General features: G+C 70.3%; 41 protein-coding genes, 1 tRNA gene and 1 pseudogene (1 of these 43 running past the window's edge). 26 read left to right on the top strand and 17 right to left on the bottom strand.

Features of this window, described 5'->3' with window-relative positions; all coding sequences use genetic code 11:
• Positions 1 to 1,124, bottom strand: partial view of a PAS domain S-box protein gene (locus ASC98_RS16480; RefSeq protein ID WP_056808191.1) — the 5' portion only. Its footprint begins 775 nt before the window's first position; the window shows 1,124 of its 1,899 coding nt (coding positions 1-1,124); its start codon is at positions 1,122 to 1,124; its stop codon lies off the left edge, out of view.
• A gap of 250 nt (positions 1,125 to 1,374) precedes the next feature.
• Positions 1,375 to 2,850 (bottom strand): RNA polymerase factor sigma-54, encoded by a 1,476-nt coding sequence (rpoN, locus tag ASC98_RS16475; protein WP_056808192.1) that lies wholly within the window; start codon positions 2,848 to 2,850, stop codon positions 1,375 to 1,377.
• Positions 2,851 to 3,064: 214 nt separating this feature from the next.
• On the opposite strand from rpoN, the gene ASC98_RS16470 reads away from it, so the two are divergent.
• The 8 genes from ASC98_RS16470 to ASC98_RS16435 all read left to right on the top strand — a co-directional run bounded on the left by ASC98_RS16470 (position 3,065) and on the right by ASC98_RS16435 (position 16,197).
• Entirely contained in the window at positions 3,065 to 3,526 is a 462-nt protein-coding gene (locus tag ASC98_RS16470) for a PA2169 family four-helix-bundle protein (RefSeq protein WP_056808194.1), read from the top strand.
• 85 nt (positions 3,527 to 3,611) lie between these two features.
• Entirely contained in the window at positions 3,612 to 4,649 is a 1,038-nt protein-coding gene (locus ASC98_RS16465) for a DNA topoisomerase IB (RefSeq protein ID WP_235581294.1), read from the top strand.
• Positions 4,650 to 4,742: 93 nt separating this feature from the next.
• Entirely contained in the window at positions 4,743 to 8,495 is a 3,753-nt protein-coding gene (locus tag ASC98_RS16460; protein ID WP_056820238.1) for a DUF2339 domain-containing protein, read from the top strand.
• Entirely contained in the window at positions 8,492 to 9,913 is a 1,422-nt protein-coding gene (locus ASC98_RS16455) for a DUF3999 family protein (RefSeq protein WP_056808197.1), read from the top strand. Before ASC98_RS16460 ends, ASC98_RS16455 begins: the two co-directional genes overlap by 4 nt.
• A gap of 88 nt (positions 9,914 to 10,001) precedes the next feature.
• Positions 10,002 to 13,010 (top strand): hypothetical protein, encoded by a 3,009-nt coding sequence (locus ASC98_RS16450; protein ID WP_056808199.1) that lies wholly within the window; start codon positions 10,002 to 10,004, stop codon positions 13,008 to 13,010.
• A gap of 146 nt (positions 13,011 to 13,156) precedes the next feature.
• Positions 13,157 to 13,861, top strand: coding sequence for a hypothetical protein (locus ASC98_RS16445; protein ID WP_056808201.1), 705 nt, complete (start codon positions 13,157 to 13,159; stop codon positions 13,859 to 13,861).
• Positions 13,862 to 13,957: 96 nt separating this feature from the next.
• Complete coding sequence (locus ASC98_RS16440) at positions 13,958 to 15,010, top strand: SDR family oxidoreductase (RefSeq protein WP_056808203.1); 1,053 nt, start codon at positions 13,958 to 13,960, stop codon at positions 15,008 to 15,010.
• A 98-nt stretch (positions 15,011 to 15,108) separates the two neighbouring features.
• Positions 15,109 to 16,197, top strand: coding sequence for a PA0069 family radical SAM protein (locus ASC98_RS16435; RefSeq protein ID WP_056808273.1), 1,089 nt, complete (start codon positions 15,109 to 15,111; stop codon positions 16,195 to 16,197).
• A 6-nt stretch (positions 16,198 to 16,203) separates the two neighbouring features.
• Here the strand turns inward: ASC98_RS16435 and ASC98_RS16430 are convergent, their stop codons facing one another.
• On the bottom strand, positions 16,204 to 17,112 hold the full coding sequence (locus tag ASC98_RS16430; protein ID WP_056808204.1) for a cation diffusion facilitator family transporter: 909 nt from the start codon (positions 17,110 to 17,112) through the stop codon (positions 16,204 to 16,206).
• A 224-nt stretch (positions 17,113 to 17,336) separates the two neighbouring features.
• Here ASC98_RS16430 and ASC98_RS16425 point away from each other — a divergent pair, with 224 nt between their 5' ends.
• Positions 17,337 to 19,379, top strand: a complete 2,043-nt coding sequence (locus ASC98_RS16425) for a CHAT domain-containing protein (protein ID WP_056808206.1) — start codon at positions 17,337 to 17,339, stop codon at positions 19,377 to 19,379.
• On the top strand, positions 19,376 to 23,947 hold the full coding sequence (locus ASC98_RS16420; RefSeq protein ID WP_056808208.1) for a WD40 repeat domain-containing protein: 4,572 nt from the start codon (positions 19,376 to 19,378) through the stop codon (positions 23,945 to 23,947). The genes ASC98_RS16425 and ASC98_RS16420 overlap by 4 nt, the downstream gene beginning before the upstream one ends.
• Here the strand turns inward: ASC98_RS16420 and ASC98_RS16415 are convergent.
• The 3 genes from ASC98_RS16415 to ASC98_RS31110 all read right to left on the bottom strand — a co-directional run bounded on the left by ASC98_RS16415 (position 23,913) and on the right by ASC98_RS31110 (position 26,592).
• Positions 23,913 to 24,260 carry a CU044_2847 family protein gene (locus ASC98_RS16415; protein WP_056808210.1) on the bottom strand — a complete coding sequence of 116 codons (348 nt, stop codon included), beginning with the start codon at positions 24,258 to 24,260 and terminating at the stop codon, positions 23,913 to 23,915. The two genes, ASC98_RS16420 and ASC98_RS16415, sit on opposite strands and share 35 nt — an antisense overlap.
• A gap of 106 nt (positions 24,261 to 24,366) precedes the next feature.
• Complete coding sequence (locus ASC98_RS16410; RefSeq protein ID WP_369820450.1) at positions 24,367 to 25,365, bottom strand: S1C family serine protease; 999 nt, start codon at positions 25,363 to 25,365, stop codon at positions 24,367 to 24,369.
• 57 nt (positions 25,366 to 25,422) lie between these two features.
• A complete protein-coding gene (locus tag ASC98_RS31110; RefSeq protein ID WP_056808213.1) occupies positions 25,423 to 26,592 on the bottom strand; it encodes a sensor domain-containing diguanylate cyclase in 1,170 nt (389 codons plus the stop codon).
• 204 nt (positions 26,593 to 26,796) lie between these two features.
• Between ASC98_RS31110 and ASC98_RS31105 the strand changes: the two genes are divergently transcribed.
• Positions 26,797 to 28,797 carry a bifunctional diguanylate cyclase/phosphodiesterase gene (locus ASC98_RS31105; protein WP_082541927.1) on the top strand — a complete coding sequence of 667 codons (2,001 nt, stop codon included), beginning with the start codon at positions 26,797 to 26,799 and terminating at the stop codon, positions 28,795 to 28,797.
• A 35-nt stretch (positions 28,798 to 28,832) separates the two neighbouring features.
• Positions 28,833 to 29,471 (top strand): LysE/ArgO family amino acid transporter, encoded by a 639-nt coding sequence (locus tag ASC98_RS16395; protein WP_056808216.1) that lies wholly within the window; start codon positions 28,833 to 28,835, stop codon positions 29,469 to 29,471.
• Here ASC98_RS16395 and ASC98_RS16390 read toward each other — a convergent pair.
• Positions 29,392 to 30,669 (bottom strand): HAF repeat-containing protein, encoded by a 1,278-nt coding sequence (locus tag ASC98_RS16390; RefSeq protein WP_056808218.1) that lies wholly within the window; start codon positions 30,667 to 30,669, stop codon positions 29,392 to 29,394. The two genes, ASC98_RS16395 and ASC98_RS16390, sit on opposite strands and share 80 nt — an antisense overlap.
• On the bottom strand, positions 30,666 to 31,850 hold the full coding sequence (locus ASC98_RS16385; RefSeq protein WP_056808219.1) for a hypothetical protein: 1,185 nt from the start codon (positions 31,848 to 31,850) through the stop codon (positions 30,666 to 30,668). The genes ASC98_RS16390 and ASC98_RS16385 overlap by 4 nt, the downstream gene beginning before the upstream one ends.
• A 186-nt stretch (positions 31,851 to 32,036) precedes the next feature.
• Here ASC98_RS16385 and ASC98_RS16380 point away from each other — a divergent pair, with 186 nt between their 5' ends.
• Entirely contained in the window at positions 32,037 to 32,513 is a 477-nt protein-coding gene (locus ASC98_RS16380) for an MgtC/SapB family protein (RefSeq protein ID WP_056808221.1), read from the top strand.
• 2 nt (positions 32,514 to 32,515) lie between these two features.
• Positions 32,516 to 33,115, top strand: a complete 600-nt coding sequence (locus ASC98_RS16375; protein WP_056808223.1) for a M15 family metallopeptidase — start codon at positions 32,516 to 32,518, stop codon at positions 33,113 to 33,115.
• A 12-nt stretch (positions 33,116 to 33,127) separates the two neighbouring features.
• Here ASC98_RS16375 and ASC98_RS16370 read toward each other — a convergent pair whose 3' ends face one another.
• The 3 genes from ASC98_RS16370 to ASC98_RS16360 form a co-directional block, all read right to left on the bottom strand.
• Positions 33,128 to 35,734, bottom strand: coding sequence for a serine/threonine-protein kinase (locus ASC98_RS16370; protein ID WP_082541928.1), 2,607 nt, complete (start codon positions 35,732 to 35,734; stop codon positions 33,128 to 33,130).
• An 85-nt stretch (positions 35,735 to 35,819) separates the two neighbouring features.
• A complete protein-coding gene (locus ASC98_RS16365) occupies positions 35,820 to 37,349 on the bottom strand; it encodes a methyl-accepting chemotaxis protein (RefSeq protein WP_082541929.1) in 1,530 nt (509 codons plus the stop codon).
• Positions 37,350 to 37,412: 63 nt separating this feature from the next.
• Complete coding sequence (locus ASC98_RS16360) at positions 37,413 to 39,026, bottom strand: peptidase inhibitor family I36 protein (RefSeq protein WP_162249275.1); 1,614 nt, start codon at positions 39,024 to 39,026, stop codon at positions 37,413 to 37,415.
• A 320-nt stretch (positions 39,027 to 39,346) separates the two neighbouring features.
• On the opposite strand from ASC98_RS16360, the gene ASC98_RS16355 reads away from it, so the two are divergent.
• Positions 39,347 to 39,652 carry a hypothetical protein gene (locus ASC98_RS16355; RefSeq protein WP_056808234.1) on the top strand — a complete coding sequence of 102 codons (306 nt, stop codon included), beginning with the start codon at positions 39,347 to 39,349 and terminating at the stop codon, positions 39,650 to 39,652.
• Between the two features lie 38 nt (positions 39,653 to 39,690).
• Here ASC98_RS16355 and ASC98_RS16350 read toward each other — a convergent pair whose 3' ends face one another.
• On the bottom strand, positions 39,691 to 40,482 hold the full coding sequence (locus ASC98_RS16350; protein WP_162249276.1) for a MipA/OmpV family protein: 792 nt from the start codon (positions 40,480 to 40,482) through the stop codon (positions 39,691 to 39,693).
• 253 nt (positions 40,483 to 40,735) lie between these two features.
• Here ASC98_RS16350 and ASC98_RS16345 point away from each other — a divergent pair, with 253 nt between their 5' ends.
• From ASC98_RS16345 to ASC98_RS16325, 5 genes are all read left to right on the top strand, one after another.
• The gene (locus ASC98_RS16345) at positions 40,736 to 41,416 is read left to right on the top strand and encodes a response regulator transcription factor (protein WP_056808274.1); all 681 of its coding nucleotides are present in this window, start codon (positions 40,736 to 40,738) and stop codon (positions 41,414 to 41,416) included.
• Positions 41,413 to 42,804: an ATP-binding protein gene (locus ASC98_RS16340; protein WP_056808243.1), complete on the top strand. Its 1,392-nt coding sequence runs from the start codon at positions 41,413 to 41,415 to the stop codon at positions 42,802 to 42,804. Before ASC98_RS16345 ends, ASC98_RS16340 begins: the two co-directional genes overlap by 4 nt.
• 214 nt (positions 42,805 to 43,018) lie before the next feature.
• On the top strand, positions 43,019 to 43,357 hold the full coding sequence (locus ASC98_RS30520; protein WP_157597938.1) for a hypothetical protein: 339 nt from the start codon (positions 43,019 to 43,021) through the stop codon (positions 43,355 to 43,357).
• Positions 43,358 to 43,367: 10 nt separating this feature from the next.
• The gene (locus ASC98_RS30515) at positions 43,368 to 43,631 is read left to right on the top strand and encodes a hypothetical protein (RefSeq protein ID WP_157604824.1); all 264 of its coding nucleotides are present in this window, start codon (positions 43,368 to 43,370) and stop codon (positions 43,629 to 43,631) included.
• A gap of 922 nt (positions 43,632 to 44,553) precedes the next feature.
• Positions 44,554 to 44,991, top strand: a complete 438-nt coding sequence (locus ASC98_RS16325; protein ID WP_157597939.1) for a hypothetical protein — start codon at positions 44,554 to 44,556, stop codon at positions 44,989 to 44,991.
• 911 nt (positions 44,992 to 45,902) lie between these two features.
• Here the strand turns inward: ASC98_RS16325 and ASC98_RS16320 are convergent.
• From ASC98_RS16320 to ASC98_RS16310, 3 genes are all read right to left on the bottom strand, one after another.
• Positions 45,903 to 45,993, bottom strand: a tRNA-Ser gene (locus ASC98_RS16320).
• A gap of 61 nt (positions 45,994 to 46,054) precedes the next feature.
• Entirely contained in the window at positions 46,055 to 46,972 is a 918-nt protein-coding gene (locus tag ASC98_RS16315; protein ID WP_056808250.1) for an SPFH domain-containing protein, read from the bottom strand.
• A gap of 37 nt (positions 46,973 to 47,009) precedes the next feature.
• Positions 47,010 to 47,450 (bottom strand): NfeD family protein, encoded by a 441-nt coding sequence (locus tag ASC98_RS16310; RefSeq protein WP_369820451.1) that lies wholly within the window; start codon positions 47,448 to 47,450, stop codon positions 47,010 to 47,012.
• Positions 47,451 to 47,592: 142 nt separating this feature from the next.
• Between ASC98_RS16310 and ASC98_RS16305 the strand changes: the two genes are divergently transcribed.
• Positions 47,593 to 49,854 (top strand): arginine/lysine/ornithine decarboxylase, encoded by a 2,262-nt coding sequence (locus ASC98_RS16305; protein WP_056808253.1) that lies wholly within the window; start codon positions 47,593 to 47,595, stop codon positions 49,852 to 49,854.
• A complete protein-coding gene (locus ASC98_RS16300) occupies positions 49,854 to 50,651 on the top strand; it encodes a hypothetical protein (protein ID WP_157597940.1) in 798 nt (265 codons plus the stop codon). Before ASC98_RS16305 ends, ASC98_RS16300 begins: the two co-directional genes overlap by 1 nt.
• Positions 50,652 to 50,660: 9 nt before the next feature.
• Here the strand turns inward: ASC98_RS16300 and ASC98_RS16295 are convergent, their stop codons facing one another.
• Positions 50,661 to 51,614 carry an ABC transporter substrate-binding protein gene (locus ASC98_RS16295; protein ID WP_056808259.1) on the bottom strand — a complete coding sequence of 318 codons (954 nt, stop codon included), beginning with the start codon at positions 51,612 to 51,614 and terminating at the stop codon, positions 50,661 to 50,663.
• Positions 51,615 to 51,624: 10 nt separating this feature from the next.
• Positions 51,625 to 52,716: an LLM class flavin-dependent oxidoreductase gene (locus ASC98_RS16290; RefSeq protein ID WP_056808262.1), complete on the bottom strand. Its 1,092-nt coding sequence runs from the start codon at positions 52,714 to 52,716 to the stop codon at positions 51,625 to 51,627.
• Positions 52,717 to 52,892: 176 nt separating this feature from the next.
• Here ASC98_RS16290 and ASC98_RS16285 point away from each other — a divergent pair, with 176 nt between their 5' ends.
• The 4 genes and pseudogenes from ASC98_RS16285 to ASC98_RS32365 form a co-directional block, all read left to right on the top strand.
• On the top strand, positions 52,893 to 53,459 hold the full coding sequence (locus ASC98_RS16285; RefSeq protein ID WP_056808264.1) for a cysteine dioxygenase: 567 nt from the start codon (positions 52,893 to 52,895) through the stop codon (positions 53,457 to 53,459).
• A 15-nt stretch (positions 53,460 to 53,474) separates the two neighbouring features.
• Entirely contained in the window at positions 53,475 to 55,106 is a 1,632-nt protein-coding gene (locus ASC98_RS16280) for a rhodanese-related sulfurtransferase (protein ID WP_056808265.1), read from the top strand.
• A 205-nt stretch (positions 55,107 to 55,311) separates the two neighbouring features.
• The gene (locus ASC98_RS16275; protein ID WP_162252898.1) at positions 55,312 to 57,531 is read left to right on the top strand and encodes an RHS repeat protein; all 2,220 of its coding nucleotides are present in this window, start codon (positions 55,312 to 55,314) and stop codon (positions 57,529 to 57,531) included.
• Positions 57,446 to 57,671, top strand: a pseudogene (locus ASC98_RS32365) (RHS repeat protein); the annotation flags it as partial. The gene ASC98_RS16275 and the pseudogene ASC98_RS32365, both read left to right, overlap by 86 nt.

The following is a 57,671-nucleotide window of genomic DNA, read 5'->3' as shown; positions in this document are numbered from 1 at the left end:
AGCGCATCGCCGTCGACCCAGGCCGGCTCCTTCGGGAACTCGGTCTTCAGCGTGTGGCCGGCGGCACTGAGCTTGGTGCGCAGCCCGTCGAGCGCGCCGCGCACCACCGTGTCGATCGCCACCGGCTCCTTGATCAGCGTGATCTGGCCCTGTGCGACGCGCGTCACGTCGACCAGGTCGTCGATCAGCCGGCGCAGCCGCGTCACCTGCCGTTCGACGATCTCGCGCAGGCGCCCGATGGTCGGGTTCTCGGCCTCCATCGTGCGCAGCACGCTGGCCGCGTTGGCGATCGGCGCGAGCGGGTTGCGCAGCTCGTGCGACAGCAGCGCGAGGAACTCGCCCTGGCGCCGGTCGGACAGCCGCATCGCCTGCGTGCGCTCGGCCAGGCGCTCTTCGAGTTCCTTGCGCTCGTGGATGTCGACGCAGCTGCCGACGTAGCCGAGGAAGCGGCCGTCGCCGCTGGTGTGCGGCACGCCGTTGTCGAGCACCCAGCGGTAGATGCCGTCGTGGCGGCGCAGCCGGTAGTCCATCACGAAGGGCTGGCGCGCGTGGAAGCTGGTCGAGTAGATGCCCATGCAGCGCTCCAGGTCCTCCGGGTGCACCACCTGGGTCCAGCCGTTGCCGCGTTCTTCGTCCAGCGTCGTGCCGGTGAACTGCAGCCACGGCTTGTTGACCCATTCGCACCAGCGGTCCGGGCCGGCCAGCCAGATCATCACCGGCGCGGCATCGGCCATGCTGCGGAAATCGCGCTCGCCGTCGCGCCCGCGCACCGGCGACGGCTGCAGCAGGCAGATGAAGCGGGCGCCGTCGGCACCCTGCGAATCTTGCGGCGGAACTTGCACGCCGAGCTGCAACAGCTGCGCGTCGAACGGCCGCACGCCGTCGCCGGAGCCGACTTGCACTTCACCTGACCACTCCTCGCCGGCACCCAGCGCGCGCCCCATCGCGAGCGACGGCACGAAGCGCAGCAGGTCCGACGGCAGGTCGCCACCGCGCGCCAGGGACTGGGCCGCGCGGTTGGCGGCCAGCACATGGCCCTGGGCGTCGACGAGCAGGGCCGCTTGCGGCAGGCGTTCGAACAGCGTGGGGCCGAGGGCGTTGAGCGTTTGGGCGCAGTCCTGCATGAAAGGCTTTCGGGGGCCCGAGCGGGTGCGCGGACCGGGGTCTGTCGGACGGGGCCGACACCGGATGTCGGCTGGCCGCTTGACTTCTACTGGCAAGTGTCGTGCCCGCGCAGTTTGTGACTTTTTGTGCAGTCTGTCGGGTCGGTTGTGGATGGCGAAACGTTCAACGACGCGGGGGCCGAGCGCCGGGCCGCCCCAAGCCGACCCGCATCCCCCCGGGGGATCGGTCGGTATTCCGACCGAGGGGTCGTCATGCTGCTCGCCGGCGCCGTTCGACGGGTTCCACCTTCAGCAGCTGGCGGTACTTGGTGACCGTGCGGCGCGCCACCGTCAGGCCCTGGCGCAGCAGCAACCGGGCGATCTGGGCGTCCGACAGCGGCTTCTTCGGGTCTTCCGATTCGATGATCCCCTGGATCACGCCGCGCACGGCGGTCGGCGACGTGCTGCCGCCGCTCGCGGTGTGCATGCCGCGCGAGAAGAAGTACTTCAGCTCGAACACGCCGACCGGCGTCGCCATGTACTTGTTGTTGGTGACCCGGCACACGGTCGATTCGTGGATGCCGACCTCGTCGGCGATCTCGCGCAGCCCGAGCGGCTTCATCGCGAGCGGGCCGACGTCGAGGAAGCGGTGCTGCCGCTTCAGGATCGCCTGCGCCACCGACAGGATGGTCGAGAAGCGCTGCTGCACGTTGCGCACCGTCCAGCGCGCGTCCTGCAGGTGGGCCGCCAGCTCGCCGTGGCCGCCGCCGCGGTGCTGCTGGAACAGGCTGGCGTACATCTGGTTCAGCTTCACGCGCGGGATCACCGCATGGTTCAGCGCGGCGGCCCAGGTGCCGCGCACCTTCTTGACGATCACGTCGGGCGTCACGTAGTTCAGGTTCTCGGCGCCGTAGCGCCAGCCCGGGCGTGGGTCGAAGTGGCGGATGCGCTCGCAGGCGGCGCCCACCCGCGCGGCGGGCTCGCCCAGCGCCTTCGCGATGCCGGCGATGTCGCGCTGCGCGAGCTGCGCCAGGTGCTGAGCGACGATGCGCTCGGCCAGCGCGCGTTCGTCGGCGTCCTCGATCTGCGGCACCTGCAGCAGCAGGCATTCGGCGACGCTGCGCGCGGCCACGCCGGCCGGTTCGAGCGACTGCACCAGCTTCAGCGCGGTGCTCATCTCGCAGTCCTCGACCGCGGGCGACAGCGCGGCCAGCGCCGCCAGTTCGTCGAGGCCGGTGCGCAGGTAGCCGTCGTCGTCGAGCGACTCGATGATGGTGCAGGCCAGCACGTGGTCGCGCGCGACCAGCGGCAGCATGTTGATCTGCGAGCGCAGGTGCTGGCGCAGGTCGACGTCGGCCGCGACCAGCTCCATCGCGCTGATGTCGCTGTCGCCCGAGCCGCCGCTGCCGACGCTGCCCGGCCCGGCCTGCCAGCTGTCGCGCTCGAAGGCCATGTCGGCCTCGACCTCGGCCGACGGCAGCGTGTCCATCGTCGCGTCGTTCGCCGGCGTCAGCGCCGTCAGGTCGGCGATCGGCAGCGGCTCGGCGAGCACCGGGTCGTGCAGCACCGGCGGCGTGGCCTCGGGGCCGGGCTCCTCGAGCTCGAGGAAGGGGTTGGTCACCATGCTGTCGCGGATCTCCTGGACGAAGTCCTGCGACGACAGCTGCAGCAGGCGCACGGCGCGCTGCAGGCGCGGCGTCAGTCCCTGGACCTGGCGCGCGTCGGTTCGAAGGATCGGTGCATTCATGTACGCGGTCTCCTGGCTGCTCGTTGTGCTGTGTTCCCTGCTCCCGATCGGAAGGGCGCCGTAGGACGATGCCCCGCACGGGAGGATGTGCAGTCATCACTCTGCAACACATATGCCACCACCCCTTCAACGAGAGGACGGCGCACCCCGTCGGGCACGCCAACTGCCGAAGAAAGGCACGGGCCTCGCGGCCTCCCACTGAAAGGAACTGACCATGAGCCACGAAGACATCGTCGACACCCTGAACGACCTGATCGAGACCTCGAAGGACGGCGAATTCGGCTTCCTCGCCTGCGCGAAGCACGTGCAGTCGGAAGAGCTGCGCACGCTGTTCACGCAACGCGCCAACGAATGCCGCCGCGCTGCCGAAGAGCTGGCGCCGCTGGTCGCGCAATACGGCGGCGAACCGGAAGACGACGGCACCACCGCCGGCTCGCTGCACCGCGGCTGGGTGGCGGTGCGCGGATCGCTGGTGGGGTACACCGACCAGGCGATGCTGGACGAATGCGAGCGCGGCGAAGACGCGGCGCTGGCCCGCTACCGCGCCGCGTTGCGGGACGACGACCTGCCGGAACCGGTGAAGTCGATCGTCGCGCGCATGCAGCTCGGCGTGCAGCGCAACCACGACCAGATCAAGATGCTGCGCGACCGCGAACGCGCGAAGAGTTCGTCGTAACAGATGGGCATCGGCGGCGCGTAAATGCTGCCGATGTTCTTACCGGCGTCAGAAAACTTCACCCGGTCGTTTTTGCACTGAAATCGTGCCCGCCACCGAACGCGCCGAGCGCCCCCCTCGTTTGCAGTACGTCAGCGACACGGTGCCCGGCATCCGCCGGGCGCGCCGCGGCAAGGGCTTCAGCTACATCGGACCGGACGGCCGGCCGCTGCGCGAGCGCAGCGAACTGGAGCGCATCCGACGCCTGGCGATCCCGCCTGCCTACACGCAGGTGTGGATCTGCCCGTCGGCGCAAGGCCATGTGCAGGCCACCGGGCGCGATGCGAAGGGACGCAAGCAGTACCGCTACCACGCCGAATGGCGGCGTGTGCGAGATGCGGACAAGTTCGACCGCATGCTGGAGTTCGGCGATGCGCTGCCGCGCATCCGCGCGCGCGTGCAGCGCGACCTGAAAGCCGCGACGCCGCGGCCGGGCCGCGAGACGGTGCTCGCGACGGTGGTGCGCCTGCTCGACACCACGCTGGTCCGCATCGGCAACGACGAATACGCCCGCAGCAACGGCTCGTACGGGCTGACGACGCTGCGCAACCGCCATGCGCAGGTGAACGGCTGCGAGATCACGCTGCAGTTCCGCGGCAAGAGCGGCGTGCTGCACCGCGTGGCGCTCGAGGACCCGCGCGTCGCGCGCGTGGTGCGGCGCTGCCAGGCGATGCCGGGCCAGGCGCTGTTCCAGTACGTCGGCGACGACGGCGAGCTGCACGGCATCGGCAGCGAGGACGTCAACGACTACCTGCGCGAGACCAGCGGTGCCGAGTTCACCGCCAAGAACTTCAGGACCTGGCACGCGAGCGTGCATGCGCTGGCACTGCTCGGCGAGCTGCCGGGCGAGCGCGTCGACGACGCCGGCTTCACGCGGCGCGAATTGAACGACGTGCTGGCCGATGTCGCGAAGCGCCTGGGCAACACCGTCGCGGTGTGCCGCAAGTCGTATGTGCACCCGGGCGTGCTGCAGGCCACGCCGCAGCTGCTGCGTGCCGCGGGCGAGCGCCTGGCCGCGTTGCGCGGCCGGCGCGGCTGGTCGGTCGCCGAGCGGCAGCTGGTCGCCTACCTCACCGCCGGCTGACCGGCCCCCCCTCGGAAGAGGGGCCGGCGAGCGGCCGGACGGGCCTGGACCGGTCGTCATAATCGCCGCCACAAGGACAGTGGTGGAGGGCCGATGAACTTCGTCTATGCGGTGCTGGGCGGCCTGGTGGGCCTGGCGCTCGGTGGGCCGGCCGGTGGGCTGGTGATGCTGATCGTGACGCCGATCGTGATCTGGCAGATCCGCAAATCGAAGCAGGCCGACGCCGCCGCGCCGGCCGCGGCGCCGTGGCCCGACATGCCGGACGAGGCCGCCGCCGCGACGCCACCCGTGCCGGAGGCTTCTGCGCCGAAGGCACCCGATCTCGCGCAGCGCGTGGCTGCGCTGGAGCACGAGGTCGGCGCGTTGCGGCTGCAGGTGCAGCGGCTGTCGGGTGGTGCCGTGGCGGAGGGGGCCGAAGCGGCTGCGCAGCCAGTCGCCGACCGCGTCCTCGAGATCGACCTGGAGCCGCTGCTCGACCCGCGAGCCGCGCAGATCGCCGGCCAGGCGAGCCGCTTCGCGACCGGGCCGGTGGTGGAGCCGCCGGCCGCACCGCCTGCCGTCGCGGCGTTCGAGCCCGTCGTCGAACCGGCCGCCGAGCCGGTGGCCGCGGCGGCTGCCGCGGAGCCGGCCGTGCCGCCGGGCTGGACCGAGCCTTCGCGCGCGAACCCGCCCGCACCGGTTGCACCGCCGCCGCCGGTGCCGCTGCGCGATCGCCTGCCGCCGTTCGTCGCGCGCTGGATCTTCGGCGGCAACACCATCGTCAAGGTGGGCGTGCTGATCCTGTTCCTCGGCCTCGCCTTCCTGCTGCGCTACGTGGCCGAGCGCGCGACCTTGCCGGTCGAGTTCCGCTATGCCGGCGTCGCGCTGGTCGGCGTCGTGATGCTGGTGATCGGCTGGCGCCTGCGCGAGCGGCGCGATGCCGCCGGCGGCACCGGCTACGGGCTGATCCTGCAGGGCGCGGGCATCGGCGTGTTCTACCTGACGGCGCTGGCCGCGCTGCGGCTCAACGCGTTGCTGCCGCCGACGGCCGCCTTCGTGGTGATGGCGGTCGTCGCGGTGCTCGGCGCGGCGCTCGCGGTGCTGCAGAACGCGCCGTGGCTCGCCTACGTGTCGGTGGCCGAAGGCTTCCTCGCGCCGGTGCTGGTGTCGACCGGCGGCGGCAACCACATCGCGCTGTTCAGCTACCTCGCGGTGCTCGACGTCGGCATCTTCCTGATGGCCTGGCACAAGGCCTGGCGGCCGCTGAACCTGATCGGCGCGGTCGGCACCTTCACGCTCGCCGGCGCGTGGGCGCAGGCGCACTACACCGATGCGCTGTATGCGTCGACGCAGGCCTTCCTGCTGCTGTTCTTCGTGCTGTTCACGGCGATCGGCGTGCTGTTCGCGCGGCGCGCGCTGGCGCTCGGCGACGACAGCGTCGCAAGCGATCCGCTGGCGCAGCGCGCGCGGCAGGCGCTGCAGCAGGTGGGTCGGGTCGACAGCGCGCTGGTGTTCGGCGTGCCGCTGGCCGCCTTCGGACTGCAGTACCTGATGGTCAAGCACACCGAGTTCGGCCCGGCCTGGGCGGCGCTCGGCTTCGCGTTCTTCTACCTGCTGATCGGCGGCGGCCTGCTGCGCAGTGCACGCAGCCGCTATGCGCTGCTCGGTGAGGCGCATGCCATCGTCGGCGTGATCTTCGCAACGCTCGCGATCCCGCTGGCGCTCGAAGGCTCGTGGACCGGCGCGACCTGGGCGGTCGAAGCGGCCGGCATGTTCTGGCTCGGCGTGCGCCAGCACCGGCTCTACACGCGGGCCTTCGCGCTTGCGGTGCTGGCCGGCGCGGCGGTCCGGCTGGCGAGTTCGCTGTCGCTCGACTTGCGGCCGGGCACGCCGCTGATCGACGGTTCGCTGATCGGCGTGCTGTTGCTGCTGGGCAGCGTGCTTGCGATGTGGCGCGTGCACCGGCGCCACCCGGTCGCGCAGCGCGCGACCTGGGAGCAGGGCAACGACATCGCGCTGCCGTGGCTCSCCGCCGCGGCGGCGGCACTGCCGGGCGGGATGCTGCTGGTACCGCTGTGGGCCTCGGTCGCGACGGCGCTGCTCGCGCTGGTGCTGGCCGCGCTGTCTCACCGCTTTGCGCTGCGCGTGCTGGCGGCGTGCGCGGGCGCCTTGCACCTGGTCGCGCTGGCCGGCCTGGCGGGTTCGTTGCACCTCGACCCCGGGAACGCGCCGCGCGACGGCTGGCCGGGGCTGGTCGCGGCCCTGCTGGTCGGCGGCAGCCTGCTGGCCACCGCGTGGCTGGAGCTGCGTGCGCAACTGCGAGCGCTGGACGAGCGCGACGGGTTGCCGCGCTGGTCGCTGGCGAGCGGCGCGGCCTTGCTGGCCGGGCTGGCGGTGGTGGCGCTCGGGCTGCTGTGCGTGTTGCCGGCAGAGCGTGCGGCGCTGGTGTGGCCGTGGCTGGGCGTTGGCGCGCTGTGGCTCGGCTTGCGCATCGCGCACCCGGCGCTGGCGCTCGGCTGGCTGCTGCTGCAGGTGGGCGCGGCCATCGCGACGCTGGCGTTCGGGCCCGACCTGCTCGCCGACGCGCCGTTCGGCGGCCTCGGCCTGGGGCTGCCGCTCGGCCTCGCGCTGACCGGGCTGCTGGCCGGCGATGCGTTGCAGCGTGCGGCACGGCCGGCTTCGAGCCCGGCGCTCGCATGGACGCGGCAGGCGGTCGTGCAATGGGGCATCGTCGGCTGGTCGCTCGCGTGGTGGAGCCTGATGCTGGTGCCGCAGGTGCTGCACCTGCTGCGACAGGCCCAGGCGCTGCACGGCTGGCCGGCCGCGATGGTCGGCTGCGTGGTCGCGAGTTCGCTGCTCGCGACGATGCTCGCGGCCTGGCGCGACTGGCGCGTGCTCGGGCAGGCCACCGCACTGACGTTGCCGGCCCTGGTGCTGGTCGCGCTCGGCATGGCGGCGCTCGAGCTCACGCCGTCGGCCCACCTCGGCTGGCTCGCGTGGCCGGTGGCCTTGCTGTGGCACGGGCTGTTGCTGCGCCGGCAGGCCGGCTGGTTCGGCGGCTGGCCGCTGCAGGCGCTGCATGTGCTCGGGCTGTGGCTGTTCGTCGGGCTGGCGTCGACCGAGCTGGCACAGCACCTGGCCGATGCCAGCGAGCCCGGCTCGGCCTGGCGCGTGCTCGGCTGGGTGCCGGTGATCGCCGCCGCGGTGTTCGCGCTGACGCGGCCGGCGGTGCTGCGCCGCTGGCCGGTCGCGGATTTCCGCGACGCCTACCTGGTGGCCGGCGCCGCGCCGCTCGCGCTCGTCCTGCTGCTGTGGGTGTGGGCGGCGAATGCGCATGACGGCACGGCCGCGCCGCTGCCGTACCTGCCGCTGCTCAATCCGCTGGAGATCGGCCTGTGCCTGGCGCTGCTGGTGCTCGCGCTGTGGGGGCGGGCGCTGCCGCAGGCGGTGCGCGACCAGGTGCCGCCGGCCGTGGTGCGTGGCGTGCTGGGCCTGAGTGCGTTCGCGGTCGGCACCGGCCTGGTGCTGCGGCTCGCCCACCATGCGGCCGGCGTGCCGTGGGACGAGGCCTCGCTGTTCGAATCGACGCTGACGCAGGCGATGCTGTCGGTCGCGTGGTCGCTGGTTGGCGTCGGGCTGATGCTGCTCGGCCACCGGCGCGCGATGCGCACCGTGTGGATCGTCGGCGCGGGCCTGCTGGGCGTGGTGGTGCTGAAGCTGTTCTTCGTCGAGCTGGCCGACCAGGGCGGGCTGTACCGCATCGTGTCCTTCATCGTGGTCGGCGTGCTGCTGCTGGTGGTCGGCTACTTTGCGCCGGTGCCACCGCGGCGCGCGGCGGCGGTGGCCGAAGGCGAGGTGGCCGCATGAAGACGAACCGGCTGGCGATGGCGGCGGTGTCGGCAGCCGCCGCGCTGACGGTGGCCGCGGTGGCCGCCGCGCCGTCGAGCGTGCTGCGGCTCGAAGGGGTCGGGCCGTACTACACGCTCGAACTGCCGCTCGCGTGGCAGGTGCAGGCCGGCACGACCGACCTGCGCGGGCTGCAACTGCGCAACGCGCTCGGCGAGCCGCTGCCGTACGCCTGGGCCGATGCCGCGCCGGCGCAGCAAAGCCTGGCCACCGGCAGCGTGCCGGTCTTCAAGCTGCCGGCACCGAAGCCCGCGAAGAAGGACGCGCCCGACGACACGCCGCGCGGCTGGGTGCTGGACCTGCGGGGCGCGAAGGGCGCCGTGATGGAGGTGGCGCTCGCGCTGCCCGACCGCGCGAACGGCGTCTATCCGGTGGCGGTGGAGGCGAGCGAGGACCTGACGCACTGGCGCACCGTGCGCAGCGAGGTGCAGCTGGTGGCGTTGCAGCACCAGGGGCAGCGGCTGGACAGCAGCGTGCTCGAACTGGGCGGCGTGCGTGCGACCTACCTCCGCTTGCGCAGCCTCGGCAGCGGCCCGGTGCCCGAGCTGACCGGTGCCGAGGTCACGACGGCCACCTTGCAGTGGCCGCAGCCCGCGCTGCAATGGAGCGAGCCGATCGCGCCGACCGGCTGCGATGCGCAGCATTGCGACTACGCGCTGCCGGCGGTGGCGCTGGAGGCGGTGGAGGTGTTGCCGCACGATGCGAACACGGTGGCGCAGGTCGGCTGGTTGGCGCGCGGCGAGGGGGCGCCGCTGCAGCAGTCGCACCGGCACGGGTTGCGCCGGCACCTGCACCACAGCCTGCACCACAACCTGCACGCGCTGCGCGACAAGCGCATTCCGCCGCTGCCGGCGCCCGAGCCGGGCTGGCAGCCGCTGGCCGAGGGCAGCGTCTGGTGGCTGCGCCTGCCGACCGGCGAATCGCGCTCGCCGGTGCAGCACCTGGATGGCGCGGTGCACCCGCAGCTGCGGCTGCAGGTGGCCGGCGGCGTCGCGCAGCTCGGCACGCAGCCGCCGCGGCTGCGCATCGGCGTGCGCCCGCGAACGCTGGTGATGCTGGCGCGTGGTGCGGCGCCGTACCGCACCGCGTGGGTCGAACCGGCGGCCGCCGCGCCGTCGATGACGCTGGCCGAACTGATGCCTGCACGCCGCAGCGGCGACTTGCTGCCGGCCGACCGGGCGGTGTTGCAGGCCGATGAGACGACGCCGCCATCACCGGTGGGAGCGGTGGTGAAGGCGGCGTCGGTGCCGATGCCCGCGGTGCAGCCGGACCTGTCGCGCGCGTGGTTGTGGGGCGCGCTGGTGGCGGGCGTCGCGCTGATGGCGGCGATGGCGTGGTCGCTGTTGAAGGGGCCAGGGCAGGAGAAGGGGACGGAGTGAGCCGCGTGGAGCGGTGATTCGCCATCCGATGGAACCATCGCAGCGATGCAGGCACTCATCGGCTTGTTGAACGCGCGAGGGGTGGCGGATGGAATCGACGCAGCAGGTGTTCGTCATCAGGAGGACCTCGAAGTCGACGCGGATACCGCGGAACACGCCGCCGAACACCCCGCCGAACACGCCGCGGGAGCCGGCTGAGAAGCATCGAGCCCAGTGCGACGGCAGCCGCCAGTTCCTGAAGCGTTTTCGCCTGACCCTGGCGCCGTCGCACGAGGGCGTTGATCCGACGGTGAGGAACACGCTGCCCGAGCGGGTCCATGGCAATGCCTTGCAGCCTGCGCAGGCCACCGAGCCTCGGCGGGCGCAGACGATGGAGTCGAACGCGGGCTCCACGCCGGGATGGTCGCTGCTCGCGTCGATGCTGAAAGGCAGCCCGACGACCGGCGGCCTGCAGAAGTCGATCTCGTCGGCGCTCGCTTGTGCAGGCGATGCCGCGCAGTTCATTGCCGAGGCCGACGACTGCCTGAAGCAGGCCCGCGAGCTTTCCGTGCGAGGTGCGCTCGATGTCGCGTCGCAGTGCCGATTGGGTGACCTGCTGCACCACTGCCGCGTGGTGCAAGAACTGCTCGTGCCGGAGAACCCCGACCCACTCACCGATCTGATCCACGGTTTGCTCGATGTCGCGGAATTCGATCCTCAGCAGCAGAACGCGGCAAAGCTCGCTGCCGCGCGGCAGATCCTCGGACAGCTCGAGCGCCGTGGTGGCGATGGCGGTGGCGGTGGAATTGGAATTGGCCTCGCCCGGACGAAGGTGGGCGAACTCGAGGCCAAGGTGAACGGCCGGAAGGCCCGGCAGGTGTCCGCGGCGTTGCAGCGCTGGGGCCTGACCCATTGGCAGATCGACGATTGCTTGCGCGACGAGGACGCGCTCGGGGCTTTCATCCGGGCGTCCGATGCGCTGGCCTTGCAACCGGAGTTCGAGCGCGGGTCCGACGGCAAGCCGCGTGTCGCCGGCTTCGCGCCGATCGTCGCGGTGTCTTCGGCCGATGTCGCCGAGATGGCGAGTGCCGTTGCCGCCCAGGACACGCACCCGCTGGCTGTCCAGTTGCTTGCTGCCCATGCGCTGAGCCGATCGCTGGTCGACGAGGACGATGGCGGCTTCGATCGTCTCTTGCGCCTGTGCGCCACGCTGTGGAGGCAGGCTGGCGCAGACGATGTGTCGAAACGGACCTTGTTGCGGATCGCCCGGCACCTGCGGCTGCTGATCGACTGCGGCCTGGTCTGCGGGGAAGGGCAAGCCAGGAACGCGACACGCCTGCTCGAAGAGATCTCGCTGCCATCCCTCGAGGGCAGGCCGATGCGCCTCGACGACCTGGCCAGCGTCGGCCATGTCTTGCAGGCGGCCGCGTCGAATGAGTGGTTCGCCTGCCGCCGGACGTCGATTCTCCGCGTCGCGGCCGACGTGGCATCGGATGGCGCCGGTTGGGGACGCGAAGCGATCGAGCAGGCGGTCCGATGCTGCGACAAGGCCGTCGCCGGCCGTTGGCATCCGGAGTTCCTGGCGACCCTGGCGGAACGACGCGACCAGGGTGCGATCAAGGCGGCTTGCAGCAGGTTGCTGGCGGCCGGCTTTCCGTTCACGATCGTTCGCACTTCCGGGTCGTCTGCTGTTTCCTGGGAAGCCGACCTGTCCCGGCGAGAACCCGGGTTCACCTGGGCACGGCACGGCGATGCGTTCATGGCCTTCGCGCATGCTCGGCTCGACCAGTCATCGGAGATGGACCCGGCGGAGATGCAGCAGTGGTTCGACATCGTGCGCGTGGACCGCCGGCTCCAGCATTCGAAGGACCGGGCGACCTTGCTCGCGTTGGCGGTGCGCGCGATCGGCCGGTCGAAGGAATTGCTCGACGGCATCGCGCTGCGGGAAGGGCTGGACAAGCTTGCGCTGGAGCCGCGCACCGTCCATGCAGCGATCGCCCGGTGCGGTGTCGACGCGTTGGAGTCGAGCGTCCAGTTGGCGGCGCACAAGCTGGTCAGGCCTGAATCGAACACGGTGCGCGTCTTGCTGAAGCACCTGATGGGGAGCGATATGTTCAACCGCGCAGCTGCTTCCGTGCCGGGTCGCCGGATGCTCGACGATCTGTTGGTCCGTGTGATGGCGGATCCCATGCTGCTGGAACGCCGACCGGTGCGCGACTTGCTCTACCGTCTGCTCGGCGCCGAGCGCGTTCATCCCGCCAGCCGCGCACTGCATCCGGTGCTGTTCGAGACCCTGGCCCGATCCGACAAGCAGGTCGGCCCGGCCGTGCTCGAGTGCCTGCTGTTGCTGCCACTGCACGAGCGGCAGCAGCGTGCGGAGACGATCGGATTCGAGCCGCCGCGGGACCTGTCCTTCCTGTTCGTCCCAGGCGGGCGGGTTGGCCAGGGAGGCATCGGCGAACTGCTCAGGCGCATGGGCGAGATCGAACCCGATCGGCGCCTGCGAATCGCGGCACTGGGTGCAGCGATGGCCGATTCCTTGGGCGCTTCGGAACGCGCGTCGTCGCGGAACCCGAACAACGCGCCGCTGGCCGATGGCCTGCTGCTTCTGCACGAAGCCTTGCCGGGCGCGGCATCGGCCGATGGCCGCGAGCAAGCGCAGCACCTGGTGGACATCGTTCGACTGACGTTGCGCCTGATTCGTGAAAGACCCGGGGAAGCATCGCGGGCCTTCTTCCGGCTCTTCCCACCCTTGAGCGACCCGGCAGAAGTCGAATCGGTCATCACATCGCAAGGCGGGCGGGCGATCAGTTCGGAAGGGCGCGCGATCAGGTCGAAGGGCGAGCCAGGGCTGTTCGCATTCGCGGCGCTGTTGACCTGCCTCTACCTGATCGAAGACAAGCCGCTGCCCGTGGCCGACAGCTTCGAAGCCGCGAGCCTCGCACGGCTGATGTGCGCTGCACTGTGGTTCGATGCGGGTTGCGGCCTGCGTTGCCGACAGCAGCTCGACCGGGCCAGACAACACGCGCACCGCGTTCAGCACTGGCTGCTGGCGCCCAGCTGGTTCAGCGCGTTGCGGACCGAACTGTCGGAGGCCAGCGCCACGATGTCCGGTTGATGCACCGGATCGCGAGGTGTTTCACACCTGTTACTCCCCATCCGACGCCCTTGCGGAATAGACACGCTATTGCCGCGCTATTGCCGCTCTCGCCCCGGCGTGGTCCCCGCAGAATCCGTTTTCAGGGATACACCAGCGAGACCTGCATGAACTCTGATTCCATCGACCGTTCCTGGCGCGCACTGCCGGCGCTGCGTCTGCCGCTGTCGGGCTTCCTGGAGGAGCACGGGCAGGGCGTCGACAACCTGCTGGCCACGCTGGTGCGCCGCATCAACGCCGGCAACCTCGCCTACCTCGGCGTGCCGGCCGACCTGGTCTACCGCCTGGCCTGCCTGTGCAGCCGCTGGTCGCCGGACCTGCAGGAGTTCATCGCGCAGGTGCTGGAGCGCAGCGGCAACCTCGATCACTTCCTGACCCAGCCCGCCGCGACCGACCATCATCCGGAGATGTACGGCCTGCTCGAAGCCAGCATCACCGCGGCCGAGTTCGCGATGAACGCCGACCACGATGCGCGCAGCCGCAAGCCGCTGCCGCCGATCGTCTCGGAGCTGCAGCAAGTGTGCTCGGCCAGCGCGTTCCTGTTCGACCTCGGCAAGGTGTTCAGCGAACACGCCGGCCAGGACCTGCCGCGCAGCGCGCGCCGCCAGCTGCACCCGCACGCCGATTTGGCGCGCTGCTGGCGCAGCAGCTGGACCACGCTCGCGCGCCGCAATCCGATCCTCGCCGCCTGGCTCGACCAGGTGGCCAGCCGCCGCTCCGGCGCCACCGCCGCCGTGCGTGCCGCGCGCGCGCTGACGCACAACGCGGTGCGCGCCAGCTGGCGCAGCGACAGCCAGTTGCTGCCGGTCTGATCTGACAGGCCGCCCGGCAGGGGCGGCGCACGGATCCCGGCGCCGCAGGCATGCGGCTTGCCGCCGTTCGGGCATCGACCCGAACCGGAGCGCAGCATGCCGACCAAGACTTCCAGCAAGACCTCGCCGACCACCAAGACCGCCAAGACCGTGAAGGCCGACCGGCCGCATGCCGACGATGGCGAAGCGGTGGCCGTGAAGCAGCGCCGCATCCAGGCGATCCAGGACCACGCCGACGCGAAGAAGGCGCCCGGCGGCAAGCCGGCCGACAAGGCCCCGGTGCAGGCCGGCGCGCGCGAGCAGCCGGTCAAGCTGCCGGCGCAGCACATCGAGAAGCCGGGGCTGGAGGCCGAACTGCAGCTGAAGCCGAAGTTCCTCGCGCCGTACTACGAAGGCAGCCACAAGTTGCAGGACAGCGCGACGTTGATCACCGGCGGCGACTCCGGCATCGGCCGCGCGGTGGCGGTGCTGTTCGCCCGCGAAGGCGCCGATGTCGCGATCGTCTACCTGAACGAGCATGAAGACGCCGAGGAAACGAAGCGCTGCGTCGAGGCCGAAGGCGGCCGCTGCGTGCTGATTCCCGGCGACGTGCGCGACCCGGCGTTCTGCCGGCATGCCGTCGACCAGGCGGTCAAGGCCTTCGGCAAGATCGACGTGCTGGTCAACAATGCCGCGTTCCAGGAGCACGCCGAGTCGATCGAGGACATCACCGACGAGCGCTTCGACGAGACGCTGCGCACCAACGTCTACGGCTACTTCCACATGGCCCGCGCCGCGTTGCCGCACATGGGCAAGGGCAGCGCGATCATCAACACCGGCTCGGTGACCGGGCTGGAGGGCAGCGCGCACCTGCTGGACTACTCGACCACCAAGGGCGCGATCCACGCCTTCACGAAATCGCTCGCGAGCAACGTGCTGCAGCGCGGCATCCGCGTCAACGCGGTGGCGCCGGGGCCGGTGTGGACGCCGCTGAACCCGGCCGACTCGCCGGCCGAGAAGGTCGCCGAGTTCGGGCAGAGCACCGACATGCGGCGCGCCGCGCAGCCCGAGGAGCTGTCGCCGGCCTACGTGTTCCTCGCGTCGCCGGCGTGTTCGGGCTACATCACCGGCATCGTGCTGCCGGTGACGGGGAGTGTCGGCGCGATCTGATCCGGCTGGCTTCGGCGGTGAATACTGTATATATTGACAGTATGCCGCCGAAATTCAATCCCATCCAGCCTCGCCCGCCGATCCAGCCGCTCGTGCCGATGCCCGCGCCCGGCGCCGCCAAGGGCCGCGGCACCACCTGGGCCATCGAGCACCGCTTCACGACGCAGGGCGGCGAAGATTTCGACGACGGCTGGGGCACGCTGGACCAGCAGGCGAGCGAAGAGCAGCTGCCGCCCGCCACGCAGATCATCGAGGAGCGGGTCAAGAGCATCCTCGCGAGCAACGAATCGCCCGACGTGCACTTCGACCTGTCGATCAATCCGTACCGCGGCTGCGAGCATGGCTGCATCTACTGCTTCGCGCGGCCGACGCACAGCTACCTCAACATGTCGCCCGGGCTCGATTTCGAGACCCGCATCATCGCGAAGGTCAATGCCGCCGAGCGGCTGCGCGAGGCGTTCGCGAGCCGCGCCTACGAGCCGCAGATGCTGAACATCGGCTCGGCCACCGACGCCTACCAGCCCATCGAACGCAAGCTCGGCATCACCCGTTCGGTGATCGAGGTGATGCATTCGTGCGACCACGCGTTCTCGATCGTCACCAAGTCGTCCGGCGTCGAACGCGACCTCGACCTGATCGCGCCGATGGCCGCGCGCGGCCTCGCGGCGGTCTACGTGTCGGTGACCTCGCTCGATGCCGGGCTGTCGCGCATTCTCGAGCCGCGCGCAGCGTCGCCGCAGCGCCGGCTGCGCACGATCAAGACCCTGGCCGAGGCCGGCGTGCCGGTCGGAGTCAGCATCTCGCCGGTGATCCCGTTCATCAACGAGCCCGAGATCGAGCGCATCGTCGAAGCCGCCGCCGAGGCCGGCGCCCGCTCGGCCTTCAGCATCATCCTGCGGCTGCCGTGGGAGGTGAACCCGCTGTTCCAGCAGTGGCTGGACCAGCATTTCCCGCAGCGCGCGGCCCGCGTGATGGCACGCATCCGCGACATGCGCGGCGGCAAGGACTACGACGCCACCTTCAGCAAGCGCATGAAAGGCGAGGGCGTGTGGGCCGAGCTGATCTCGCAGCGCTTCCACAAGGCCTGTGCGCGCCACGGCATGAACCGGGTGCGCACCGACCTCGACCTGACGCAGTTCCGCAAGCCGCGGCTGCCACCCGCCAACGGACAACAAGAGCTGTTCTGAGCCGGTTCAGTCCTTCAGGTCGGGCTCGAAGAAGATCCAGCGGATCGACGGAAAGGCGGTGCGCAACCCGGCCTCGACGCGGTTGATCGCGTCGATCAGCGCCACGTCCGACGGCTGCGGTGCCATGCGGGCCTTCACCGCCACCATCACGTCGTTGCCGAGCTGCTGCGTCAGCAGGTTGTAGATCTGCGCCACCTCGGGCTGCGCGGCGATGTGCGCGCGCATCGCGGCCAGCACCGTCGGCTCGGCGCTCTGGCCGACCAGCAGCGACTTGACCTCGGTGCCGACCAGGATCGCGACGACCACCAGCAGCACGCCGATCACGATCGAGCCGACGGCATCCCACATCGGGTTGCCGGTCAGCACCGCCAGGCCGATGAAGCCGAGCGCCGCGACCAGCCCGCCGAGCGCCGCCAGGTCCTCGCCGAGCACGACGATCAGCTCGCTCTGCCGCGAGCGCCGGAACCACTGCCACAGCGTCTGCGTGCCGCGGCCCTTGTTGATCTCGCGCAGGCAGCCCCACAGCGAGACGCTCTCGGCCGCGACGCCGAACGCCAGGATGGCCATCGCGACGCCGGCGTACTTCACCGGCTCGGTGTCGTGCAGCTTGTGCACGCCTTCGTAGATCGAGAACAGGCCGCCCATGCTGAACAGCATCAGCGCGACGATGAAGCTCCAGAAGTAGATCGCCTTGCCGTAGCCGAGCGGGTGGTCGGCGGTCGGTGCCTTCTTCGCTTCCTTCAGGCCCCAGATCAGCAGGCCCTGGTTGCCGCAGTCGGCATACGAATGGATGGCCTCGGCCAGCATCGACGACGAACCGGTGAAGACCGCCCCGACGGTCTTCGCGATCGCGATCGCGAAGTTGGCACCGAGCGCGAAGAAGATGGACTTGAGCGAATCGGACGAAGCGGACACGGCAGGACGGGCGAGTCGATCGAGCTGGCGACTTTACCTGCGCGTCGCGGCACGGCCTCTCTCGACCGTGAAAACGCCAAGGCGGGCGGGAGTCCGACAGCTCGAACCAGGGGGCGCGAGCAGGCCCCCGAAACAGGGGGACCGGGCTGCGGCGTCCGTTCGAATGAGGATGCGCAGCGCCATCGGGTGGCGTCCACTCGGCCTGTTTCCCCCGAGGCGCCCCGATGATCGACGAGTACCTGAACCTCGACATCCGACTGTCCGACCACGTCCGCTCCGCGGGCGAGGAACGCTTTCGCGTGCAGGTGATGGCGTCGCCGGTCGGCGAGCAGGAGAAGGAAGAAGAGGTCCGCGTGCCACCCGACCTGGCGCAGCAGCTCGCGGCGCTCGACGCGCGCCGGCTGGGCGGCCAGCGCGGCGAGCTGGTCGCGCTCGGCCAGCGCATCGGCGACCTGCTGCTGCCGCCGAAGGCGCGCGAGTTCTTCACCAACTCGCTGGCGCGGCTGGGCGCGACGCAGGGCCTGCGCCTGCGCATCAAGTGCAGCGCGATCGAGCTCGACGCCGTGCCCTGGGAGTTCGCCTATGTCGAGCGCGGGCTCGACGACAGCGGCGACGCGCTCGGGCTGCGCGGCTTCCTGGTCGGCGACAGCCGCGTCTCGGTGGTTCGCTACGAGGTCTGCTCGCAGCTCGCGGTGCCGGTGCAGGGCCGGCGCGCCGGCTGGCGGCTGCTGGCGGTGCCGTGCGAGCCCGAAGACCGCCGGACGCCGGGCCAGCCCCTGCAGGTCGACCAGGAGCTGCAGAACCTGCGCGAGGCGATCGCCGGCGTCGCGGGCCTGGAGATGAGGGTCTGCCAGCCGGCCACCCGCGAAGCGCTGCAGCGCGTGCTGCTCGACGGCACCGAGATCTTCCACTTCAGCGGCCACGGCGAGTTCGTGACGCCGGCCCACGGCGGTGCGCCGTCGGCCCACCTGGTCATGCAGCGCGACGACGGTGCCAGCGACCCGTGGGAGGTCGACGCGCTGGCGCGCTCGCTGGCGTCGAAGGGCATCCGGCTCGCGGTGCTCGCGGCCTGCCAGTCGGCGCGCAGCGACGGGCGCAACAAGTGGGCCGGCGTCGCGCCGTCGCTGGTGCGGGCCGGCATCCCGGTGGTGATCGGCATGCAGTACTCGGTGTACGACGCGAGCGCGGTCGCGTTCTCGAAGATGCTGTACCTGGCGCTGTCGCGCGTCGACACCATCGACGAGGCGATGGCCGAGGCGCGCGGCGCGATCCTGAACCTGAACCTGCCCACCGGCCGCGATTTCGCGACGCCGGTGCTGTACATGCGCATCGCCGAAGGGCATGAGCTGGGGCTGCGGGCCGCGCTCGCGGTGCCGGCTGCCGCGCCGCCGGCCGCGCCGCCCGCCGCCGCGAAGTCCGGCACCAGCAGCGAGGTGGCCATCGTGCTGTCGGAGATCGCGGAGCTGCACGACCACAAGGTGGTGCACGACGCACTGCACTCCGCGCGCGGCGACTTCAACATGATCCAGCTGCGGCGCGACGAATTTCCGGCCGGCAGCTCGGTCGCGCAGTTCTCGGCGCACTGCCGCGACATGAAGAAGTGCCTGTTCGACGTGCGGCGCGTCGCGCAGCAGGAGCGTTGCGACGCGCAGCTGATGCAGCCGCTGATCGCCGAATTCGCCGCCGCGCTCGGCACGCTGGAGCAGGCGCTGGTCGAGCGCTCGCTCGAGGGGCTCGACGATGCGCTGGCCGCGTTCGACACGCTGCTGACGGTGCAGCCGGCGCTGGTCGACACGACGATGGCCTCACTCGCCAAGCACCTGGACCTGGAGCTGCTGCTGGCCTTCCTCGGCAGCATGGGCGCCGATTTCGACGCCGGCGCCGTCGAGGAGATCCGCGCGCTGGGGGCCAGGCTGCGCAAGGGCGCCACGGTGCACACGCTGTGCCAGGGCCTCGACAACCGGCTCGCGGTGATCCGCAAGGCGGCCGAGGCGCAGCGCTTCCACGAGATCCGCCGGCAGTGGCGGATGCTGTCGGATTCGATCGCGCGCATGCTGCCCGACTGGACCTCGGCCGGCTGCGCCGACCTGGGCCGCCATGCCGAGCTGCTGCGCATCGGCGTCGCCGCCAACGATGCGCTGTCGACCTGCACCGCCTTCGGCGAGTTCTGCGACGACTTCGACTACGGCTTCTACACCATCGACACCGACCTGAAGAACCTGTGCGGCGACATGAAGGACCGGGTGTCCGGCGGGCGGCGCGCATGAACCTGCCGGAGCGACTGCCGTTCCAGACGATCGCCGAGTTCCAGGAGGTCCACGAGGCCTTGATGCTGCGGATGGACCAGGTGGAGATCGAGGCCGACGTGATGGCCGAGGTGGGCGACGCCCGGGACGACGGGCACGCCGAGCGCGAGCGGCAGCACCTGCTGGGCATGTTCCCCGACGTCGCCGCGTTCCTGCAGCGCGGCGCGGCCGGCGGCGCCTACCTCGACGAGACCCGCGAGCGGCGCGCCTGCCAGGCGATGCTCGACTACTGGGCCGGCCGTTGCTACAGCCACGGCCTGGACGTCACGCGGCCACTGCTCGTGCCGCACGACCCCGCGCTGCTGCCGCAGCTGTCGGACGAGGCCTGCCCCTACCTCGGGCTGGCCGCGTTCGGCGAATCCGATGCGAAGCATTTCTTCGGCCGCGACGACCAGATCGCCGCGCTGCTGGAGCGGCTGCGGCGGCAGCGGCTGCTGATCGTCACCGGCGCGTCGGGCAGCGGCAAGTCGTCGCTGGTGCTGGCCGGGCTGCTGCCGGCCTTGCGCAGCGGTGCGGTGGACGGCAGCGCCGGCTGGGTCTACCCGCCGCCGTTGACGCCGGGCGTGACGCCGCTGCGGCAGCTGGCCCACGCGCTGCTGCTGGCGGCGGGTGGCCCCACCGAGCCGGACGATGCGACGATCGCCGACCACGCCGCGCGGCTGCTGCGCGACCCGGACCATGCGGTCGCGATGCTGTCGCCGCTGGTGCAGCCGGCGGCGCTGGTCGTCGACCAGTTCGAAGAGGCGCTGACGCTGCGCACCGAGCAGACCTCGGCCTCGCACCTGGCGTTCGTCGCCGCGCTGTGCGCGGTGGTCGACGCGCCCGGCGCGGCGCACCGCGTCGTCGCGACGATGCGCAAGGACGTCGAGCCGCAGCTGGCGCGCGAATACCCCGACCTGAACCGGCGCTACGGCGAGGCCGAGTTCTCGGTGTATTCGATGGAGGCCGCGCGGCTGCGCGAGGCGATCGAGCGCCCGGCCCAGCAGGTCGGCCTGAAGTTCCAGGCCGGGCTGGTCGACGAGCTGATCAAGAGCGTGGTCGGCGAGGACGCGAGCCTGCCGCTGCTGCAGTTCAGCCTGACCTCGCTGTGGGCGCGGCGCAAGGGCAACCTGATCACGCGCGACGCCTACCGCGAGGTCGGCAGCCCGCGCCAGGCGATGGCCGAGGCGGCCCGGCGGGTGTACGAGAACCAGCTGTCGCGCGAGCAGCAGCTGGCCGCGCAGAAGGTGTTCCTCGCGCTGTCGCGCCCCGGCGAGGCGGCCAGCGTGTTCCGCAGCCGCGCGACGCGGCGCGTGCTGCACGGCGTGGCCGACCCGACCAACGTCGAGGCGGTGCTCGACAAGTTCGTGCGGGCGCGGCTGGTGCGGCTGACGCCGGCCGCGTCGGGAGACCCGCTGGACGACGTGGCCGAGGTCGCGCACGAATCGCTGCTGCGCAACTGGGACCTGCTGGACCACCTGTTCGCCGAGCAGCGGGTGGAGCGCGAGCGCCGCGCCTTCCTGCGCAAGCAGGCCGAGAAATGGCGCGAGGGCGATTTCGACAAGGCGTTCCTGCTCGGCGGGCTGGCGCTGGAGCAGGCCAATGCGGAATTCGACCGCGGCGCGATCACGCCGCTGGAGCGCGAGTTCCTCGATGCGAGCGATGCGGCGGAGCTGGCGCTGCAGTACGCGCGGGCCGACGAGGAGGCCAGGCGCATCGCCGTCGAGAGCGAGCGCGCCGACCTGGCGGAGGCGCGCGAGTTGATCGCCAGAGAGGCCAAGGCGGCCCAGGAGCATGCGAACCGCCGCATCGCGAAGCGGCTGCGCTGGGCCACGATCGCCGGCTTCTCGGCGCTCGGGCTGTTCGTGCTGGCGATCCTGGGCTGGATCGCCACGTCGGCCGCGCAGAAGCAGGCGGAACGCGAGAAGGACAGGGCGAAGGAAGAGGCCGTCGCGCTGCTCCGCAGGGCGAAGGCGGACGCCCAGGTGGCCTATGCCAATGCCAACGCCGCCCAGGTCGAGGCCCGCAAGATCAGCGAGGCCGCGGTGAAGACCAGCGAAGAAGCGACGCAGGTCAGCAACGAGGCGCGGCAACAGGCCGCGACGGCGCAGCGGCAGACCGCCGCGGCGAACGCGGCCACGGCGAGGGCGGAGCGCCAGCGCGACGACACCTGGCTGTCGATGCTGGCCTCGCGCGCCGGCAGCGTCGCCGCGGTGAACGCCGAGCAGAGCCTGGCGCTCGCCAACGACGTCGTCGAGCACGACCCGCTGCGGCAGAACGCGGTGGCGCCGGCCGTGATCGAGGCGACGCAGTACCGCTGGGCCTCGCAGCGGCTGACCCGGGAGCAGCTCGGGCCGGTCGACGCGCTGGCGCTGGCGCCCGACGGCCAGCGCCTGCTGGTGGCAGGGGCCGACGGCATCGGCGAATGGGAACTCGGGCTGCCGGCCTTGCGGCCGCAGCGCCGCCTGGCCTGGCCGGCGACGCCGGGCACCGTGCACCACGTCGCCTACGGCCCGAACGGGCAGGTGGTGGCCGCCACCGACGCCGGCGTGGTGCTGTGGCCGGCGCCATCGACGGCCACCGCCGCGGCGGCGCCGCGCGCGCTCGACGGCAGCGGCGATGTCGGCCACCTGGACTTCAGCCCCGACGGTCGGTTGCTGGCGGGCATCACCGCCGATGCGAACGAACTGCGGGTGTGGTCGGTCGACGACGGCAGGCTGTTGTTCAGCCGGCGCCCCGAGAACGTCGACACCGGGCTGGTCGGCGGGCTGATGGGCGCGGTGTTCCGCAACGGCGGGCAGGAGATCGTCGCGGCGCAGCGGCCCGGCTGGCCCGGCTTCGGCGTGCGCCTGTTCAGCTACGACGCCCGCGGGACGCTGGCCTCGAGCGTCGACGCGCAGCCCTGCAAGGACCTCGGCTATGCCTTCGCGCAAGGCGGCGGCACGCTGGGCGTGTCGGTCATCCCGCAGCTGTGCCTGCTCGACCTGCAACGCCTGCAGGGCGAACGGCGGGTGCCGTACCAGCACATCGACCGCAGCGAATCGGGCGGCGTCGACGACATCGTCATCAACCGCGACGGCCGGCGCATCGTCAAGCTGCTGCGCGGCGCCGGCGAGGTGCAGGTGTCGGACCTGGTGTCGACCGGGCTGTGGCGCCTGCAGGGGGCGTTCGACATGCCGGTGCGCGATTCCTACGAGTCGCTGGTGAGCCTGAGCGAGCAGGGCAACCGGCTGGCGATCAAGGCGGCCGACGACGCGGTGCGCATCTACGACCTGCGGCCGCGGCTGCGCCCGCTGGGCGACCGGGTCGCGCCCTGGTGGGTCAGCCGCGACGAGACGCGCATGCTGGTCGCGATGCGCGGTCCGGCGGGCGACGGGCTGGAACTGCGCAGGCTGCGCGACGGCCAGCTGCTGCAGCACCTGGACACCCCCGACCTGCACGACTCGCCGGCGGAGATCGGCGTGTCGCCGGACGAGTCGCAGCTGGTGCTGTCGGGCCGCTGCGAGAGCGCCGAGCGGCGGTGCCTGAGCGGCTTCGACCTCGCGAGCGGCCGGCCGTTGTCGCGGCACCGGCACGATGGCGTGATCGCCCGTGCCGACGACCTGCACCTGGTGCGCGACGGCGACGAGTGGCTGCTGTACACCGCCGCCGAGCAGCCGGTGTTCCGCATGCCCGAGCCCGAGGGCGCTGCCCGGGAGAGCCGCGTGAGCCGCGCCAACCCGCGCGCCGATGCGCTGGTGCTCGGCCACGCCCGGCTGTTCGCGACCAAGACCGTGCTGCCGGGACGGGTGCGGATCGAGGTGCAGGCGATCGAGCAGGGCGTGGCGCGGGTGTTGCGCCGCATCGAACGGCCGGCGCCGGACGGCATGAACATCGCGCTGCTCGGCGGCGGCGGGGTGCTGCAGCTGAGGGACGCGCGGCACACCGAGCTGTGGGACTTGCGCAGCGATGCGCCGACGCCGGCGATGGAGCTCGGCGCGTCGGCGCGCGGCCGGCTGGTCGTCAACGAGGCGACCGGCCTCGTCGCGCTGCGCACTCCGTCCGGCTGGGACCTGCTCGACCTGCACGGCGGTGCGCTGCTCGGTGGGCTGCGCGCCGAGATGGACGTCGACCCGAGCGGGCGCCATGCGTTCGGCCAGAGCGCGTCCGGCGACGGGCTGGAGCTGCGCCTGCTCGACGACCCGGCGGCGCCGCCGATCGTGCTGAAGGGCTGGCCGGCGCAGCCGGCCTTCAGCCGCAGCGGCAACGTGATGGCCGTGCGCCTGCAGGACCAGCAGCGGCTGCGCCTCTACCGGCTGCCGTCAACCGAGCCGGTGCTCGAGACCGACCTGCAGGGCTTTTCCGCGACGCAGCTGACGCCGCAGGGCGGCTACATGGTCGACCGCAACGGCCGCATCGTCCCGACCGACGGCCGGCGCGTGATGGAGGAAGCGCAGGCCCAGGCCAGCCGCGACCTCGACCCCGGCGAGCGCTGCCGGCTGCTCGGCGCGCCGGTCGGCTGCCTGGGCAAGAAGCTCACGCCGCGGCGGGCTTCTTCCAGCTCGCGCTGACCTTGATCGAGCCGTTGGCCTCGCCCTTGGTGAGGCAGGGGATGCCGGCCTCGCCCTTGAAGCCGAGGTTCAGCTCGACGCTCCAGCTGTCGGGCTGCGTGGCCTCCAGCGCCTCGCGCACCGGCCGCGTCACCGCAGACAGCAGGCTGCGCATCTCCTGGCCGATGTCGCGCACCTTGTCGGCCACCACGCCGCGTTCGACCAGGCCGCCGCGCTCGACGAGGCCGGCGGGGGGCGGCGTCACGATCACGTCGGTGGCATCGACCTCGACGCTCAGCAGCACGCCGTCGATCAGGATCTCTCGTGTGGCCATCGCGGTTCTCCCGGCGCGTTGCCGCGCGAAGTTCAGGGCTGCACCGAGCATAGGCCGCCCGGGCCGCGGCGCCGTCGTCAGGGTTGGGGATGCGCCGCCGCCGCGTTCAGCGCGAGGCCTGCGGTAGCGGCCGCACCGTCAGGTACGTCGGCTGGCCGGTGGCGTTGCCGCGCAGCAGCTTCAGCACGCAGTCGCGGTTGATGCGGCTCGCGTCGAGCGCCTGGTGCAGCCGGTCGACCGATTCGATCGCCAGGCCGTCGATGCCGATCAGCAGGTCGCCTTCGCGCAGCCCGGCGCGCGCCGCCGGGCTGCCGGGCTCGACCGCCGAGACCCGCACGCCGTGCGACTGCGCGAGCCCGAGGCCGACGACGATGCGGCGGTCGAGCGCCGTCGTGCTGCCGCCGACGCCGAGGTAGCCGCGCTGCACCCGGCCGTGCTGCAGCAGCTGCGGGATCACCCATTCGGCGATGTCGATGGCGACCGCGAAGCTGATCGACTGCGCGCCGCGGATGATCGCGGTGTTGACGCCGACCACCTCGCCGCGCGAGTTCAGGAGCGGGCCGCCGGAGTTGCCGGGGTTCAGCGCGGCGTCGGTCTGGATCACGTCGGGGATCAGCCGCCCGGTGCCGGCGCGCATGCTGCGGCCGAGCGCGCTGACGATGCCGGCCGTCACGGTGTGCTCGAAGCCGAGCGGGTTGCCGATCGCGATCGCGATCTCGCCGCGCCGCAGCAGCGCCGAGCGACCGAGCGGCAGCGGCGTGAGCCCGCCGCGCGACATGCCGTCGATGTGCAGCAGCGCGAGGTCGGTGTCGGGATCGTCGCCGACCCAGCGCGCGTCGAACTCGCGGCCGTCGCTCAGCGACACCCGCTGGCGCGTGACCTGCGGCGACGGCAGCGTGGCCGCACCGGCGCGCGTCACGTGCGAGTTGGTCAGCAGGTAGCCGTCGGGCGTGAACAGGAAGCCGGAACCCCCGCCGACCGCGGCATCGCGGTTGCTGCTGCTGCCGACCAGCTTGACCGACGCGACGCTCGGCCCGGCGCGCTCGACGACGTCGGACACGGTCTGTGAATAGGCATCGAGCAGAAAGCCGTCGTTCGCACCCACGGGGAGATCCTCCAGACTGCCCATCTGGGAGCGGATCCCCGCGGTTTCAAGTCGGTGCTATCCCGCCACCACGCGATCGCGGCCTTCGGCCTTGGCGCGGTAGAGCGCCTCGTCGGCGCGCTGCAGCAGCTGCTCGGCGTTCTCGCCTTCGCGGGCCGTCGCCAGGCCGATGCTGACGGTGATGTGCAAGCCGTCGGAGACATCGCCCCAGCTCTCGCCGGCCACCGCGCGGCGCACCCGCTCGGTGATCGCCAGGGCGGTGGGCGGCTCGCTGGTCGCGAGCAGCAGCAGGAACTCCTCGCCGCCATAGCGGCCGATGCGGTCGTCGGCCCGCAGCGAACGCACCGCGCCGAGCACGAAGCGCCGCAGCGCGGTGTCGCCCACGAGATGCCCGTGGCCGTCGTTGACCTGCTTGAAGTGATCGAGGTCCATCAGCGCGACCGACGGCCGCGCGCCGGCCCGGAGCGCGTCGTCCAGTGCGCCGAGGATCGCGCGGCGGTTCAGCGCGCCGGTCAGCTCGTCGCGCGTCGCCAGCGCATGCAGCTGGTTCTGCGCCTGCGCGAGTTCGCGGTTGCGCGTGCCCAGCAGCTGCCGCACCGACGCACCGTACAGCCCGACCACCGCACAGCGCCCGATCGCCAGCGACAGCCACATGGCCGACAGCGCCGCCTGCCACGGCGTGGCACACGGCAATGCCGGCGCGCTGCGCGCCAGCCCGATCGCAAGCGCCAGCCCGAGCGAGATCGCGATCCACAGCGGCATCAGCTGGCGCGGGGTGAGCCGCAGCGCGCTGAACGCGAACACGATGAAGACGATGGTGATCGACAGCACGCCGACCTCGGGGGCCAGCACCACCATCACCAGTTGCAGGCCCGCGGCCGTCAGCATCTGCGGCCCGGTCAGGTACGGGTCGGCGAAGCGCTCGCTCCAGCCGCGGTGCAGCATCAGGTAGAAGGCCCCGCCGGCGAGCGCGCCGCCGACCAGGCAGACCCACGGGGCGAGCAGCCCGACCGCACCGGCGGCATGCAGCAGGAACAGCAGCACCGCATCGATCGCGCAGCTGCCGACCCCCATGCGCAGCATGCGCATGCGCTCGCCGCGGCGGCGCAGCGCGCGGGCCTCAGGGTCTTCCGGTGCGGTCGGCGGCAGGTGGCTGCCGGCGGCGGGGAATGGAACGGTTTGCAGGCTGTGGGGCAGGGTGGGCACGCCTTCAATCTCGGCCTTCAAGGCTGCTTCTTGAGCAGGCGGCGCGTGCCATCGTCCACGGCCGCACCACCGGGGGGCGCGCGGCCGTGCATACCTCACGCGAAGGGGGAGGGCGTGTGCCTGCAGCGCCTCAGGTCGTGGCCGGCGCTGCCGATATCCCGCGATGGAAAGCCGTCGCCCGACCGTTGGACCGGGCTCGAACGGTTGCCGGAGTTTCGAATTCGAATGACCTCGCTCAATCCCACCTGGCGCGCACTACTCGGCTGGCTGCTGGCCGGCGCGCTCGCCTGCGCGATGGTGGCCTGGGCGATGAAGACGGCGTCGCGCGCGCAGCTGCGTGCCGATGCGGAACACAGCGCGTTGCAGTGGGCCAGCTACGTGCGCGACACGGTGCCCGAACTCGACACCATCTTCGCCGGCGGGCCGTTGACGCCGGCCGCCATCGAGCAGCTCAACCGCCTGCGCCACCTGGGCGAGGTGTTCCGCTTCAAGCTCTACGACCCGCACGGCCGCGAACTGCTGGTGTCCGAGCAGCTCGGGCTCGGCGCCGACGAGCTCGCACGGGCGCGCGCCGCCGCACCGCTGGACACGCTCGCCCGCAGCCCCGAGGTGCGCGACCTGGTGCTCAGCGGGCGCAGCATCGTGTACCTGCGGCACGGGCAGCGCGTCGACCGGCCGAGCGTGTACAGCGAGGCCTACATCCCGGTGCAGGGCGGCAACGGCAACATCGGCGGCGTGGTCGAGGTGTATGTCGACCAGGCCGATCGGGCGGCGCGCATCGCGTCGGCCTTCCTGCGGGTGGCGATCGCGGTGGTGGCGGCGCTGGCGCTGCTGCTCGGGCTGAGCCTGTGGCAGTGGATCGTGCGCACGCGCCGCGAGCGCCAGGCCGAAGACAAGGTGCGCTACCTGGCCGAACACGATCCGCTGACCGGGTTGATGAACCGCGCGAGCTTCAATGCCGCGCTCAGCGAGGCCGAGGCACGCTCGCGTGCGGGCGGCCCGAAGTTCGCGGTGCTGTGCCTGGACCTCGACCACTTCAAGCTGATCAACGACACGCACGGCCAGGCGGCCGGCGATGCCTGCCTGTGCAGCGTGGCGACACGGCTGCGCGAGGTGGTGCGGCAGTTCGACCTGGTGGCGCGGCTGGGCGGCGACGAGTTCGCGATCCTGCAGGGCGGCGTGCGCGGCTCGGACGACGTGTCGTCGTTCGCGCAGCGCGTGGTCGAGGTGCTGGCGGCGCCGCACGAGCTCGGCGATGCCCGCGTCGACGGCGGCGCGAGCGTCGGCGCGGCGATCTACGGCACCGACGGGCTCACGCGCGACGAGCTGCTGCACAAGGCCGACCTGGCGCTGTACCGCGCGAAGGCCGACGGCCGCGGCCAGTTCAGCTTCTACGACGCCGCGATGGATGCCGAACTGCAGCTGCGACGCGCGCTGGTGCACGACCTGCGTCATGCGATCGCGGCGGACCAGCTGACGCTGCACTTCCAGCCGCTGTTCGAGGCCGAGGCGCTGCGCCTGAGCGGCTACGAGGCGCTCGCGCGCTGGTCGCACCCCGATCGCGGCGCGATCTCGCCGGCCGAGTTCATCCCGCTGGCCGAACAGGCCGGGTTGATCGAGCCGCTCGGCCGCTGGGTGCTGCTGCGCGCCTGCGAAGAGGCGGTGCGCTGGCCGTCGCAGTTCGACGTCTCGGTGAACCTGTCGGCCGCGCAGTTCCAGGGCGACCTGGTCGGCGTGGTGTCGGAATGCCTGGTGCGCTCCGGCCTCGCGCCGCAGCGGCTGCAGCTGGAGATCACCGAATCGCTGCTGATGCGCAACACCGAGCAGGTGCTGCAGACGCTGCGGACCTTGCAGGCGCTCGGCGCGCGCATCGTGATGGACGATTTCGGCACCGGCTATTCGAGCCTGGCCTACCTGTGGCGCTTCCCGTTCCACAAGGTGAAGATCGACCGCGCGTTCACGCAGAACATGGAGCGCGACCCGAAGGTCGACCTGATCGTCGGCTCGATCGTCTCGCTGTCGCATGCGCTGGGCATGAAGGTCAATGCCGAGGGGGCCGAGACGGCGTCGCAGCTGGCGCGGCTGCGGGCCCACGGCTGCGACGAGATCCAGGGCTTCCTGCTCGGCCGGCCGGTGCCGGCGCACCAGCTGCGGCACGACGATCCGCAAGGCTGGCGGTCGCCGCGCAGCGAGCCGCGACTGAGCACGCTGGATCCGGTGATCTGACCGGGCCCTGGACTTCGTCGCACGACAATGCGGCCATGACCGATTCGACGTCCTGGCTTCTCTTCTTCCAATCGCTGCTGATCGGCCTGTCGATCGCGGCCCCGGTCGGCCCGATCGGGCTGCTGACGATCCAGCGCACGCTCGATGGCGGCTGGCGCGCCGGCCTCGCGACCGGCATGGGCGCAGCAGCGGCCGACACCGTCTACGGCGCGGTCGGGGCCTTCGGCGCCACCGCGCTGATCGCGTGGCTGGTCGGCGCGAAGCTCTGGCTCGCGGTATTCGGCGGACTGGTGCTGCTGCGGCTGGCGTGGTCGGGCTGGAACCAGGCGGCCGGTGACGACGCCGGTGCTGCGCCGGCCCCGGTGCCGGCGCTGTGGAGCTGCTTCGCGACCACCTTCGCGCTGACGCTGTCGAACCCGATGACCATCGTGTCCTTCATCGCGATCTTCGGCGCGATGAGCGCGCAGGTGGCCGGCGGTTCGCCGCTGGTGATGGTGGCCGGCGTGTTCGTCGGCTCGGCGCTGTGGTGGCTGCTGCTGTCCGTCACGGTGGGTCGGCTGCGCCACAGCTTCCGGCCCGCGTGGCGGCGGGCGATCAACAAGGCATCGGCATTGCTGCTCGCAGGCTTTGCGCTGTGGCAGTGGGGCGGCCTGCTGACCCCGTTGCTGCATTGATCCGGCGCCGCGCCGCGCCGCCGATCAGCAGCAGGCCGACGCCCCACAGCGCGAGCGTGGCCGGCTCGGGGATCGGCGAGATCAGGTAGGCGTGCCCGTAGCCGCTGTTGACGACGAACTGCCCCTGGTCGTTGATGCCGGTCACGGTGCGGAACCAGTCGCCGTCGGCCAGCGTGAACAGGCTGTTGACGTCGATCACGCCCTGGCCGTTGGCGCCGGTGATGAATGCGAAGTCGCGACCGAAGCGGAGGTTGTGGATCGTGCCCGCCACCTGGCCGAACTCGTTGATGCCGGCGGTGTCGCTGAACGACGCGGGGCCGTACTGGCCCGAGCCGCCCAGGTTGCCCTGGGCGTAGTTCGCGACATGCGAGAAATCGAGCGGCTTCACGGTGCCGGAATCGTTGCCGATGTAGGCGTTGCGGCCGATCTGGTCCTGCGGCCCGATGTAGGTGCCGGCGATCTGGCCGGCGTTGTTGATCGAGCTCTCCTGGTAGTGCACCGCCGCCGGCAGCGCCACCGGTGCGCTGCCGTTCGCGCCGGTCACGAAGGTGCCCGCCTGGTTCAGCTCGCTGAAGCCGATGTGGCCGACCACGCGGCCGGCGTCGTTGAGGCCGTTGCCGAACAGCGGCTGGCCGTTCAGGCTGCCGAGCGAGCGCATCGCCTGGCCGTTCGCATCGGTGATGAAGCCTTGCTGCGGGTCGAGCGAGTCCGGATCGCTGGAGAACGGGCCGCCGCCGGTGCGGCCGATCACCTGGCCGCTGGCATTGATCGCGGTGGCGATGCTGTTGACCGCGCCCAGCGTGCCCAGGTCCTGCATCGGACCGGTGCTGCCGCGCAGGAACGCGTGGAAGCTGCCGCCGGCCGTCTGGGCCGTGCCGACCACTTGGCCGGCGTCGTTGATGCCGTACGCCTTGCTCCAGCTGCCGCCGAGCGTGCCGAGGGCGGTCACGCCGCTGCCGTTGGCGCCGGTGCTGAAGGCGCGATAGTCGCCGACCGACGACCAGCCGTTGAAGCCGTTCGTGTACGCATAGCCGCTGACCTGCCCGCTGTTGTTGATGCCGGTCGCGTACATCCCGTCGCCGGGGCTCAGCTGGCCGATGTCGAACAGCTGGTACTGCGTGGTCTGCGCGTGGGCGGTCGCGGTGCAGGCGAGGCCGGCGGCGAGCGCCAGCGAGGCGAGGAAGTTCGGAGTCTTCATGTGGTTTCCCTGGTTGTGGTGGCGCGACGGCCACGCCATCCGATCAGCAGCAGCCCGCCCGTCCACAGCGCGAGCGTGACCGGCTCGGGGATCGGCGAGATCAGGTAGGCATGCCCCAGTGCGGTGTTCGCGATGAACTGGCCGGCGTTGTTGACGCCGGTCGCGTAGATGAAATGGTCGCCGTCGCCGAGCGTGAACAGGCTGTCGAGGTTGACGACGCCCTGGCCGTTGGCGGCGGTGATGAAGGCGAAGTAGTCCGCGATGCGGCCGTTGTTGAACGTGCCGGCCACCTGGCCGCTGTCGTTCAGCGCGAGCGCCTGGCTCTGCGAGATCGGACCGTACTGGCCGAAGCCGCCGAGGTTGCCGAACTCGTAGTTCGCCACGCCGTGGAAGTCGAGGTGGGTTTCGGTTCCCCCGGGCGTGCCGACGAAGGCGTCCGTGTAGGTGAAGTCCGATCCGTACGTCCCGGCCACCTGCCCGTGGTTGTTGATCGCGTTGACGCGGCTGGTGTCGGCGAAGACGCCGCTGGGCGAGGTGGCATTCGGGCCGGTCACGAAGCTGGTGTTGAGGTAGGAGTAGCTCACGCCGCCGGCGACTTGGCCGCTGTCGTTGATGTCGTGGCCATGCAGTGGCTGGCCGTTCAGGGTGCCGAGGGCTTGCAGGTTGCTGCCGTTCGGGCCGGAAACGAAGCCACGCGGGTCGCCGCCCATCGGGTCGATCGCGACACCGACGACCTGGCCGCTGGCATTGATCGCGGTGGCACTGCTGCTGATGCTGCCGGCGAGTGTGCCGATGTCGTTGAGCGGGCCGCCGGCCGTGCCGATGAAGGCGCGGAACCCGCCCGACGCCGTCTGCGAATCGCCGACCACCTGCCCGGCGTTGTTGATCCCGAACGCGCGGCTCCAGCTGCCGCCCAGCGTGCCCAGGCCGGTGAGGCCGGTGCCGTTCGCTCCGGTCACGAAGGCGTTGTACAGGTTGCTGGACGAATCGCCGTTGCGGCCGTCGCCATACGAATAGCCGACGACCTGGCCGAGATCGTTGATGCCCGTCGCCCACATCGCCTGGCCGGGCGTCAGCGAACCGAGATCGAACAGCGTGTAGTCGGTGGCCTGCGCGGGCAGCGATGCCGCCAGGCCGCAACCGAGCGCAAGCGACGCCAGCAGGCGCGCGGATGTCTTCATGGTTCTCCCCCTTGAACGCGCGCCGCGGCGCGAACCTGAGACGACTGTAGGAGCCGGCCCTGGCACCAACAAGGCGGATTGGCGCGACTCGGCGTAGGTGCGCTCCTACGGTCGTATCGGCTCGTTACCGTGGGTGGGATCGCCACGCGGGCAGTAGCATCCGACGACGTGAACGAAGGAGTGCCGATGGATCAGGTGATGCGGGCCTTGCGCGAAGAGTTTTCGGACCTGGGCGATCCGCAGCAGATCACGCGTGTGCTGCTGCGCCTGACGCTCGCGGCGCTGCTCGGTGGCGTGCTCGGCTACGAGCGGCAGAGCCAGGGCAAGGCGGCCGGCGTCCGCACGCACATGCTGGTGGCGATGGGGGCGGCGCTGTTCGTGCTGGTGCCGCAGCAGGGCGGCATGCAGGTGGCCGACCTGAGCCGCGTGATCCAGGGCGTGGTCGCGGGTGTCGGGTTCCTCGGGGCCGGCGCGATCCTGAAGCTGCGATCGGAAGAACAGGTGCTGGGCCTGACGACCGCGGCCGGCGTCTTCATGACCGCCGCCATCGGCGTGGCCTGCGGGCTCGGGCGCGAGTCGACGGCGTTGCTGAGCACGCTGCTCGCGCTGATCGTGCTGGCGCTGGTGCCGCGCATCGTCGACCGCGGTTCGAAGCCGAAGTAGCCATGCGCTGCGAAGCCATCGCCACCCATCCCGATTTCCGCCGGCTGTCGACGATCGCCGGCGTCGCGGTGGACCTGCGCTACGCCAGCGTGCGCAATTTCGTCGGGCGCGACCTGTATGGCGCGCTCGATTGCGCCTGGCTGCACCGGCTGGCGGCCGACGGGCTCGCACGGGCCGCGGCCCGGCTGGCCGAAGCGGCGCCGGGGCACCGGTTGCTGGTGCTGGACGCGCTGCGCCCGCACCGCGTGCAGATCGAGCTGTGGGATCACCTCGACGGCACCGGCCTGCGCCAGTACGTTGCCGACCCGGCGCGCGGTTCGATCCATTCGTTCGGCATGGCGCTCGACGCGACCGTGCTCGACACGCAGGGCCGCGAGCTCGACATGGGCAGCGGCTTCGACGAGATGACGGCGCTGTCGCATCCGGTGCTCGAAGCGGCGCACCTCGCGAGCGGCGCGCTGACGCCGGCGCAGGTCGGCCACCGCCGGCTGCTGCGCGACGCGCTGACCGCGGCCGGCTTCAACGGCATCGACAACGAATGGTGGCACTTCGAGATGCTCGACCGGCATCACGTGCGGCAGCAGTTCATGCGAGTGGATTGACGGCCGCTCCCGCTATCCGCACGCCTTCAACGCGTCGCGCACGGGCCCCGGCCCGGTGACGCCGGGCGGGATGCCCTGCTTGTCCATCTCTTCGAGGATCGGCAGCGCGAGCCGCTGCTGGGCGCAGGCCGCGCCGGCATCGCCCGGCTGCTGCCGCGCCTGCAGCGCCACGCCCAGCAGGTGGTGCGCGAGGCCCTGGTGGTGGTGCACGTAGTTGTCCTCGCGCAGGCCGGCCGGCAACGCGGCGAACGACGCCACCGCCTCGGTCAGCACCGACACGCCGCCGCGCGCGTCGCGGTCGGCCAGCAAGGCCTCGCCGAGCGAGGTCTGCATGCTTGCCACGTCGGCCTGGAACTGGGTGTTGCCGGGGTCCTTCGCGCTCAGCCCGCGCATCATGTCGAGCGCGCGCCGTGCGTGCGCCACCGCCTCGGGTGGCTGATCGAGGCGGCGCAGGCACCAGGCGATGTTCTCCAGGTCGGTCGCGACGTGCCGCTCGAGCGACGTGTTCTGCGGGTTCTTCGCCACCAGCCGCTCCAGCACCGCCAGGCTCTTGCGGAAGGCGGCGAGCGCGAGCTGCGCGCTGGCGGGGGTGGCGTCGCGCTGGATCAGCTGCTCGCCGCGCGTCGAGTAGTTCGATGCGAGGTTCAGGCCGGCGTCGGTGTCATCCGGGTCTCGCGCGACCAGGGCTTCCAGCTGCGCGGCGGCGTCGTCCGAGGTCTTCAGGTAGGTGTCGATGTCGCCCGAGAACATCTGCACCTGGCTCAGCTGCCCGTACAGCGTGGCGCGCAGCAGCTGGTACACCCGGTTCGACCGGTCGGCGGCCGCCAGGTCGTCGGCCACCGCGATGCCGGCGCGCAGCGTGCGCACGGCCTCGGGGAACTTGCCGATGAAGCCGAACACCGCGCCTTCGCGCTGGTGCGCGACCGCCGCTTCCTGCTGCGCGTCGCGGTACACCGCATCGTGCGGGGGACGCGCGGCGAGCACCGGCGCCAGCAGCTCGATGGCGCGGCCGTAGCTCCTGAGCGCGCCTTGCGGATCGCCGAGGCTCGCCACCCCGGGCCGGCCCTGGATGTCGCCGATGTTGCGGTAGCCGTTCGCCAGCTCGACCTGCAGCGCCGGTTCCTGCTGCGCCTCGGGCGCGATGCCTTCGAGGTACGCGATGCCGTTCTCGACCAGCAGCTTGCGCGCCGCCGTCGAGCCCGGCAGCACGCGGATCGCGTCGTGCATCGGGATCATCATCGAGCTCGCCAGCTTGCGCACGTTCGCGAAATGCCGCTCTGCGCGTTCGCGCTGGCGGTGCGCCTCGTAAGCCTGGTAGCCGGCGAACGCGATGCCGGCGACCAGCGCCAGGTTGGCGAGCATCACCGCACCGACCGCCGCGCGGTGGCGCAGCACGAAGCGGCCGGCGCGGTAGCTCCACGCGCCGCGGCGCGCCTGCACCGGCAGGCCTTCGAGGTGGCGGAACACATCGTCGGCCATCGCCTCGGCCGAGGCATAGCGGTGCAACGGATCCTTGCGCAGCGCCATCAGCACCACCGCATCGAGGTCGCCTTCGAGCTGGCGCCGCCGCGCGCGCGGCGCATCGTCGAGCGCGCGACTCGGCGGCGGCGGCTCGGTGTCGCAGATGGCACGCGTCAGCGCGTAGTTGTCTTCGGTCGCGCTGCCATAGGGACTCGCCTGCGTCAGCAGGCGGTACAGCACGACGCCGAGCGAGTAGATGTCGCTGGCCGCGGTGACCGCTTCGCCGCGCACCTGCTCGGGGCTGGCGTACTGCGGCGTCAGCGCGCGCATCGCGGTGGCCGTGCGATCGCCGGCGCCGGCGTCCAGGCGTTTCGCGATGCCGAAGTCGACCAGCTTCACGACGCCGTCGCGACCGACCAGGATGTTGCCCGGCTTCAGGTCGCGGTGCACCACGCCCTGGCGGTGCGCGTAGTCGACCACCTGGCAGAGGCTTCGGAACAGGCGCAGCCGCTCGGCCACCGGCAGCGCGTGCTCGGTGCACCAGGCGTCGATCGGCAGGCCGCCGTCGACCAGGTCCATCACGACGTAGTGCGCGCCTTCGGGCGACACGCCGGCGTCGAGCAGCTTCGCGAGGTTCGGATGGTCGAGCGTCGCGAGGATGCGCCGTTCGGCATGGAAGCGGTCGAGCAGGAAGCGGGTGTCGGCGCCTTCGCGCACGATCTTCACCGCCACCTGCTGCTCGTACTGGCCGTCGGCGCGCTCGGCGCGGTAGACCTCGCCCATGCCGCCGCGGGCGATCAACGCGATCAGGCGGTAGTCGCCCAGGCGCTGGCCGCTCGCGTCGTGCGGCGCCGCGGCGGCTTCGGCCGACAGCGCATCGAGCAACCCGGCCGCGGGCGACTGGTCGAGCGGGCCGGTGCCTTCGGCCGCGGCGACCAGCGATTCGAGCTCGGCGCGCAGCGCGGCATCGTCGGGGCAGGCCTGCGCGATGAAGTGCCTGCGTTCGCGCGGGGGGCGCTCGAGCGTGTCGGCCAGCAGCTCCTTCAGGCGCTGCCAGCGTTCGCGGTCGAGGGTCATGGGCTGGTCGGGCGCGGGATCGCAAGCGGCGTTGCCGGTCCCGGCCGCGCGGTCGTCGCCGCTGCGTGCAGTTGCTTCCATCGAGGCTCCCTGTCCGCCCGGTGGGGGCGGGGAGGGCGAGCTTACCTGCGGCGCGCAGGCGAAGCTGTCACGGCTTTGTTACGGCTCAGGCCAGGCGGAACACCCCGACCGCCGCCACCAGCTGGTGCGCCTGCACATGCAGGCTGTCGGCGGCAGCGGCCGATTGCTCGACCAGCGCGGCATTGCGCTGGGTGGCTTCGTCCAGCCCGGCCACCGTCGCGTTCAGCTGGTCGACGCCCGCCGTCTGCTGCTGGCTGGCCTGGCCCATCTCGGCGATCAGGCCGGCCACGCGCTGCACCTGTTCGACCATGCCGCCCATGTGGCGGCCGGCGCTGTTCACCAGCTCGGCACCGGCCTGCACGCGTTCGACGCTCGAGCCGATCAGCGACTTGATTTCCTTGGCTGCCGCGGCACTGCGCTGTGCCAGCGCGCGCACCTCGGCGGCCACCACCGCGAAGCCGCGGCCCTGCTCGCCGGCACGCGCCGCTTCCACCGCCGCGTTGAGCGCCAGGATGTTGGTCTGGAACGCGATGCCATCGATCACCGAGACGATCTGGCCGATCTTCTGCGAGCCCTCGGCGATGCTGTCCATCGTGTGCACCACCTGCTGCACCGCCGCGCCGCCCTGGCTCGCGGCCGCGCCTGCCTCGGCGGCGAGCAGCGCCGCGCTGCGGGCTGCATCGGCACTGGCTTTCAGGGCGCCGGTCAGCTGTTCCATCGACGCGGCGGTCTGCTGCAGGTTGCCGGCCTGCAGCTCGGTGCGCTGGCTCAGGTCGGCGTTGCCGCGCGCGATCTGCTGCGAGCCGGTCGCGATCGAATCGCTGCTGGCGCGCACGGTGGCCACCACCTGCGTCAGCCGTTCGCACATCGCCGCCATCGCGGCCATGATGCTGGTGTCGTCGCCAGGCGCCAGCGGCACGCGCTGGCGCAGGTCGCCGGCCGCGACGGCATTGGCCACCGCCGCCACGTCGGCCGGTTCGCCGCCGACCTGGCCCCACACCGACTTCCACGCGAAGCGGCCGAAGCCGAGCAGCAGCACGGCGGCCGCGGCGAAGACGCTCCATTGCGACCACGCCACGCGCGTGAGCGTCGCATCGAAGGTGGCCGAGGCCGCGTCGGCAAAGGCGGTCGAGGCCTTGACCGTGGCGTCGACGCCGGCGCGGTGCTGCAGGTACAGCGCGTCGGCCGATTTCAGGGCCGCCTGCGCGGCGGAGGCGTCGCCAGTGGCAGTGGCCTTCAGCACCGCGCGCGACGCCGCAATGAAGCGTTCGCCGGCCTCGTGCTGCGGGCCCAGCAACTGCGCTTCCAGGCCATACGGCGGGTGGGCGCGCCAGTAGGCGACCCGCTCCTGGTATTCCCTTTCCAGGCGAGCCGCCTCGGCCTGCGCCTTCTCGGGCGCGATGCTGCCTTCGACCGCCTGCGAGAGCACCAGCCGCAGCTCGATCAGGTACATCGGCGGCGGCAGGATGTCGGCGGTGACGTCCTTCGCGACGAAGGTGCGCTGGGCCGCATCGGCCGCCGCGCCGGCGCCCCACAGCGACACCGCCATCAGCACGCTGGCCGCGGCGATGCCCGAGCCGATGAGGAGAACCAGGGTCAATCGCAGTGAACGCATGGGTCGTGGCCGGGGGTGAAGGGCTCTTCGGGTTGTCGACCGAAGCGCGCGCCACTTGAGCGTTCAGTCGAACAAAGTGCCCTTCATCGCGTCGCGCGACACGCGGTGCCACACGTACATCCCGTTCTGCCGGTAATGGTCGTGCAGCTCGCCGGCGCACATCACGTAGCCCTGCAAGGGATCGCAGTGCGGCGCGCCGAACAGGTGGCCCGACTCGTGCACCGCGAGGATCTGCGTGCGGTTCATCGACATGTCGAACAAGAACTGCCCGCTCACCTGCACGCCGAGCCATCCGCAGGCCACGCCGCCCACCATCTGCGGCGACATCGCGATCAGGTAGTCGAAGCCGTGGTTGTCGACGCTCGTGCGCACCGAGCCGCCGGTGGTCCAGTCGCGCGCGAGACCCAGCACCTTGCCGCCGTAGGCCGCGGCCTGCTCGCACAGGCCCTTGCTGGTGTCCAGCGTCAGGCCCGGGATGGCACGGAAGTGCTGCGTCACGCCCATCATCTGATCGAAGCCGCCCGGGAAGGACTGGTAGGTGCCGGCGTTGCCACCGGCGGTCGTCGGCGTGAAGACCTCGCCAGGCCGCGTGAAGACCTCACCGAGGAAGATTTCCGGCGAGCGCGTGTAGTTCAGCCGCGTGAAGTAGCTCTGGTCGTAGACGGTGCTCACCAGCACGTGGCTGCTCGGCGCCACGCTGAAGGCCGCGCCGCTGTAGGCGGTGTCCACCGTGGTGCTGCCTCCGCTCTGCAGGCGCACCCCGTCGATGCGGTAGGCGCCGCGCCCGACGGCATAGTGCTTGGCGCGCGCGGTGTCGTCGATGAACGGGCCGGCGCCGAACGATGCGGTGCGTGTCTCGCCGGCGGCCAGTGGGACCTCGATCGTGCCCAGCGGCACGGTGCTGAAATCGCTGAAGCGCGTGCTGGCGAGCGTCGGCGTGAGCTTCACGGTGCCGGCATTGCCGCTCAGGTTGCGCACGGTGATCGACACCTTCAACGCATCGCCCTTGGCCGGTGCCTGGCCGGCGGCATTCGTCACGCCGATCGCGATGACGTCGGCCTGGATCGTGCAGTTCGGCTCGCAGCCCGACGCGCCCTTGGCCACGAGGTAGGAGCTGGCGACATCGTTGAAATCGCTCGGCACCAGGTTGGGCTCGTCGGCGGCCAGCACCAGACGCCGGCCCTGCAAGCCGGCATGCTCGAACAGCTCGACCCGGTAGCCGGCGAGCATGCGCGCCGAGGAGGCGAAGTCGGTCCAGGCCGCCGGCAGGGAGGCACTGCCCTCGGCCAGGCACAGCGATGCACCGGCGAAGCCGACATGCTCGTACAGGCACACCGGTGCCGCTGCGGTGGGCACGGTTGGCGCCACCACGCGGTACGACGACAGCCTGTCGTTGAAGGCGCGGTTGACCAGGTTCGGCTCGTCTGCCGTCAGCGCGAGCGTGGCGCCGCCTTGCGCGATGTGCTCGTAGAGCGTCACCGACCATCCCGCGGGCACGCGAACCGACGACACCCGGTCGTTCCAGCCGGCCGGCGTGGTCGCGCTGCCGGCCTCGGCGCACCAGCTCTCGCCGACGTAGTTGGCGTGTTCGTAGAAGCACACCGATGCCGCCTGCGACGCGAGCGGCAAGCCCGCCAGCAACGCGGCGGCTACCCACGCCGTCCTGTTGATCTTCATGGAGTTTCCTTCGTTGTTGGCGGGCAAGACATCTCCCGACATGAAGTCTGGAACCGCGAAGGACCTTCAGTGGTACTTAAATGGTACTAAAGCTGAAACCGGGGGCGGGTGGATGTAAATGGGTCGATCGGATGATGATCTTGACCTTGGCTGGCGTGACCCTCATGCGCTGCGAAACCATCGACACCCATCCCCCCAGCATCTCGAAGTGCCACCACTTGCAATGATTTGCCCGCCAGCATGTGGAACCGAGCACGCTGCGAAGTCACATAGCTGCATGAGAGAATTTCTGTGCAACCCAACATCGGAGCATCCAGGCCATGGGCTTCATCATCGACTTCGCGTTGGATCCCAAGGAGGCGTTCGCTCGGGGGTTCATGCGTGGATTGGCGTCGCCCGTGATCTTGTTCGTGCACAACGAAGCGCCGTCACTGCCCGGCGTTCAGAGGGTGGAGCCACCTGCATCGGGTCGGGAGATCGCGGCTGCGCTTGCGTCGGACTGGGCGCGCATCGGGGAGTCGATGCATCGCGCGGTGCATCGGCATGAGCAGGGGCAGCAAGCCTCACCAGACACCGGTCGCTCAAGCGGCAAGCAAGGCGATGGGGCCGGGCGCCGACAGGGCTGAGCCAAGCGGCCCAGCACTCGCAGAGCCTGACCAACGCCTCAGAACCGGTAAGCCGTGAACACCACGGCGCTGTTCTGCGACTTCTTCTCGGTGATCGGGCTGTCGGCCGCGTCGCGCTGCAGGCGGCGCGTTGACACGCGGGTGCCGATGCCCCACTTCTTGTCGATCTGGTAGTCGGCCCCGACGGTGAAGCCCACCGATTCGATGCCCGAGCGCGGCGTGTACACCGCGCGGCCCGACCGCGCCGCCTGCTGCTCGTCGATGCCGAAGTAGGTCTGCATCGCGCTGCGGCTGGCCCAGGTCACCCCCGGGCCGGCCGACAGCATCAGGCCCGGCGCCGGGGCGTACTTGCCCTCGACGTCGAACGACAGCCGCCCGCCCTGGTGCTTGCCGCCGATGTCGCCGACCACGTTGCCGCGGGCGGTGAACCAGCCGTCGGAGTAGCTCGCGAACACCGCGCCGAGCGCGGTGCCGTCGATGTCGCCCAGGCCACGCAGGCGGTCGGCATCGGATTCCTTGCGCGGCTTCTCGAGGTCGCCGCCGATGCCCAGGCCGACGCGCCAGTGCGGGTCGGTGATGATGAACGCGCCGATGCCGGCCGGCACGCCGGCGCCGGGCACGCCGCCGATGAAGTAGCGACCGTGGTTGGCGGCCAGCACCGGGAAGGCGCGCACCTTGTGCTCGGCGCTGCCGGGGTACTTGGGAATGCTGCCGACGCCGAGGCCGGCGGTGAACTGCCAGCCGTCGTCGGCCGGCGCGGCGGGTTCCTCTGCCAGCGCGAGCGTCGCGCTCAGCAGCGCCAGCGCGCCGGTCAGGAGGGTCGGGGTCATCGGATGGAAGAGGCGTTGGCGCAGCATCATGCAGGTCTTTCGGAAGGCGTTGGAATCGGTGAACATCGGGAGTCTCGCTCGGTTGCTTGGGGGTCAGGTGAAAAACGTTGGGATGGACGGCAGTGTCGGAACCCCGCCTGAAGCGAACCTGAACCGTTGATGAAGGTTCGATGAAGGCGCCCGCCGCGACCCCGGCGCGGCTTCACCGAACCTTCAGGTTCGGCGTCTCCAATCGGTGTCCATGAGCCATGCCATGAAGATCCTGCTGATCGAAGACGACCTCGAACTGGGCAACGGCGTGCGCATCGCGCTCGAAGACCAGGGCCTGCAGGTCACCTGGGTGCGCCGGCTGGGCGACGCGCTGCACGCGATCGACACCCAGGCCTGCGACCTGGTGCTGCTCGACCTGGGCCTGCCCGACGGCGACGGCCTGGCGCTGCTGGCGCGCCTGCGCCGCGAGCGCCTGCCGATGCCGGTGTTGATCCTGACGGCGCGCGATGCGCTCGAAGACCGCCTGGCCGGGCTCGACAGCGGTGCCGACGACTACATGGTGAAGCCGTTCGCGCTGGCCGAGCTGCTGTCGCGCGTGCGCGCGCTGGCGCGGCGCAGCTTCGGCCTGGTCAACGACACGATCGAAATCCGCCAGCTCGCGCTGCACGAGGCGACGATGCGCGTGACGGTCGACGAGCGGGCGGTCGAGCTGTCGCGCAGCGAGTTCGAGCTGCTGTGCCTGCTGATGAAGCGCGCCGACCGCGTGCTGACGCGCCGCGTGCTCGAAGAGCAGGTGCTGCCCGGCGGGCTCGACAACGAGAGCAACGTGCTCGACGTGCACATGTCCAACCTGCGCCGCAAGATCGGGCCGGGCTACATCCGCACGGTGCGCGGCGTGGGCTACGTGATCGACCGGGCCGCTCCGGCGAAGGGCGGGGCATGACGCCCGCGGCGTTGTGGCAGCGGCTGCGCAGCTCGCTGGTCAGCCGCCTGGTGGCGGCGCAGATGCTGACGGTGCTGCTGCTGTGGTCGGCGGCGATGGCCTATTTCGTCTGGGACACCGCGCGCTACGACGAGATCTTCGAGCCTGGCCACATGGGCCCGCGGGCCGACATGATCCTCGCGCTGGTCGACAGCCTGGCCGACCGGCCCGAGCAGCTGCAGGAGGTGCTGCGCAAGCTCGACGTGTTCCAGCGCCGCGAGAACCATGAAGAAGACGACCTGGCGCTGCGCATGTCGATGAACGTCTGGCTCGGCGACCGGCTGCTCTATGCCTCGCCCGGCTCGCCCGGCGTGGTGCCGACGACGCAGCAGCGCCGGCTCGAGAAGCTGGACATCGACGGCCTGCCGTGGCGCACCTACACGCAGCAGTCGGCACGGTCCGCGGCACGCGTCACGCTGATCCGTTCGGGCCACGCGGTGTCGATCCTGTTCGCGCTGGGCGAACGCGGCATCCTGATCCTGCCGCTGCTGATCAGCCTGCCTTTCCTGGTGCTGCCGGCCTGGTGGTCGGTGCGGCTGGCGTTGCGGCCCTGGCGCCGCTTCTCGCAGGAGATCGAGACGCGCAGCCCCGGCGACCTGGCGCCGCTGCGCTTCGGCAGCGCCTACCGCGAGCTGCGGCCGGTGGCCGATGCGGTGAACACGCTGCTCGCGCGCGTGGCGGCGAGCCTGGCGCGCGAGCGCAGCTTCATCGCCGACGCGGCGCACGAGCTGCGCACGCCGCTGGCCGCGATGCGCATCAACGTCGAGGCGCTGCAGGCCCACCGCGGCGACGCGCGCGATGCCGAGCTGCTCGACGGGCTGGTGCGCAGCGGTGAGCGGGCGAGCCGGCTGGTGGCGCAGTTGCTGGGGCTGATGCGCAGCGACAGCGGGCGCGCGCAGGCCGTGCGGCTGTCGCTCGATGGGCTGGTGCAGGACCGGCTGGCGGCGCTGTCGGGGCTGGCGACGCAGCGTGGTGTCGAACTGGAGCTGGTGTCCGCCGAGCGCTGCGAGATCGAGGCCGAGCGTGAAGGGCTGACGTCGCTGGTCGACAACCTGGTCGAGAACGCGATCAAGTACTCGCCGGCCGGGGCGACGGTGTCGGTGCGGGTGGGGGGCGATGCGACGCTGGTGGTCGAGGATGCCGGTCCGGGCATCGCGGCGGATTGGCGCGAGCGCGTGTTCGACCGCTTCTTCCGCGTGCCCGACCAGGCGCAGCCGGGCAGTGGGCTGGGGCTGGCCATCGTGAAGTCGGTGGCCGATCGGCATGGGGCGACGGTTGAGCTGGCGGATGGCCTTGAAGGCCCCGAAGGCCGCGGGCTGCGGGTGACCGTGCGCTGGCCCCGCGACTGACAACTGGCGCCAGGACTTTTATTCCTCGATACAGACTGGTCGTGCTACCCCTGTTCATAGGTGAGGCCCCGGCTGCGGGTGAACACCGAGGCGCTCGCCCGAGGTCGGCTTTGACGCGCGCGGCAGCGCGAGTGATGATCTCGCCCGTGGCCGCGGGCTGGTTCACGCCCAGTCGGTCGAACCGCAGCGAGCCTGCCGAGGCCGGGGAGGATGCATGGAAGTCTTCATCGAGTGGCCCCAGCGTGGACGACCAGTTGGTGCTGCGGCGGCGCGGCGGAAACCTCTGATCGGCTGGCTTTCGCAGTGCCTGCCGCGGGCTACAGCGGCATCGAGTGGGGATCACATGAAGGAAATGTTGTTTCGACTTGGTCAAGTGATCTGGTGGTTCGGTGCCCTCGGCGCCTTTGGCGCGGCGGCCGCAGCGATCTTCATCCCCAACCTGGACAAGAAGGTCCTCATCGTCGGAGTCGTCTGGGGCCTCGTGACCCTTCCCAGCTGGGCGCTCGCATACGTGCTTTGTGGCACCTTGGGGCCTCCGAAGCGGATGCCCTAGAGCGCGCACCTTGATCGAAGTAGTGCTGGCCGCTGGCGCGCAGGATGAAGGCGCCATCGGCGCTGGCACGCGCGCTTCGGCTGCAACCCTTCGACACGGCCCCTCGACAAGCTCGGTCCCTGCTCAGGGCGAACGGTCGGAATGGGGCGCCCGCCTGATGGGCTTGAACGCGGCACACGAGTTGGTGTTCGATTTTCAGTACGCGTCGCCGACCGGCTGCGGGGCCGCCTGGAACGCGGTGCCGCTGGCGCTGGAGAACCTGCAGATTCGCTGAAAGGCAAGGCTTGCGCGCGACGAGCTGCTCGTGGGGTGTTCGGTAGCCGCCTCACGATCATGACAGGCCGGAGCTACTCCTTGAGTCCAGTGACAGGGCTGTCGCTGAGCGCTTGTGCCGAGCGAATCGAGGACCAGAGAGGTCCTGCGACTGACAACTGGCGGAGAGAGCGACGCGCTTGCGCTGCAGTTCCTTGGCGGGTCGCTTGCCGGCACCGAGCGGTCGTACCAGAACTTTCCACCCGCGATGATTCGCAAGGACGTGACCGCCAGCATTGGCGCACGTGGCGCGGCCGGAAATATGCCGGGACCGAATTGCCTGTTTTTCTGGAGGCAAAGAACCTTTATCAACAACTTAGACTTGGTACTAAAGCCCGTTGATTTCCTTACTGACAAGGGCGTGAAGGCAGACGGATTTGAAGCATCGCCGACGCCGACGCGATCAGCGTCGACGCCTCCTCAGCCTGCGTGACGTCGAGCGTCGCGCTCGCACCGATCGACAGCGCGATGTCGTCGACCGCGCAGCACGTCCTTGACGATGTAGAGGGCGCCAGACCGGCTGACATTCGCAGCGTTGACGGCGAACGGAGGTGCGCGCGCTTCTGCCTCATGCTTGCGAATGCTAGGAAGATCTCCGATTCCGAGCAGTACGCCATGCGACCTCTTACTCGGATGCGCAATAGCGAATCCGGAGCGCGACCCGTTATGATCGACCCACCAAAGGCTGCTCGAATCGCAGTCACTCACGTGGAGGGATCCGAATGCGACGCATCGCTGCGGCGCTCATGACGTTGCTCGTGCTGGCGGTGCCGGCATGTGGCGGCGGTTCATCGAGCAACTCAACTACACCTCCAGACGCAACAAGCCGTTGGGACGGCACCGCGGCTTGGGACTCTGCAACCTGGAACTGAGGAGGAAACTTGATGAAGAAGAATGCCATGATTGCGCTCGGCGCGTTGGCTTTTGCGGCCGCTGCGGCGACCGCGGCGATTCCATACACCTTCAGTGCCGGAACGGCCATCAAGTCGGCGGAGGTCAATGGGAACTTCAGCGCATTGCAGGGGCAGGCCGACGGTCAAGACGGCCGGCTGACCAAGCTGGAAACGCAGGTCGATGCGCAGGACGGCCGACTCACCAAGCTCGAAGTGGCGATTGCCAAGCCGACCGACCAATTGATTTGTGTCACAGCGTCGACCGTCGCTGCCTGGGTTCGCGCGCTGCCGGGTGCGCCGCCGGCAAATTGCGTTCAGGGCTCGGCGCCGACCGACACGAAACAGATGACGTTTGCACAAGTCATGCAAGAGGGTTGGTTGATGGTGACGGTGGATGGCGGCGGTGGATACGCCCTTTTTCACAAGTAGGCGGATGGCGTGGCTACCTTCGCCACCTGGACTCCCAAGCCTTCCTCTCGTTCGCCATGCTGCTCTGCAGCGCCTCAGTGAGGATCGTCGCCTCGTTGGCCATGCCATCGGAGGGAGGTCTGAGCGACTCCGGGATGGGGGTAGGTCGAGGGGTGTCGCGTGGTGCGAATCGGATAGTGTGGGGCGCGAGTGGTTGCCGGCATTTTTTGATTTGAATGCTGGTCACGCGGCCAATCAGCGGAATCCCGCCGCAGCGAGCACGTTGCCACCGTCCGAGAAGTCATCGCTGTCATTGGCACTCGCGAGGGTTCCGACCTGAGGCGCTTCACGCCCACCAACTCCTCGAGCTTCTTGCTGATGCGGCGGGCGCCCCAGTTGCTGCGAGGCGGCCGCTGCCGCGCGCGGCGGGCGATCTCCACGGTCGGTCGCGGGCAGCTGCCGACGTCAGCTTGTGAACCGGATGGTCCCATGGCTGTCACGCTCGATCAACGGATCCTGGGCCGCAGCGACCGCGCAGCTGGAGACCGGCTGAGCAGGTCCGGCGCGCAGCGGAAGGTCCAAGAGGTCACCGGCCCGACGGGTTTTCAAGTCACGTCCGAGACACTTGGGACTCAAGTTTTCGGCTGAACCCTCCAGCGGGATGAGGTTCTTCAGTCCTGAAGACAGCTTTCGAGCCCGTCGGCCCAATACGGCTGTCTGCTTGAATCGACTACATCAAGATCAACGCAATCCACGACATGCGTCGACGGAGCGCCGCGTGGAAGGCGGATAGCGGGATGAAGGCGCCGTCGGCGCTGGCACACGCGCTTCGGCTGCAACCCTTCGACACGGCCCCTCGACAAGCTCGGTCCCTGCTCAGGGCGAACGGTCGGGGTGGGGCGGGAAGGGCGCGAGCGGCCCTGGAAAACCAGTGGCGGAGAGAGCGGGATTCGAACCCGCGGGGGGCTATTAACCCCCACACGCTTTCCAGGCGTGCGACTTAAACCGCTCATCCATCTCTCCGGAGCCGGCGAGTTTAGCCCAGGTCCGGGGGGCCTTCGACCCGGCCCCGCGGGAATTTCGCTCAGGGCTGGCCCGGTGCCTTGGCCTTCATCAGCGCCATCGCGGTGCCGATCAGGCCCGCCACCTCGGTCATGTTCCCCGGCACGATCATCGTGTTGTTCTTCTGCGCCAGGTGGGCATACGCGTCGACCGCCTTCTCGGCCACCTTCAGCTGCACCGCCTGCTCACCGCCAGGCTCGCGGATCGCCTCGGCGATCTTGCGGATGGCACCGGCCGTCGCGTCGGCCACCGCGGTGATCGCCGCGGCCTCGCCCTGCGCCTTGTTGATTTCGGCCTGCCGCGCACCTTCGGAACGGGCGATCGACGCTTCGCGCTCGCCGGTCGCGATGTTGATCTGCTCCTGCTTGCGGCCTTCGGACGCGGCGATCAGCGCGCGCTTCTCGCGCTCGGCGGTGATCTGCGCCTGCATCGAGCGCAGGATCTCGGCCGGCGGCGTCAGGTCCTTGATCTCGTAGCGCAGCACCTTCACGCCCCAGTTGCCGGCCGCCTCGTCGAGCGCGCTCACCACCGCGCCGTTGATCGTGTCGCGTTCCTCGAAGGTCTTGTCCAGCTCCATCTTGCCGATCACCGAGCGCAGCAGCGTCTGCGCCAGCTGCGTGATCGCGAACACGTAGTTGCTCGAGCCGTAGCTCGCGCGCATCGGGTCGGTGATCTGGAAGTAGATGATCCCGTCGACCTGCAGCTGCGTGTTGTCCTTCGTGATGCAGACCTGGCTCGGCACGTCGAGCGGCACTTCCTTCAGCGAATGCTTGTAGGCCACCCGCTCGATGAAGGGCACCACGAAGCTCAGCCCCGGCACCAGCGTGCGGTCGTACTTGCCCAGCCGCTCGACCACCCAGGCATGCTGCTGCGGCACGATCTTCAGCGTGCGCACGATGAAGATGCCGACGATCACCACCAGAATCAACGCGATTTCCATGAGGGGCTTTCCAGGGAGTAGGGGAGGGGAGAGGGAATCAGCGGCCCGCGGCGGGCACCAGCACCAGCCAGTTGCCTTCCACCGCCTGCACCACGTGCTCGCCGGGCAACGCGGGGGCATCGGGGGCGAGCCGCGCAGTCCAGGTGGAGCCGCGGTAGGGCACGCGGGCGGTGCGGTCGTCGGCCCAGGCCGCAACGCTCACCCGCTCACCGATATCGATGTTGACGTCGCGGTTCTCGCGCACCGGGCCGGACGCCGGCCGCTGCAGGCGCCGCCAGTGCCACAGCGCGACCGCGCCGCCGCCCACCACGGCCGCCATCACCAGCTGGCCGGGCAGCTTGAAGCCGAGCAGGGCCGCCAGCGCCGCGGCGGCCAGGCCGAGCGCGAACATCAGCAGGTAGAAGGTGCCGGTGGCCAGCTCGGCGGCCACCGCCAGCCCCGCTGCCACCCACCAGAACGTCGACGGGCTCATGTCCATGGCCTCTCCTCGTTTGAAGGTCTGTTGCGTCCACCCCGCACGCACCGAAGGGCAGTGTAAGGGGGCCCCACGCCCGTCATCGAACGGCCCTACACTTCGCGCCTTCCATTCCGTTGCCCCCCGGCGTTTCCTTGAGGTGACCATGCTTCGATTCAACTTTCCGATCGTCATCATCGACGAAGACTTCCGTTCCGAGAACACCTCGGGCCTGGGAATCCGGGCGCTGGCCGCGGCCATCGAAAAAGAGGGCTTCGAGGTGCTGGGCGCCACCAGCTATGGCGACCTGTCGCAGTTCGCGCAGCAGCAAAGCCGCGCCAGCGCCTTCATCCTGTCGATCGACGACAACGAGTTCACCCAGGGCCCCGAGCTCGACCCGGTGGTGCTGAACCTGCGGAAGTTCATTCAAGAGATCCGCTTCAAGAACGCCGAGATCCCGATCTACCTGTATGGCGAGACGCGCACCTCGCAGCACCTGCCCAACGACGTGCTGCGCGAGCTGCACGGCTTCATTCACATGTTCGAGGACACGCCGGAGTTCGTGGCCCGCCACATCATCCGCGAAGCCAAGTCGTACATGGACGGCCTCGCGCCGCCGTTCTTCCGCGCGCTGGTCGACTACGCGCAGGACGGCTCGTACTCCTGGCACTGCCCCGGCCACTCGGGCGGCGTCGCGTTCCTGAAGAGCCCGGTCGGGCGGATGTTTCACCAGTTCTTCGGCGAGAACATGCTGCGCGCCGACGTCTGCAACAGCGTCGACGAACTCGGCCAGCTGCTCGACCACACCGGCCCCATCGCCGAGAGCGAGCGCAACGCGGCGCGCATCTTCAATGCCGACCACTGCTTCTTCGTGACCAACGGCACCAGCACCAGCAACAAGATGGTGTGGCACCACAACGTGGCGCCGGGCGACGTGGTGGTGGTCGACCGCAACTGCCACAAGTCGATCCTGCACTCGATCATCATGACCGGCGCGGTGCCGGTGTTCCTGCCGCCCACGCGCAACCACTACGGCATCATCGGCCCGATCCCCGAGGCCGAGTTCTCGCCCGAGGCCATCCGCCGCAAGATCGCGAAGAACCCGCTGCTGGCCGGCGTCGATGCGAAGAAGGTCAAGCCGCGCATCCTGACGCTGACGCAGAGCACCTACGACGGCGTGCTCTACAACACCGAGAGCATCAAGAAATCGCTCGACGGCTACATCGACACGCTGCACTTCGACGAAGCCTGGCTGCCGCACGCCGCCTTCCACGAGTTCTACGGCGAGTTCCATGCGATGGGCCGCAACCGGCCGCGCCCGAAGGACCAGATCGTCTACGCGACGCAGTCCACCCACAAGCTGCTGGCCGGCATCAGCCAGGCCTCGCAGGTGCTGGTGCAAGACGCGCAGCACCGCAAGCTCGACACGCACCTCTTCAACGAGGCCTACCTGATGCACACGTCGACCAGCCCGCAGTACGCGATCATCGCGAGCTGCGACGTGGCCGCCGCGATGATGGAAGCGCCGGGCGGGCGCGCGCTGGTCGAGGAGAGCATCGCCGAGTCGATGGACTTCCGCCGCGCGATGCGCAAGGTCGACAAGGAATACGGCAAGGACTGGTGGTTCAAGGTCTGGGGCCCGGACAAGCTGGTCGGCGAAGGCATCGGCAAGAGCACCGACTGGGTGCTGAAGGCCGGCGAGAAGTGGCACGGCTTCGGCGACCTGGCGGGCGGCTTCAACCTGCTCGACCCCATCAAGTGCACGCTGATCACGCCGGGGCTCGATGTCTCGGGCAAGTTCGCGAAGACCGGCATCCCCGCGTCCATCGTCACCAAGTTCCTCGCCGAGCACGGCGTGGTGGTCGAGAAGACCGGGCTGTACTCGTTCTTCATCATGTTCACGATCGGCATCACGAAGGGCCGTTGGAACACGCTGCTGACCGCGCTGCAGCAGTTCAAGGACGACTACGACCGCAATGCGCCGCTGTGGCGCGTGCTGCCGGAGTTCGTCGCCGCGCACCCGCGCTACGAGCGCATGGGGCTGGCCGACCTGAGCCAGTCGATCCACGAGATGTACGCGAAGGGCGACATCGCGCGGCTGACCACCGAGATGTACCTGTCGGACCTGCAGCCGGCGATGAAGCCGACCGATGCGTTCGCGCGCATTGCGCACCGCGACACCGAGCGGGTGGCGATCGACGACCTCGAAGGCCGCGTCACCACCTCGCTGCTGACGCCGTACCCGCCGGGCATCCCGCTGCTGATCCCCGGCGAGCGCTTCAACAAGAAGATCGTCGACTACCTGAAGTTCACGCGCGAGTTCAACGGCAAGTTTCCCGGCTTCGACACCGACGTGCACGGGCTGGTGGAACACGACAGCGGCGAAGGCTCGCGCACATACCACGTGGATTGCGTGAAGGAAACCTGATGGGAGCAGTGATGGGCGTGGTGATGGGGGGCCGGATGGCCCGTGGGTTTTTCGGGGGCCTGCTGCTGGCGGCCTGCGCTGTGGCGATGGCTGCCGAAGCGGTGCCGCCGGCCGGCTATGCGGTGGTTTCGCTGATCGGCGACAAGCTCTCAGTGGTGACGCACGAGGCGGGCACCGGCACCACGATCGAGCGCAACCGCACGCAGGCATTGCCGGTGAGCGGCGGGGTGTTCGATGCCGACGCGATGACGCAGGCCGAAGCGGCGTTGAAGCGCCTCGATGCCGGTGCGCGCGTGTCGCTCTACGACCTCTCGTCGCCGGCGATGTTCGAGCAGCAGGATCGGTTCCTCGACGGCGGTCGGCTGAAGTTCTCGCCGGCGGTGGTCGCGGCGATGCGCAAGGACGGTGCCACGCACCTGCTGCTCGTCACGAAGCAACTCGCGACGGCGCGGCTGCAGGCCGGCGATCACGACAGCCTGGGCAGCGGCCAACTGGAGGGCCTGGGCTTCTACATCGACCGTGCCGTCGGCATGATCAACCCCGACACCGGCGAGACCGGCCGCGGGTTCTTTGCGCCGTACTTCTTCGCACGGGTGTCGTTGATCGATCTCGCGTCGCTGGAGGTCGTGAAGGAGACCCGCATCAAGGCGAATTTCTCGCGCGCGTCGACCGGCGTCGCGCAGTCGCCGGACGCCTGGGACGCCCTCACGCCGAAGGGCAAGATCGATGCGCTGAAGGCGCTGATCGACGAGCAGGTGCCGAAGGCGGTCGAGGCGTTGGTGGCCGGGCTGCGCTGAGCGACCCTTTCAGCCGGCGGGCGCGAAGCCGCCGTCGAAGGTCTGGCGCACCTCGAGCCGCTGCTTCAGCAGCCCGGCCTCGAGGTAGAAGTCGGCGGTGGCCTGCTGGTCGGCCAGCACCTGCGCATCGACCGCAACCCAGCGTTGCTGGCGGCGCTCGAACTGCAGCCGCGCCGCCTCGGGCGGGATGCCGATGATGCGGGCCAGCGCGGCCGAGAACTCCGGCACGTGCTGGTACGACCAGCGCTGCGAGCGCACGACGCGCTGCGCGAAATCCTGCAGCGCGGCGCGCTTCGCGGCGATTGCGCTGTCGGTGGCCGCGAGGAAGCTCAGGCCCGATGACAGCCCGCGGCCGTTCACCAGCACGCGGGCGTGGCCTGCGGTCTCGGCCATCGCGGTGTAGGGTTCCCAGGTGGCCCAGGCGTCGACCGAGCCCTGTGTCAGCGCGAGCTTGGCATCGGCCGGCGGCAGGAAGCGGAAGGTGTCGGCATCGGGCTTCAGCCCGGCCGAGGCCAGCGCCTTCAGCGCGACGTGGTGGCCGATCGAGCCGCGGTTGGTCGCGATGCGCTTGCCCTTCAGATCGGCCGCGCTCTTCAGCGGCGAATCGGGGCGCACCAGCACCGCGGTGCCGTACGGATCGGAGCGGTTCACGCCGATCGCCTTCACCCGCACGCCGTTCGACAGCGCGAAGATCAGCGGCGCATCGCCGATCGGGCCCAGGTCGACGGCCTCGGCGTTCAGGGCCTCGGCCAGCGGCGCGGCCGCGGGGAACTCGGCCCACTGGATGTCATAGGCGAGGCCTTGCAGTTCGTTGGCGGATTCGAGCAGCGCGCGCAGGCCGCCTTTCTGGTCGCCGGCCTTCAGCAGCACGCGCTCGGCGGCGTGCACCGGGCCCGCGCCGACGCCGAGCACGGCGGCGCTGCCGATCAACAGGTGGCGGCGTGTGATGTGGCGGTGGGTCATGGTGTCTCCTTCAGGCGGCGCGGCGGGTGCCGGCGGCCAGCCGTTCGGCCACCAGTTGGCGGGTGCGCGGGATCAGCTCGCGGCCATAGTCGATCGCGTCTTCCAGCGGGTCGAAGCCGCGGATCAGGAAGGTCGTCACGCCGAGTGCGTGGTAATCGAGGAAGGCCTCGGCCACCTGCTCGGGCGTGCCGACCAGCGCGGTGCTGTTCGAGCGGCCGCCGGTCTCCTGCGCGATGGCCGTCCACAGCCGCTTGTCGACGCGTGTGCCCTGGGCCGCGGCCGCCAGCAGCCGCTGCGCGCCGACGCTCTGCTGCGGCCCGCCACGGCTGTAGCCCGCCTGCACGCGCAGCCGGCGGGTCTCTTCGAGGATGCGTTCGGCGCGCGCCCAGGCCTGGGCTTCGGTGGCCGCGAGGATGGGCCGGAACGACACCGAGAAGCGCACGCTGCGCCCGTGCTTCGCAGCCTCGGCGCGCACTCGCGTGGTCAGCTCGGCCACCTGGTCGAGCGACTCGCCCCACAGCGCATAGACATCGGCATGCCGGGCGGCCACCGGGATCGCCGCATCGGAGGCGCCGCCGAAGTAGATCGGCACGTGCGGCTGCTGCAGCGGCTTCACCTCGGAGAAGCCGGCCTGGAAGCGGTAGTGCCTGCCGTCGTGGTCGAAGGGCTGGTCCTCGGTCCAGATGCGGCGCAGCACCGTCAGGTACTCGTCGGTGCGCTCGTAGCGCTGGTCGTGCGTGAGCCAGTCGCCGTCGCGCCGTTGCTCGTCGTCGGAGCCGCCCGAGATGAAGTGCACGCCCAGGCGCCCGCCGCTGAACTGGTCGAGCGACGCGATCTGGCGCGCCGCGAGCGTCGGCGCGGTGAAGCCGGGCCGGTGCGCCAGCATGAAGTGGATGCGCTCGGTGTGCGCCGCGGCATAGGCGATCGTCAGCGTCGCGCTCGGGCCGGTGGAATGGTGCGGCACCAGGATGCGGTCGAAGCCGGCCTGCTCGTGCGCCTGCGCGAAGCGGCGCACGTAGTCGCGGTCGATCGCCGGGCCGTGCGCGGCATGCGTCTCCGAGACTTTCTGCGTCTGGATCATGCCGATGAATTCGATGCTCATTGCGTGCCTGCTGTCGGAAGATGTCGGAGGAGGTGGACAGTAGCGACGACGGCGCGATCGCCGCAACGAACGATTTCGGGGCTGGTTATGCGATCTGCATGATTCGCAGAAGGCGCGCGTCCGTGTAGCCTGTGCGGTCCCGGTCACCGTTTTGCGGACACGAAGGAGACTCGACGATGCCGACCGATCATGGCGACCGTGCGCTGCAGGATTTCATCGGCCAGGTCTCGCACCGGCTCGACGAGCGCGGCGATGAGGCGGCCGTTCGCCGCGATGTCGGCGCGCTGCTGGCCGACCTGGTGGCGCACGACGACTGGTTGCCGGCAACCCATGCGCAGCCCGGTGCCGACCGCTACCGGCAGTACCTGCTGCACCGCGATCCGCAGGGCCGGTTCTCGGTCGTCAGCTTTGTCTGGGGGCCGGGGCAGGCGACCCCTATCCACGACCACACGGTGTGGGGGCTGATCGGCGTGCTGCGCGGCGCGGAGGTGTCGCAGGGGTATCGCTTCGCCGGGCCCGGCAGGCTGGTGCCGGCCGGCGCGCCGGTGCGGCTGGAGCAGGGCGCGGTCGATGCGGTGTCGCCGAGCGTCGGCGACATCCACCGCGTGGCCAACGCTTTCGTCGACCGCACGTCGATCAGCATCCACGTCTATGGCGCCGACATCGGCGCGGTCGAGCGCTCGGTCTACACCGAGGACGGCCAGCGACGCAGCTTCGTTTCGGGCTATTCGCCCCTGCCTTGATTCGAGATCTTCACCATGACCGACACCACCGTGATCCCCGCGCTGAACCCGACCGACGTGCATGCCGCGCTGCTGGCACGCGACGAGATCGCGCTGCTCGACGTGCGCGAGGAAGACCCGTTCGCGCAATCGCACCCGCTGTGGGCAGCGAACTTTCCGCTTGGGCGCATCGAGCTCGACGCGTGGGGGCGCATCCCGCGGCGGGACACGCGCATCGCGGTCTACGGCGATGGCGCGGACGACGCCGTGCGTGCCGCGCAGCGCCTGCGCGGCCTCGGCTACACGCAGGTGCACCTGCTGGCCGGCGGCCTGGCGGGCTGGGAGGCGGCGGGGCTGGAACTGTTCCGCGACGTCAACGTGCCGAGCAAGTCGTTCGGCGAGTGGGTCGAAGCGGCACGCCACACGCCATCACTGGCGGCCGAGGAGGTGCAGGCGCTGCTCGACGCGAAGGCCGACGTGGTGGTGCTCGATGCGCGGCGCTTCGACGAATACCAGACGATGAACATCCCCGGCTCGACAAGCGTGCCGGGTGCCGAGCTGGTGCTGCGGGTGCGCGATCTGGCGCCCGATCCGGCCACGCGGGTGATCGTCAATTGCGCGGGTCGCACGCGCAGCATCATCGGCACGCAATCGCTGGTGAATGCGGGGATCCCGAACCCGGTGAGCGCACTGCGCAACGGCACGATCGGCTGGACGCTGGCCGGGCAGGCGCTGGAGCAGGGTGCTGCGCGACGGTTCAAGCCGGCGAGCACGGCGGCACGCGATGCCGCGCGGAACGATGCAAGGGCCGTGGCCGAGCGCGCCGGCGTGCGGCGCATCGGAGCCGCGCAGCTGGCGCACTGGGTGGCCGAGCCGGGCCGCACGACGTATCGCTTCGACGTGCGCACGCCGGAGGAGTACGCGGCTGGTCATCGACAAGGCTTCCGCAGTGCGCCCGGTGGGCAGCTGGTGCAGGAGACCGACGTGCACGCACCGGTGCGCGGCGCGCGCATCGTGCTGGTGGACCACGACGGCACGCCGGCCGGGTCGCGCGACGCGGGCGTGCGCGCCGAGATGAGCGCGTCGTGGCTGGCGCAGATGGGCTGGGAGGTGGCCTTGCTTGATGCCGATGCGGCATCCGATGGCCTGGAGACAGGCGCCGATGCGCCGCCGCGCCCGGCGCCGCCGCAGGTGCACGGCATCACGCCAGCGACGCTGGCCGACTGGCTCGCGAGCCCCGGCGCCGATGTGCAGGTGATCGACGTGGCGACCAGTGCGAGCCATGTGAAGCGCCACATCCCCGGCGCGTGGTTCGTGCTGCGGTCGCAGCTGCGCGAGGCGCTGAAAGTTCTCCCTGCGGCGAAGCGCCATGTGGTGACCTGCGGCACCAGCCTGCTCGCGCCGTTCGCGGCGCAGGATCTGCAGGAGCTGCTGGGTTCACAGGCCGAAGTGCATGTGCTGCAAGGCGGCACGGCCGCATGGGCCGATGCCGGGCTGCCGGTGGAGGCGGGCGAACAGCGGCTCGCGTCGCCTCGCACCGATCGCTACCGCCGGCCGTATGAGGGTACGGACAACGCGCAGGCCGCGATGCAGGCGTACCTTGATTGGGAATTCGGATTGGTCGCGCAGCTGAAATGCGACGGATCTCATCATTTCGCGCCGGTATGACGCAAGCTTGCGTTCCGTGAAGAAACTGCAGATCTTCAACGATTGTTAGCCGCTCGCACCGGCCACTTGCGTCGGTAATTTCGTTCACGTCTAATGCGCCTGCCGCGTCGCAGAAGCAGTCCAGCCCGAAGGCTCGATGCGGCAAGTGGGGCGTGTCGTGTGGCCCCGCGATCGTGTCATCCGGTCGATCGAGGAGGGAGTTTCCGTGCCGTTTTCAATCACGCTGCGCGCCAGTCGGTGCGTTGGTGTAGCGCTGCTGTGCGTCGCAAGCCTGTGTACTCAGGCCCAGGTGGCCATTGCGCCGTGGCCGCTGATCGAGGAGTTCACGTACTGCAGCGCGCCATACATCTGGCGTGAGGATTCGACGGCGGCGTGTGTTGCGGCCGCCGCGTCCTGCCCGCTGCCTTTTCCCAATGCGACGGTGAGCATCCTCGTTCCGCCGCCCACACCCGGGGGAGGTTGCGTGGTACAGATTCATTCCTCCGGCCTGGGGGACGGCGCGACTTTCATGTGGACGGCGGGCCCGCGATTCCTCTGTGGCCATGGAAGCACGATGCGTGCGGGGTTGGGTCGCGACGAGGCGCAGTCTGCGTGGGATTGCGAGATCGAATTGCCGGTCTTGCTGGCGATGGATCCACCGCCTCCGGAGTGCGAGGTTTGCAAGGGCAACCCGATCTACCCGTTGCGTGGTGCCAAGCGCGAGATGGTGGACACCGGCCTGCCGATAGGCAACACGACGCTGCGGTTCATCTATGACAACGGCGGCAAGATTCCCAGGGTGTGGAGCGGCTTGCCGCCGAACGTCCCTGGCACCGAGCAATCCTATGGCTGGCTGGGCAGCCGGCTGTGGTTCAGCAACCTGCACCGCAGCGTGAGCCCGGGGCAGAGCCGGGAAGGGATGGCACCGACGCTGCCTACACCCACCGTGTTCAACCGCGGCAATGGTGTCTTCAGGACGATGACCAGCATCGGAACCGCTCCGTTGACGGCCGAGCCGAGCAACGCGGACCGATTCATCCCGCTCGCCGGCGGAGGCCACGTCTATATCGACAGCAAGAGCAATGTGCAGGAGGCGTACACGGATGCGGGCCGGTTGACGGCCATGGCCTGGGCCGACGGCACGCAGGTGAACTTCAGCCACGACGGTGCGGGCCTGCTGACCCAGGCGAGCGACAACCGCGGGCACAGTCTGAACTTCGCGTACATCGCCGGGCCTGAGAGCAGTACCCGGATTCGCGCGATCACCGATGCGAACGGACAGGTGACGACGCTGGGCTTCGACAGCCAGAACAACCTCGCGAGCGTCACCTGGCCCGACGGGAGGACCAAGACCCTGCTGTACGAGCGCACGGATCTGCCCTGGGCGTTGACCGGCGTCAGTGACGAGCGCGGTGTGCGGTACTCCTTCTTCGGCTACGACGCCGAAGGAAGAGCAATCAGCACCGAGCATGCCGGCGGGGTGGACAAGTACACGGTGAGCTACACGACGCCGCCGAGCATCCGCGTGACGGAGCAGCGCGAGGGCCTCTACGTGGCGCGGACCTACGACTGGATCGCACCGCAAGGCATGGTGATGACCGAGCCGAGCGGGCACACGACGACCTGGAGCGCGATCAGCCTGAACGGCAAGAACTACTTCAGTGCGCAGGGCCAGCCGGCCGGTGCGGGCAGCCTGGCCAGCAGCCGGGCGCAGAGCTACGACGCGAACGGCAACATCGCGAGCCGGGACGACTTCAACGGTACGCGCAGCTGCTACCTGAGCGACCTGACGCGCAACCTGCAGACGGTGAGCGTCGCCTCGCTGGGCACGGGCCAGGACTGTGCGGCGGTCACGGCAAGCAACGCCGCGCTGCCGGCCGGGGCGCTCAAGACCAGCACGCAGTGGCACCCGGACTGGAGCTTGCCGACGAAGGTGGCAGCGCCTGGCCAGATGACGAGCTACGTCTACAACGGCCAGCCCGATCCGCTCAACGCCGACGCGGTCGCGAGCTGCGCACCGACCACGGCAAGACTGCTGGACGGCCAGCCGATGGCCGCGCTGTGCAAGCGGGTGACGCAGGCGACGACGGATGCCGACGGCCACCTCGGCTTCGCCGCCACGCGGCAGGCCGGCACCCTCGACACGGTGCAGACCTGGACGTACGACGTGGACGGCCGGGTGCTGAGCTCGACCGACAGCGACACTCGACACGGTGCAGACCTGGACGTACGACGTGGACGGCCGGGTGCTGAGCTCGACCGACAGCGACACCGACACGACCACCTTGGCGTACCACGCCGAGACGAACGAGGACCACCAGCGGGGCGACCTGAAGTCGATCACGACCTCGCTCGGCAAGGTGACGACCTTCGACCGCTACAACCGCTACGGCCAGGTGCTGCAGAGCACCGGCCCGCAGGGGATCGTGACGGTGAACACCTATGACCTGCGGCAACGGCTGTTGACGAACAAGATCGGTGGCGAGACGACCACGTATGCCTACGACGAAGCCGGTCAGCTGAAGAAGGTCACGTTCGACAACGGCAGCTGGGTGGGCTTCGACTACGACGGTGCCCACCGGCAGG

The sequence above is a fragment of the Rhizobacter sp. Root1238 genome (assembly GCF_001425825.1).
Classification (GTDB): Bacteria; Pseudomonadota; Gammaproteobacteria; order Burkholderiales; family Burkholderiaceae_C; genus Rhizobacter.
Note: the sequence above shows the minus strand (reverse complement) of the source record. Positions and strands in the feature narration are given on the sequence as shown.

What these genes read in the sequence shown, in the direction of transcription:
- ASC98_RS16295 (WP_056808259.1), bottom strand. Translation starts at nt 51,614, where the DNA reads ATGACCCACCGCCACATCACACGCCGCCACCTGTTGATCGGCAGCGCC.
- ASC98_RS16370 (WP_082541928.1), bottom strand. Translation starts at nt 35,734, where the DNA reads ATGGAAGCAACTGCACGCAGCGGCGACGACCGCGCGGCCGGGACCGGC.
- ASC98_RS16340 (WP_056808243.1), top strand. Translation starts at nt 41,413, where the DNA reads ATGACGCCCGCGGCGTTGTGGCAGCGGCTGCGCAGCTCGCTGGTCAGC.
- ASC98_RS16300 (WP_157597940.1), top strand. Translation starts at nt 49,854, where the DNA reads ATGGGAGCAGTGATGGGCGTGGTGATGGGGGGCCGGATGGCCCGTGGG.
- ASC98_RS16450 (WP_056808199.1), top strand. Translation starts at nt 10,002, where the DNA reads ATGGAATCGACGCAGCAGGTGTTCGTCATCAGGAGGACCTCGAAGTCG.
- ASC98_RS16390 (WP_056808218.1), bottom strand. Translation starts at nt 30,669, where the DNA reads ATGAAGACTCCGAACTTCCTCGCCTCGCTGGCGCTCGCCGCCGGCCTC.
- ASC98_RS16315 (WP_056808250.1), bottom strand. Translation starts at nt 46,972, where the DNA reads ATGGAAATCGCGTTGATTCTGGTGGTGATCGTCGGCATCTTCATCGTG.
- ASC98_RS16440 (WP_056808203.1), top strand. Translation starts at nt 13,958, where the DNA reads ATGCCGACCAAGACTTCCAGCAAGACCTCGCCGACCACCAAGACCGCC.
- ASC98_RS16280 (WP_056808265.1), top strand. Translation starts at nt 53,475, where the DNA reads ATGACCGACACCACCGTGATCCCCGCGCTGAACCCGACCGACGTGCAT.
- ASC98_RS16455 (WP_056808197.1), top strand. Translation starts at nt 8,492, where the DNA reads ATGAAGACGAACCGGCTGGCGATGGCGGCGGTGTCGGCAGCCGCCGCG.
- ASC98_RS16285 (WP_056808264.1), top strand. Translation starts at nt 52,893, where the DNA reads ATGCCGACCGATCATGGCGACCGTGCGCTGCAGGATTTCATCGGCCAG.
- ASC98_RS16290 (WP_056808262.1), bottom strand. Translation starts at nt 52,716, where the DNA reads ATGAGCATCGAATTCATCGGCATGATCCAGACGCAGAAAGTCTCGGAG.
- ASC98_RS16310 (WP_369820451.1), bottom strand. Translation starts at nt 47,450, where the DNA reads ATGGACATGAGCCCGTCGACGTTCTGGTGGGTGGCAGCGGGGCTGGCG.
- ASC98_RS16470 (WP_056808194.1), top strand. Translation starts at nt 3,065, where the DNA reads ATGAGCCACGAAGACATCGTCGACACCCTGAACGACCTGATCGAGACC.
- ASC98_RS16360 (WP_162249275.1), bottom strand. Translation starts at nt 39,026, where the DNA reads ATGAAGATCAACAGGACGGCGTGGGTAGCCGCCGCGTTGCTGGCGGGC.
- ASC98_RS16415 (WP_056808210.1), bottom strand. Translation starts at nt 24,260, where the DNA reads ATGGCCACACGAGAGATCCTGATCGACGGCGTGCTGCTGAGCGTCGAG.
- ASC98_RS16350 (WP_162249276.1), bottom strand. Translation starts at nt 40,482, where the DNA reads ATGACCCCGACCCTCCTGACCGGCGCGCTGGCGCTGCTGAGCGCGACG.
- rpoN (WP_056808192.1), bottom strand. Translation starts at nt 2,850, where the DNA reads ATGAATGCACCGATCCTTCGAACCGACGCGCGCCAGGTCCAGGGACTG.
- ASC98_RS16375 (WP_056808223.1), top strand. Translation starts at nt 32,516, where the DNA reads ATGCGCTGCGAAGCCATCGCCACCCATCCCGATTTCCGCCGGCTGTCG.
- ASC98_RS30520 (WP_157597938.1), top strand. Translation starts at nt 43,019, where the DNA reads ATGGAAGTCTTCATCGAGTGGCCCCAGCGTGGACGACCAGTTGGTGCT.
- ASC98_RS16325 (WP_157597939.1), top strand. Translation starts at nt 44,554, where the DNA reads ATGAAGAAGAATGCCATGATTGCGCTCGGCGCGTTGGCTTTTGCGGCC.
- ASC98_RS16380 (WP_056808221.1), top strand. Translation starts at nt 32,037, where the DNA reads ATGGATCAGGTGATGCGGGCCTTGCGCGAAGAGTTTTCGGACCTGGGC.
- ASC98_RS16420 (WP_056808208.1), top strand. Translation starts at nt 19,376, where the DNA reads ATGAACCTGCCGGAGCGACTGCCGTTCCAGACGATCGCCGAGTTCCAG.
- ASC98_RS16435 (WP_056808273.1), top strand. Translation starts at nt 15,109, where the DNA reads ATGCCCGCGCCCGGCGCCGCCAAGGGCCGCGGCACCACCTGGGCCATC.
- ASC98_RS31105 (WP_082541927.1), top strand. Translation starts at nt 26,797, where the DNA reads ATGACCTCGCTCAATCCCACCTGGCGCGCACTACTCGGCTGGCTGCTG.
- ASC98_RS16345 (WP_056808274.1), top strand. Translation starts at nt 40,736, where the DNA reads ATGAAGATCCTGCTGATCGAAGACGACCTCGAACTGGGCAACGGCGTG.
- ASC98_RS16305 (WP_056808253.1), top strand. Translation starts at nt 47,593, where the DNA reads ATGCTTCGATTCAACTTTCCGATCGTCATCATCGACGAAGACTTCCGT.
- ASC98_RS16385 (WP_056808219.1), bottom strand. Translation starts at nt 31,850, where the DNA reads ATGAAGACATCCGCGCGCCTGCTGGCGTCGCTTGCGCTCGGTTGCGGC.
- ASC98_RS16395 (WP_056808216.1), top strand. Translation starts at nt 28,833, where the DNA reads ATGACCGATTCGACGTCCTGGCTTCTCTTCTTCCAATCGCTGCTGATC.
- ASC98_RS16365 (WP_082541929.1), bottom strand. Translation starts at nt 37,349, where the DNA reads ATGCGTTCACTGCGATTGACCCTGGTTCTCCTCATCGGCTCGGGCATC.
- ASC98_RS16425 (WP_056808206.1), top strand. Translation starts at nt 17,337, where the DNA reads ATGATCGACGAGTACCTGAACCTCGACATCCGACTGTCCGACCACGTC.
- ASC98_RS16355 (WP_056808234.1), top strand. Translation starts at nt 39,347, where the DNA reads ATGGGCTTCATCATCGACTTCGCGTTGGATCCCAAGGAGGCGTTCGCT.
- ASC98_RS16445 (WP_056808201.1), top strand. Translation starts at nt 13,157, where the DNA reads ATGAACTCTGATTCCATCGACCGTTCCTGGCGCGCACTGCCGGCGCTG.